The organism is Arthrobacter zhaoguopingii (genome assembly GCF_009828605.1).
In the GTDB taxonomy this organism is placed as follows: Bacteria; Actinomycetota; Actinomycetes; order Actinomycetales; family Micrococcaceae; genus Arthrobacter_D; species Arthrobacter_D zhaoguopingii.
Genome location: NZ_WIAE01000001.1, coordinates 456,741 through 512,128 on the forward strand (window position 1 = coordinate 456,741; position 55,388 = coordinate 512,128).

Annotated in this window: 55 protein-coding genes, 2 tRNA genes and 1 riboswitch (2 of these 58 cut by a window edge); of the genes, 34 read left to right on the top strand and 23 right to left on the bottom strand. The window is 69.2% G+C overall.

Annotated elements, in window-relative coordinates:
• The 3 genes in view from GVV77_RS01995 to GVV77_RS02005 are tightly spaced (at most 41 nt apart) and all read left to right on the top strand, a layout consistent with a single transcriptional unit that may run on beyond the window.
• Positions 1-989, top strand: the 3' portion of a protein-coding gene (locus GVV77_RS01995; RefSeq protein WP_159615869.1) for an amidohydrolase family protein. The gene continues 544 nt to the left of window position 1, outside the view; the window shows 989 of its 1,533 coding nt (coding positions 545-1,533); its start codon lies off the left edge, out of view; the stop codon is at positions 987-989.
• Positions 986-2,269, top strand: coding sequence for an amidohydrolase family protein (locus GVV77_RS02000; protein ID WP_159615871.1), 1,284 nt, complete (start codon positions 986-988; stop codon positions 2,267-2,269). The genes GVV77_RS01995 and GVV77_RS02000 overlap by 4 nt, the downstream gene beginning before the upstream one ends.
• A gap of 41 nt (positions 2,270-2,310) precedes the next feature.
• Complete coding sequence (locus GVV77_RS02005) at positions 2,311-3,093, top strand: CPBP family intramembrane glutamic endopeptidase (RefSeq protein WP_159615873.1); 783 nt, start codon at positions 2,311-2,313, stop codon at positions 3,091-3,093.
• 276 nt (positions 3,094-3,369) lie between these two features.
• On the opposite strand, the gene GVV77_RS02010 is transcribed toward GVV77_RS02005, so the two are convergent.
• Positions 3,370-4,131: a glycosyltransferase family 2 protein gene (locus GVV77_RS02010; RefSeq protein WP_159615875.1), complete on the bottom strand. Its 762-nt coding sequence runs from the start codon at positions 4,129-4,131 to the stop codon at positions 3,370-3,372.
• A gap of 33 nt (positions 4,132-4,164) precedes the next feature.
• Positions 4,165-4,806: a VOC family protein gene (locus GVV77_RS02015; RefSeq protein WP_159615877.1), complete on the bottom strand. Its 642-nt coding sequence runs from the start codon at positions 4,804-4,806 to the stop codon at positions 4,165-4,167.
• 106 nt (positions 4,807-4,912) lie between these two features.
• Positions 4,913-5,027: riboswitch (SAM riboswitch) on the top strand.
• A gap of 52 nt (positions 5,028-5,079) precedes the next feature.
• On the opposite strand from GVV77_RS02015, the gene GVV77_RS02020 reads away from it, so the two are divergent.
• The 3 genes from GVV77_RS02020 to GVV77_RS02030 all read left to right on the top strand — a co-directional run bounded on the left by GVV77_RS02020 (position 5,080) and on the right by GVV77_RS02030 (position 7,887).
• Positions 5,080-6,396: a bifunctional o-acetylhomoserine/o-acetylserine sulfhydrylase gene (locus GVV77_RS02020; protein WP_159615879.1), complete on the top strand. Its 1,317-nt coding sequence runs from the start codon at positions 5,080-5,082 to the stop codon at positions 6,394-6,396.
• A gap of 6 nt (positions 6,397-6,402) precedes the next feature.
• Complete coding sequence (gene metX / locus GVV77_RS02025; protein WP_425483326.1) at positions 6,403-7,545, top strand: homoserine O-acetyltransferase MetX; 1,143 nt, start codon at positions 6,403-6,405, stop codon at positions 7,543-7,545.
• 99 nt (positions 7,546-7,644) lie between these two features.
• On the top strand, positions 7,645-7,887 hold the full coding sequence (locus GVV77_RS02030) for a hypothetical protein (RefSeq protein WP_159615881.1): 243 nt from the start codon (positions 7,645-7,647) through the stop codon (positions 7,885-7,887).
• Positions 7,888-7,948: 61 nt separating this feature from the next.
• Here the strand turns inward: GVV77_RS02030 and GVV77_RS02035 are convergent, their stop codons facing one another.
• The 5 genes from GVV77_RS02035 to GVV77_RS02055 form a co-directional block, all read right to left on the bottom strand.
• On the bottom strand, positions 7,949-8,404 hold the full coding sequence (locus GVV77_RS02035; protein ID WP_159615883.1) for an RrF2 family transcriptional regulator: 456 nt from the start codon (positions 8,402-8,404) through the stop codon (positions 7,949-7,951).
• Between the two features lie 31 nt (positions 8,405-8,435).
• Positions 8,436-9,314, bottom strand: a complete 879-nt coding sequence (locus GVV77_RS02040) for an ABC transporter permease (RefSeq protein WP_159615885.1) — start codon at positions 9,312-9,314, stop codon at positions 8,436-8,438.
• Positions 9,311-10,072 (bottom strand): ABC transporter ATP-binding protein, encoded by a 762-nt coding sequence (locus GVV77_RS02045; RefSeq protein WP_159616177.1) that lies wholly within the window; start codon positions 10,070-10,072, stop codon positions 9,311-9,313. The genes GVV77_RS02040 and GVV77_RS02045 overlap by 4 nt, the downstream gene beginning before the upstream one ends.
• Before the next feature lie 32 nt (positions 10,073-10,104).
• A complete protein-coding gene (locus GVV77_RS02050; RefSeq protein WP_159615887.1) occupies positions 10,105-11,151 on the bottom strand; it encodes an ABC transporter substrate-binding protein in 1,047 nt (348 codons plus the stop codon).
• 184 nt (positions 11,152-11,335) lie between these two features.
• Positions 11,336-12,190, bottom strand: a complete 855-nt coding sequence (locus GVV77_RS02055) for an SGNH/GDSL hydrolase family protein (protein ID WP_425483327.1) — start codon at positions 12,188-12,190, stop codon at positions 11,336-11,338.
• 113 nt (positions 12,191-12,303) lie between these two features.
• Here GVV77_RS02055 and GVV77_RS02060 point away from each other — a divergent pair, with 113 nt between their 5' ends.
• On the top strand, positions 12,304-12,999 hold the full coding sequence (locus GVV77_RS02060; RefSeq protein ID WP_159615891.1) for an alpha/beta hydrolase: 696 nt from the start codon (positions 12,304-12,306) through the stop codon (positions 12,997-12,999).
• Positions 13,000-13,011: 12 nt separating this feature from the next.
• On the opposite strand, the gene GVV77_RS02065 is transcribed toward GVV77_RS02060, so the two are convergent.
• A complete protein-coding gene (locus GVV77_RS02065) occupies positions 13,012-13,263 on the bottom strand; it encodes an RNA-binding S4 domain-containing protein (RefSeq protein ID WP_159615893.1) in 252 nt (83 codons plus the stop codon).
• A gap of 51 nt (positions 13,264-13,314) precedes the next feature.
• Here GVV77_RS02065 and GVV77_RS02070 point away from each other — a divergent pair, with 51 nt between their 5' ends.
• From GVV77_RS02070 to GVV77_RS02080, 3 genes are all read left to right on the top strand, one after another.
• A complete protein-coding gene (locus GVV77_RS02070; protein ID WP_159615895.1) occupies positions 13,315-14,322 on the top strand; it encodes a DMT family transporter in 1,008 nt (335 codons plus the stop codon).
• A gap of 143 nt (positions 14,323-14,465) precedes the next feature.
• A complete protein-coding gene (locus tag GVV77_RS02075) occupies positions 14,466-15,854 on the top strand; it encodes a glycine--tRNA ligase (protein ID WP_159615900.1) in 1,389 nt (462 codons plus the stop codon).
• A complete protein-coding gene (locus GVV77_RS02080; RefSeq protein ID WP_159615901.1) occupies positions 15,854-16,762 on the top strand; it encodes a GNAT family N-acetyltransferase in 909 nt (302 codons plus the stop codon). Before GVV77_RS02075 ends, GVV77_RS02080 begins: the two co-directional genes overlap by 1 nt.
• A 39-nt stretch (positions 16,763-16,801) precedes the next feature.
• Here the strand turns inward: GVV77_RS02080 and GVV77_RS02085 are convergent, their stop codons facing one another.
• Both GVV77_RS02085 and GVV77_RS02090 read right to left on the bottom strand, forming a co-directional pair.
• Entirely contained in the window at positions 16,802-17,617 is an 816-nt protein-coding gene (locus GVV77_RS02085) for a lysophospholipid acyltransferase family protein (protein WP_159615902.1), read from the bottom strand.
• Positions 17,618-17,701: 84 nt separating this feature from the next.
• Positions 17,702-18,466 carry an alpha/beta hydrolase gene (locus GVV77_RS02090; RefSeq protein WP_159615903.1) on the bottom strand — a complete coding sequence of 255 codons (765 nt, stop codon included), beginning with the start codon at positions 18,464-18,466 and terminating at the stop codon, positions 17,702-17,704.
• 152 nt (positions 18,467-18,618) lie between these two features.
• Between GVV77_RS02090 and GVV77_RS02095 the strand changes: the two genes are divergently transcribed.
• The 5 genes from GVV77_RS02095 (at position 18,619) to GVV77_RS02115 (ending at position 25,154) form a co-directional block, all read left to right on the top strand.
• Positions 18,619-20,043 (top strand): YibE/F family protein, encoded by a 1,425-nt coding sequence (locus GVV77_RS02095; protein WP_159616179.1) that lies wholly within the window; start codon positions 18,619-18,621, stop codon positions 20,041-20,043.
• Between the two features lie 302 nt (positions 20,044-20,345).
• Entirely contained in the window at positions 20,346-21,554 is a 1,209-nt protein-coding gene (gene dusB, locus GVV77_RS02100) for a tRNA dihydrouridine synthase DusB (protein WP_159616181.1), read from the top strand.
• 72 nt (positions 21,555-21,626) lie between these two features.
• Entirely contained in the window at positions 21,627-22,910 is a 1,284-nt protein-coding gene (locus tag GVV77_RS02105; RefSeq protein ID WP_159615904.1) for a deoxyguanosinetriphosphate triphosphohydrolase, read from the top strand.
• Positions 22,911-23,013: 103 nt separating this feature from the next.
• Positions 23,014-25,026, top strand: coding sequence for a DNA primase (gene dnaG, locus GVV77_RS02110; RefSeq protein WP_159615905.1), 2,013 nt, complete (start codon positions 23,014-23,016; stop codon positions 25,024-25,026).
• 55 nt (positions 25,027-25,081) lie between these two features.
• Positions 25,082-25,154 (top strand) — tRNA-Asn (locus GVV77_RS02115).
• Between the two features lie 85 nt (positions 25,155-25,239).
• Here GVV77_RS02115 and GVV77_RS02120 read toward each other — a convergent pair.
• On the bottom strand, positions 25,240-25,377 hold the full coding sequence (locus tag GVV77_RS02120; protein WP_159615907.1) for a hypothetical protein: 138 nt from the start codon (positions 25,375-25,377) through the stop codon (positions 25,240-25,242).
• On the opposite strand from GVV77_RS02120, the gene GVV77_RS02125 reads away from it, so the two are divergent.
• Positions 25,376-26,863, top strand: coding sequence for an SDR family oxidoreductase (locus GVV77_RS02125; protein ID WP_159615909.1), 1,488 nt, complete (start codon positions 25,376-25,378; stop codon positions 26,861-26,863). The two genes, GVV77_RS02120 and GVV77_RS02125, sit on opposite strands and share 2 nt — an antisense overlap.
• Before the next feature lie 64 nt (positions 26,864-26,927).
• Here the strand turns inward: GVV77_RS02125 and GVV77_RS02130 are convergent, their stop codons facing one another.
• Positions 26,928-28,151, bottom strand: a complete 1,224-nt coding sequence (locus GVV77_RS02130) for a multidrug effflux MFS transporter (RefSeq protein ID WP_159615911.1) — start codon at positions 28,149-28,151, stop codon at positions 26,928-26,930.
• A 397-nt stretch (positions 28,152-28,548) separates the two neighbouring features.
• Here GVV77_RS02130 and GVV77_RS02135 point away from each other — a divergent pair, with 397 nt between their 5' ends.
• The 6 genes from GVV77_RS02135 to GVV77_RS02160 all read left to right on the top strand — a co-directional run bounded on the left by GVV77_RS02135 (position 28,549) and on the right by GVV77_RS02160 (position 33,915).
• The gene (locus GVV77_RS02135) at positions 28,549-29,364 is read left to right on the top strand and encodes a phage holin family protein (RefSeq protein ID WP_159615913.1); all 816 of its coding nucleotides are present in this window, start codon (positions 28,549-28,551) and stop codon (positions 29,362-29,364) included.
• 45 nt (positions 29,365-29,409) lie between these two features.
• Positions 29,410-30,063: a CDP-alcohol phosphatidyltransferase family protein gene (locus GVV77_RS02140; RefSeq protein ID WP_159615915.1), complete on the top strand. Its 654-nt coding sequence runs from the start codon at positions 29,410-29,412 to the stop codon at positions 30,061-30,063.
• A 72-nt stretch (positions 30,064-30,135) separates the two neighbouring features.
• Positions 30,136-31,011 carry a DMT family transporter gene (locus GVV77_RS02145; RefSeq protein WP_159615917.1) on the top strand — a complete coding sequence of 292 codons (876 nt, stop codon included), beginning with the start codon at positions 30,136-30,138 and terminating at the stop codon, positions 31,009-31,011.
• A 47-nt stretch (positions 31,012-31,058) separates the two neighbouring features.
• Positions 31,059-32,258, top strand: coding sequence for a glycosyltransferase (locus tag GVV77_RS02150; protein WP_159615919.1), 1,200 nt, complete (start codon positions 31,059-31,061; stop codon positions 32,256-32,258).
• A 164-nt stretch (positions 32,259-32,422) separates the two neighbouring features.
• Positions 32,423-32,496: transfer RNA gene (locus GVV77_RS02155), tRNA-Ile, on the top strand.
• Positions 32,497-32,724: 228 nt separating this feature from the next.
• A complete protein-coding gene (locus GVV77_RS02160; protein ID WP_159615921.1) occupies positions 32,725-33,915 on the top strand; it encodes an acyl-CoA dehydrogenase family protein in 1,191 nt (396 codons plus the stop codon).
• A 65-nt stretch (positions 33,916-33,980) separates the two neighbouring features.
• Here GVV77_RS02160 and GVV77_RS02165 read toward each other — a convergent pair whose 3' ends face one another.
• Positions 33,981-34,466 carry a M23 family metallopeptidase gene (locus GVV77_RS02165; RefSeq protein WP_246199570.1) on the bottom strand — a complete coding sequence of 162 codons (486 nt, stop codon included), beginning with the start codon at positions 34,464-34,466 and terminating at the stop codon, positions 33,981-33,983.
• Between the two features lie 1,148 nt (positions 34,467-35,614).
• Between GVV77_RS02165 and rpsB the strand changes: the two genes are divergently transcribed.
• The 6 genes from rpsB to GVV77_RS02195 all read left to right on the top strand — a co-directional run bounded on the left by rpsB (position 35,615) and on the right by GVV77_RS02195 (position 40,869).
• Positions 35,615-36,550, top strand: coding sequence for a 30S ribosomal protein S2 (gene rpsB / locus GVV77_RS02170; protein ID WP_159615925.1), 936 nt, complete (start codon positions 35,615-35,617; stop codon positions 36,548-36,550).
• Between the two features lie 112 nt (positions 36,551-36,662).
• Positions 36,663-37,499: a translation elongation factor Ts gene (tsf, locus tag GVV77_RS02175; protein WP_159615927.1), complete on the top strand. Its 837-nt coding sequence runs from the start codon at positions 36,663-36,665 to the stop codon at positions 37,497-37,499.
• A gap of 135 nt (positions 37,500-37,634) precedes the next feature.
• Positions 37,635-38,375, top strand: coding sequence for a UMP kinase (gene pyrH, locus GVV77_RS02180; protein ID WP_159615929.1), 741 nt, complete (start codon positions 37,635-37,637; stop codon positions 38,373-38,375).
• 100 nt (positions 38,376-38,475) lie between these two features.
• On the top strand, positions 38,476-39,033 hold the full coding sequence (gene frr / locus GVV77_RS02185) for a ribosome recycling factor (protein WP_159615931.1): 558 nt from the start codon (positions 38,476-38,478) through the stop codon (positions 39,031-39,033).
• 317 nt (positions 39,034-39,350) lie between these two features.
• Entirely contained in the window at positions 39,351-40,238 is an 888-nt protein-coding gene (locus tag GVV77_RS02190; protein WP_159616183.1) for a phosphatidate cytidylyltransferase, read from the top strand.
• 52 nt (positions 40,239-40,290) lie between these two features.
• On the top strand, positions 40,291-40,869 hold the full coding sequence (locus GVV77_RS02195) for a DivIVA domain-containing protein (RefSeq protein WP_159615933.1): 579 nt from the start codon (positions 40,291-40,293) through the stop codon (positions 40,867-40,869).
• Here the strand turns inward: GVV77_RS02195 and GVV77_RS02200 are convergent.
• The 4 genes from GVV77_RS02200 to GVV77_RS02215 are packed head-to-tail and all read right to left on the bottom strand — an operon-like array spanning position 40,858 to position 44,733.
• Positions 40,858-42,396, bottom strand: a complete 1,539-nt coding sequence (locus GVV77_RS02200; RefSeq protein WP_159615935.1) for a sodium/solute symporter — start codon at positions 42,394-42,396, stop codon at positions 40,858-40,860. The two genes, GVV77_RS02195 and GVV77_RS02200, sit on opposite strands and share 12 nt — an antisense overlap.
• Positions 42,386-42,799, bottom strand: coding sequence for a DUF485 domain-containing protein (locus GVV77_RS02205; protein WP_159615937.1), 414 nt, complete (start codon positions 42,797-42,799; stop codon positions 42,386-42,388). Before GVV77_RS02205 ends, GVV77_RS02200 begins: the two co-directional genes overlap by 11 nt.
• A 10-nt stretch (positions 42,800-42,809) precedes the next feature.
• Positions 42,810-43,529 (bottom strand): LytR/AlgR family response regulator transcription factor, encoded by a 720-nt coding sequence (locus GVV77_RS02210; protein WP_159615939.1) that lies wholly within the window; start codon positions 43,527-43,529, stop codon positions 42,810-42,812.
• Between the two features lie 16 nt (positions 43,530-43,545).
• Positions 43,546-44,733, bottom strand: coding sequence for a sensor histidine kinase (locus GVV77_RS02215; protein ID WP_159615941.1), 1,188 nt, complete (start codon positions 44,731-44,733; stop codon positions 43,546-43,548).
• A gap of 340 nt (positions 44,734-45,073) precedes the next feature.
• Here GVV77_RS02215 and GVV77_RS02220 point away from each other — a divergent pair, with 340 nt between their 5' ends.
• Together GVV77_RS02220 and GVV77_RS02225 are read left to right on the top strand one after the other, a co-directional pair.
• A complete protein-coding gene (locus GVV77_RS02220) occupies positions 45,074-45,559 on the top strand; it encodes a DUF485 domain-containing protein (protein ID WP_159615943.1) in 486 nt (161 codons plus the stop codon).
• The gene (locus GVV77_RS02225) at positions 45,556-47,193 is read left to right on the top strand and encodes a solute symporter family protein (RefSeq protein ID WP_159615945.1); all 1,638 of its coding nucleotides are present in this window, start codon (positions 45,556-45,558) and stop codon (positions 47,191-47,193) included. The genes GVV77_RS02220 and GVV77_RS02225 overlap by 4 nt, the downstream gene beginning before the upstream one ends.
• A 114-nt stretch (positions 47,194-47,307) precedes the next feature.
• Here the strand turns inward: GVV77_RS02225 and GVV77_RS02230 are convergent, their stop codons facing one another.
• Positions 47,308-47,580, bottom strand: coding sequence for a hypothetical protein (locus GVV77_RS02230; RefSeq protein WP_159615947.1), 273 nt, complete (start codon positions 47,578-47,580; stop codon positions 47,308-47,310).
• A 189-nt stretch (positions 47,581-47,769) separates the two neighbouring features.
• Entirely contained in the window at positions 47,770-48,246 is a 477-nt protein-coding gene (locus GVV77_RS02235; RefSeq protein WP_133403273.1) for an Lrp/AsnC family transcriptional regulator, read from the bottom strand.
• A gap of 194 nt (positions 48,247-48,440) precedes the next feature.
• On the opposite strand from GVV77_RS02235, the gene pdhA reads away from it, so the two are divergent.
• From pdhA to GVV77_RS02255, 4 genes are all read left to right on the top strand, one after another.
• The gene (gene pdhA / locus GVV77_RS02240; protein WP_425483332.1) at positions 48,441-49,574 is read left to right on the top strand and encodes a pyruvate dehydrogenase (acetyl-transferring) E1 component subunit alpha; all 1,134 of its coding nucleotides are present in this window, start codon (positions 48,441-48,443) and stop codon (positions 49,572-49,574) included.
• Complete coding sequence (locus GVV77_RS02245) at positions 49,574-50,581, top strand: alpha-ketoacid dehydrogenase subunit beta (protein WP_159615949.1); 1,008 nt, start codon at positions 49,574-49,576, stop codon at positions 50,579-50,581. The genes pdhA and GVV77_RS02245 overlap by 1 nt, the downstream gene beginning before the upstream one ends.
• Before the next feature lie 8 nt (positions 50,582-50,589).
• The gene (locus GVV77_RS02250) at positions 50,590-52,089 is read left to right on the top strand and encodes a dihydrolipoamide acetyltransferase family protein (RefSeq protein ID WP_159615951.1); all 1,500 of its coding nucleotides are present in this window, start codon (positions 50,590-50,592) and stop codon (positions 52,087-52,089) included.
• 386 nt (positions 52,090-52,475) lie between these two features.
• Entirely contained in the window at positions 52,476-53,237 is a 762-nt protein-coding gene (locus tag GVV77_RS02255; protein WP_246199572.1) for a GAF and ANTAR domain-containing protein, read from the top strand.
• A gap of 24 nt (positions 53,238-53,261) precedes the next feature.
• Here GVV77_RS02255 and GVV77_RS02260 read toward each other — a convergent pair whose 3' ends face one another.
• From GVV77_RS02260 to GVV77_RS02275, 4 genes are all read right to left on the bottom strand, one after another.
• Positions 53,262-53,591, bottom strand: a complete 330-nt coding sequence (locus GVV77_RS02260) for a hypothetical protein (RefSeq protein ID WP_159615953.1) — start codon at positions 53,589-53,591, stop codon at positions 53,262-53,264.
• A 178-nt stretch (positions 53,592-53,769) separates the two neighbouring features.
• On the bottom strand, positions 53,770-54,387 hold the full coding sequence (locus GVV77_RS02265; protein ID WP_159615955.1) for an N-acetyltransferase: 618 nt from the start codon (positions 54,385-54,387) through the stop codon (positions 53,770-53,772).
• A gap of 125 nt (positions 54,388-54,512) precedes the next feature.
• Entirely contained in the window at positions 54,513-54,908 is a 396-nt protein-coding gene (locus GVV77_RS02270; RefSeq protein ID WP_246199573.1) for a DUF6098 family protein, read from the bottom strand.
• 269 nt (positions 54,909-55,177) lie between these two features.
• Positions 55,178-55,388 carry the 3' portion of a hypothetical protein gene (locus tag GVV77_RS02275; RefSeq protein WP_246199574.1) on the bottom strand. 161 nt of this gene lie beyond the right edge of the window, so only the last 211 of its 372 coding nucleotides appear in the window; its start codon lies beyond the right edge, outside the window — the gene reads right to left on this strand; the stop codon is at positions 55,178-55,180.

A 55,388-nucleotide genomic window follows, 5' to 3' on the forward strand; every position in this document is an offset into this window, starting at 1 on the left:
AACTGGCCCTGGCCCGGGCGGCCGTCCGCGCCGGGATCCGGCTGACCCTTCTCGATACCTGTTACCTCGCCGGCGGCTTCGGACGTCCCGCCGGCCCGGACCAGGCGCGGTTCACCGACGCGTCAGCCAACGCCTGGCTGCGCCGCTTCGCCTCGCTGCGGGAGGTGATGGCCGAACGTTTCCCCGCGTCGGCCGTCACGGTCGGCGCGGGCCTCCATTCGGTGCGGGCCGTCCCACCGGAAGCGCTCGCGGAGATCTCCGGGGCCCTGCCACCGGACGTGCCGGTCCACATCCACCTCTCCGAACAGCCCGCCGAGAACGAGGCCTGCCTCGCGGCCACGGGGCTCACCCCCACCGGCCTGCTCTCCTCCACCGGGCTGCTGACATCCCGGCTCTCGGCGGTGCACGCCACCCACCTCACGGCCGCCGACATCGACCTGCTCGGCGGCGCCGGAACCACGGTGGTGATGTGCCCCACCACCGAGGCCGACCTGGCCGACGGGATCGGCCCCGCCGGCGGGCTGCAGCGTGCCGGCGCCCGGATCGCCCTCGGCACCGACCAGCACGCCGTTATCGACCCGTGGATCGAAATGCGGGCACTCGAGCACGGCGAACGCCTCGCGACGGGAGGCCGCCCGCAGTTCACCCCGGCCGAGCTGCTCGCCGCCGGCACCGGGAGCGGGCTCAGGGCGCAGGGCCGCCCGCCGGCCGGCCTCGAGCCGGGCGCCGTGTGCGACCTCGTCGCCATCGACCCCCGCTCGGTGCGCACCACCGGCAGCGACCCGGAGCAGCTCGTGTATTCGGCCACCGCGCAGGACGTCACCGACGTCGTCATCGGCGGGGTCCCCGCCGCCCACCGAGGGCGGCATCTGGGCCTCGGCGACCCCGCGGACCTGCTCGCGGCCGTCCTCGGGAAAATGGACGGTGGTGCGGGCAGGAGCGCCCACCGCAGCGACAGCCGCACAGACCTAGGAGCAGCAGCACCGTGACCTCGACGCTCATCACCAACATCGGCGAACTCTCAACGTCGGATCCGGACCAGCGGGTCCTCACCAACGCCGCCGTCGTTCTCGAGGGGGAGCGGATCAGCTGGATCGGCCCGGCGGCGGGCGCGCCGGCAGCGGACACCGTGCACGACGCCGAAGGCCGGGCGGGCCTGCCCGGCTGGGTCGACAGCCACACCCACCTCGTCTTCGCCGGCGACCGCACCGCCGAATTCGAAGCCCGGATGGCCGGGGCCGAGTACCGGGCCGGCGGCATCGCGGTGACCACCGAGGCCACGCGGGCCGCGGGGGACTATGAGCTGACCCGGCTGCTGCTGGGGCGCACCGCCGAGGCGGCCTCCGGCGGCACCACCTACCTTGAAACCAAGACCGGCTACGGGCTCGACGTCGAACACGAGGCCCGCAGCGCGCGGATCGCCGCGGGCGTCGTCGACGAGGTGACCTACCTCGGCGCGCACCTCGTGCCGGCCGGCATCGACGCCGACGCGTACACCGCGCTGGTCTGCGGGCCGATGCTCGATGCCGTCCGCCCCTACGTCCAATGGGCCGACGTCTTCTGCGAGCGGGGCGCGTTCACCCCCGACCAGAGCCGGGCCGTGCTCACCGCCTGCCGGGATGCCGGGCTGGGACTGCGGGTCCACGGCAACCAGCTCGGCCCGGGGGAGGGCACCGCGCTCGCCGTCGAGTTCGGCGCCGCGAGCGTCGACCACGTCAATCACCTCAGCGACGCCGACATCGACGCGCTCGCCTCGTCCTGGTCCGGCTGGGATCCCTCCGGCTGGGATCCCTCCGGCTGGGATCCCGCGCACGCCGCGGAGGCCGGGGGAGAGGGGCACGCCGGGCAGGCGGCCGCTCCGGGGTGGGGCACCGTGGCCACCTGCCTGCCGGCGTGCGACCTTTCCACCCGCCAGCCCTTCCCGCCCGCCCGCCGGCTGCTCGACGCCGGGGTCCAGCTCGCCCTGGCCAGCAACTGCAACCCCGGCACCTCCTACACCACGTCGATGGCGTTCTGCGTCACCACCGCCGTGCTGCAGATGGGCCTGAGCGTCCAGGAGGCGGTCCGGGCCGCCACCTACGGCGGCGCCCTGTCCCTCGGGTGCGAGGCCGGGACGGACGCCGACGGCCGGCGCGCCGTAGGCTCCCTCGCTGTCGGCCACCGGGCCGACCTGCAGCTGCTCAACGCCCCCTCCGCCACCCACCTCGCGTACCGGCCCGGCATCCCGCTGACCGGGGCCGTCTGGCGTGCCGGGGTGAGGCTCAGCTAGGGCGGCTGGGAATCGGAGGCGGGCGCTGGAAAGATAACCCCATGCGCTCTCTCTCACCCACCGTCCACCCGCCGGCACTGCGGGAGCGGCGGCGGATCACAGCGGAAATCCTGATCGTGATGGGACTCTCACTCGGACAGTCGGGCGTGTACGCGGTGGTGCGGCTGCTGGACAAGGCGACGTCCGGTCCGCTCGCCGGCCAGACCACCACCCTCAACCCGGTGCTCAATGACCGGCAGTACTTCGACCTGGCGTACCAGCTGCTCGGGATCTTCTTCGCCCTCGTGCCGGTCGCCCTGGCCCTGTTCCTGCTGAGCGCCGGCGGCGCCTCGGCGTTCCGGCGGATCGGCTTCACCTTCGAGCGCCCGGCCCTGGATTTCGGCCTCGGGCTGGGGCTGGCCGTGGCCATGGGGGTGGGGACTCTCGGCGTCTACGCCGCCGGACGTGCCCTGGGCATCACCACCGCCATTGTCCCGGCGGCCCTCGATGACTACTGGTGGACGGTGCCCGTGCTCGTGCTGTCGGCCCTGCGCCATGCGGTGCTCGAGGAGGTCCTCGTGATCGGGTACCTGTTCGAGCGGCTGCGACGGCTTGGCTGGTCCGTCCCGGCGATCCTCATCACCAGTGCGCTGCTGCGCGGCAGCTACCACCTCTACCAGGGCATCGGGCCGTTCGTGGGCAATGTGATCCTGGGGCTGGTCTTCGGCTATGCCTACCTGCGCACCGGCCGGGTGATGCCGCTGGTCATCGCCCACGCGGCACTCGACATCACCGGCTTCGTCGGCTTCGCCCTGCTCGGACCGGCCATCGGCATCGGGGACTAGCGGCCCCGGACGGGAAAGCCAGCCCTAAGGAGAACGGTTGCAGGGCTCGCGCCCTGCAACCACTCCCGACCCCGCAGACTGCTCGCTGCTTGACAACTTCGGCGCCACGTTCCACTAAACCAGTCCCGGCAGCCCCCCGGGTGGATACTTCGGTGCTCCGGTTACCTTGACACGCCCGCTTTCCGTCAGGACGGGAATCACCCCCACGCTCCAGCGTCCGGGCCGGACCGGGCCCGGCCGCCACCGCCGGCGGAGGCCGCTGCGCCGACGCTTCCGTCAGCGGATATCGGCATCCCTGCCCAGCCTGCCCCGCAGGCCGGGCAGCAGCTGGTGCACGGCTGCCCGTGCCGGCCCGTAGGCGCGGATCCTGCGCATCGAGGTCCCGACCACAAGGCCGCGGTCGATTCGAACGGCGGAGCGGCCCAGCGTCCGCGCAACCCGCAGCGTGTACTCGATGTCCTCGTCGCACTCGGCGATGGAGGTGCGCGGAAATCCCCCCACCCGCTGGTAGGCGGCGGCGCGGGTTGCGAGGTTATGCCCGGCGACGAGCTTCAGGTAGCTGCGGTCGAGGTGACCGGCGGCCAGCGCGGTCCTCAGGACAAGGAAGGCGGCCGGGATCACCAGGGCGTCCCCGGCCCGGCGGTAGGCGTCGTCGAGGGGCACGCTCCTCCCGCCCAGCAATTCGAGGCCCGGGTGGGCCGCGAAACCCGCGAGGATCCGCCCGGTCCAGTCCGGACGCGGAACGCTGTCCCCGTCCGTCCGGGCCACCAGCTCGAAGCCGTCGGTGATGGCACGGCGGAAACCGGTATCGCTGGCAGCCCCGGTACCCTTTACTGGTTCCTCGAGGACGGTCAGCGGGAAGCCGTCCCGGCCGGCAAGGAATCGGGCGACCCGCGCCCGGGTATCGTCGGTCGACCCATTGTCGACGACGTAGACGGAGACGCCGTCCCGGGTGTGCTGGCGGTACAGCCCCTCAAGGGTCCTGCCGATGGAGGGCTCGTTGAACGCCGGGACCACCACCGCGAGCCGTGCGACCACAGCGTTCCCCTGGACGGCTATTCCCCGTGCGGACTAGAACTCGATCTTGCCGTTGCCGGTGTCGAAGGTGACCGACATGAGTCCCGGCGTTCCGTTCGGGGCGATCCACTTCACGGAGACGTCCCCCAGCGGCGCCTCGACGGGAGTGCCAAGCCATTCGGTGACCCGCGCGCGCGATCCGGCGATGGTCAGGGAATCGAGGCGCACCGTCGAGGGGCGGGCGTTTGAGGGGTGCAGCGCCTCGGTCCCGTCGTCCCACCGCAGCAGGTACGGAACCTGGGGGTCGGCGATCAGGCCCTTGATGCCGATCTGCTGCCAGGTGAGCTCCTGGCCGTCGGGGAACTTTCGGTTGCCCGGCACCGACTGGCGCCCGAGCCGTTCCTCGAACGGGGTGAGGTCGTCGACCGCCACCACCCAGCCCATCCAGCCGCCGCCGGCCTCGGAACGCGCGCGCACGGCCTGGCCGAACGGTGCCTTGTTGGACGCGGGATGGTCGAGGACCTCGACCACCTCGACATACTGGCCGTTGGCCAGGGGCACAATCATGTTCCGGGTCCCAAAACGGGGGTGCACACCACCCTTAACCGCTTCAACGCCCAAAGCTGAGGAAATCCGGTCCGCAGTGGCGGCCAGTCCGTCGGGTTCGCAGGCATAAGATACATGGTCCAAGCGCATGGCTACATAGTGGCACTTTGTGATCCGCGTCTCGACTTAGGCAGTCCTTACTTAACGCGGAGTCACAAATTGCCCCCGCCGCGGGTTTCAGCTTTCATGGGGAAAAGGTCATGAGTGCCAGCACACAGCCCCGGCTTGCTGGCCGGCAACCCTCCACCGCGGCGGGGTGCCCCGGGTGAAGACCTGGCGGAGCGCCACACGGCGCTGCGCAAGCGCGGGTCCCCGCCGGCGGTTTCCGGCGGCGGACGGGCCCCTTCATCGACAGGGAACGCCATGTCCAGCAACTGGTCCTTCGAAACCCGCCAGATCCACGCGGGGCAGACGCCCGACGCCGCCACGGGGGCACGGGCGCTGCCCATCTACCAGAGCACGTCCTTCGTCTTCCCCAGCACCCAAAGCGCGGCCGACCGGTTCGCGCTGACCGAGCTTGCCCCGATCTACACGCGCATCGGCAATCCGACCCAGGAGGTGGTTGAGGCCCGCATCGCCTCGCTCGACGGCGGGGTGGGTGCCCTGCTGCTCGCCTCGGGGCAGGCGGCCGAAACCTATGCGATCCTCAATCTCGCCGAGGCGGGCGACCACATCGTCGCAAGCCCGAGCCTCTACGGGGGTACCTACAACCTCTTCCGGCACACCCTGAGGAAATTCGGCATCGAAACCACCTTCGTGGAGAACCCCGACGACCTGGGGCAGTGGCGCGCCGCCGTCCGGCCCAATACCAAGGCGTTCTTTGGCGAGGTCGTCTCAAACCCCCGCCAGGACGTGCTCGACCTTGAGGGGATCAGCGCGATCGCCCACGAACACGGGGTCCCCCTGATCGCCGATGCGACGGTGTCCACGCCGTACCTCATCCGCCCCATCGAGTGGGGCGCCGACATCGTCGTGCACTCCGCCACCAAGTACCTTGGCGGTCACGGCACCGCCATCGGCGGCGTCATCGTCGACTCGGGCCGCTTCGACTACGGCCGGGACCCGGAGAAATTCCCGGGTTTCAACACCCCCGATGAGAGCTATTCCGGGCTGGTGTACGCCCGGGACCTCGGCGTCGGAAGCGCCCTGGGGGCGAACCTCGCCTTCATCCTGAAGGCGCGCGTCCAGCTGCTGCGCGATCTCGGGTCCGCAATCTCCCCGTTCAACGCCTTCCTCATCGCCCAGGGGCTCGAAACGCTCAGCCTGCGGATGGAACGCCACATCGCCAACGCCCGCGCCGTTGCGGAATGGCTCGAGCTCCACGACGACGTCGAATCGGTCGCCTACGCCGGCCTGCCCTCAAGCCCCTGGTACGAGCGCGGGCTGAAGTACGGGCCGAACGGCACCGGCGCCATCGTGTCCTTCGACATCGCGGGCGGGATCGAGGCCGGCAGGCGCTTCGTCGACGGCCTCGAACTCCACTCCCACGTGGCCAATGTCGGCGATGTTCGTTCCTTGGTGATCCACCCCGCCTCCACGACCCACAGCCAGCTCGGCGCCGAGGCACAGCTGGCCGCGGGAGTGCGCCCGGGCCTGGTGCGCCTGGCGGTCGGGCTCGAGAACCTCCAGGACATCCTGGCCGACCTCGACGCCGGGTTCCGTGCGGCGAAGGGAAGCTAGCGGGCCGTGACCGCCTACCTTCCTGCCTACCCCGGGCGGGCCCCCATCCCGGGCGTCCCCGGGCGTGACGGCGTCGTCCGGACGGCCCGCCTCGGCCCCGCCACCCTCGAGACCGGAGGGTTCCTGCCCGCGGTCGAGCTCGCCTACGAGACCTGGGGTGTGCTCAACTCCGACGCCTCCAACGCCGTCCTGGTCGAACACGCCCTGACTGGCAGCTCCCACGTGGCCCGGGGCGGGTCGGACGAGGACGGGTGGTGGGACGCGCTCGTCGGTCCCGGCCGCACCGTGGACACCGACCGGTACTTCGTCGTGGCCGCCAATATGCTCGGCGGCTGCTACGGGTCAACCGGCCCCTCAACGCCGGCACCCGACGGCCGGCCCTGGGGCTCGCGCTTTCCCTTTATTACCATCCGTGATTCCGTCCGGGCCGAAGCGCTGCTGGCCGATGAGCTCGGGATCCGCCGCTGGCACTCGGTGCTGGGCGGCTCCATGGGCGGGGCCCGGGCGCTGGAGTGGGCGCTGATGTACCCGGAGCGGGTGGCCCGGTGCGCCGTCATCGCCTGCTCCGCCGCGAGCACGGCCGAGCAGATCGCGTTCGCGCAGGCCCAGCTGCAGGCCATCCGCCTCGATCCGCACTACGCCGGCGGGGACTACTACGGTTCTCCACCGCCGGAGGCCGGCCTGGGGATCGCCCGGCGCATCGCCCATATCACCTACCGGTCCGAGGCCGAGTTCGCTCTCCGGTTCGGGCGCAGCGCCCAGGGCGCCGAGGCCCCCTTCGGAGGGCAGCGTCCGGCGGACCGCGGACGGTATTCGGTGGAAAGTTACCTCGACCACCAGGCCGCGAAGCTCGTGCAGCGCTTCGACGCCAACAGCTACCTCGTGCTGACCGAGGCGCTGATGAGCCACGACGCCGCACGCGGCCGGGGCGCCCTGCGGCAGGCGCTCGGCGCGGTGACCGCCGAGGTCCTCGTCGCCGCCGTGGATTCGGACCGGCTGTACTTCCCGGAGCAGGCGCACGCCCTCGCGGACGCCCTCCCGGGCGAGGTTCCCGTCCACACCATTTCCTCACCGATCGGCCACGACGCTTTCCTGACCGAGATCGGGCAGCTCGACGCACACCTGCGCGCCCGTTTCTACCCCCGGTAGCGTCCGCAAAAACGCTGGGCGCGCCGGACCGGCCGCCCCTACAGTGGTGCCGAGCACGCCCCGGCGCCGGCCGGCGGCGTCCGCGAGGAAGGACGGTTCATGGACCTGAACAGCATCGGCTGGAACGAGGAAGCCCGCGAGAAGATCCTGTTTGACGCGGACCGTGCGCTGCAGGAGGCGGTGCGGGAGGCGGTGGAGACCCTCGGCGGCCGCAGCAGGGAGGAAGTGTACGAATTCCTCTTCGCCAAGCTCCAGCCGCAGTTCGTCGACTTCCAGCCGGGACCGGACCTCAGCGCCTGTGCCGACGCCGTGGCCCGCGGGGAGGTCTCCCTCGACTCCTAGGCGTCCTGCGGCGCGTCGCCGGCCATCCTGACGAGCCGGGGCGCGGCCACCCTGACAGGATTCAGCGGCGTTCCCACGCTCCGGGCAGCGTCAGCAGCTCCTGGACCGGGACGGGAAGCTCGCCGCGGGCGACGTCGGCGACGCTGGTCGTCTCAAGGACCAGGCGCAGGCTGGCCCGGGTGGCCACCCACACATCGCGCAGGCTGCTGGTGGACTCCGGGTAGGTAACCTGCTCCGGGCTCTCTCCCCGCACCCCGGCCAGGGGACCGTCCACGGACCGGAGAACATCGGCAAGGGTGATTTCCGTCGCCGGCCGGGTCAGGGAATACCCGCCGCCGGATCCGCGGCGGGAGGTGAGCAGGCCCGAACGGCTCAGTTCCCCGAGGATCGATTCAAGGAACTTGGCCGGAATGTGCTGCTGGCTGGCCAGGGCATCCCGGGTGAGCACTTCCTGCTCGCTGCAGGCAAGTTCGATGACGGCCCGGAGGGCGTAGTCGGCGCGCGCTGTCACCTGCATTGACGCCTACCCCCACTGGAAGAGGCAGGCATCAGGAGACCGGCCCCATGCCGCGCCGCGCCCGCACGCCGTTGGACACCCGGGAGAGCACACCGTCGATGAGCATGCCGAGGGCCAGGATGATGATCATGACGGACATCAGGCCGGCGGTGTCGGCGAACTCCCGGTGGAACTGCAGCTGCACGCCCAGTGAGGGCTTGGACGCGATGATGACGAGCAGCTCCCCGGCCATGAGCGAGCGCCAGGCGAAGGCCCAGCCCTGCTTCAGCCCGGAGAGGTAGGCGGGAAGGGCCGCGGGAACCACGACATACCGGTAGAGGCTCAGACCCCGGGCGCCGAGCACCGTCGCGGTGCGGATGAGGGCCTGCGGCACGTCGTCGATGCCGGAGATGATGCCGTTGGCGATGGACGGGGCCGCCCCGAGGATCACCACGAAGAGGATTGCGCTTTCCGAGAGGCCGAAGAGGAGGATCGCGAAGGGGAACCAGGCGATGGACGGCATGGTCTGCAGCCCGGTGATCATCGAGCCGATCGCTGCCCGGAGGGTCCGGGAGAACGAGACGACCAGGCCGATGAAGGTGCCGATGCCGAGGGCCAGGCCGAAGCCGGCCGCCGCGCGGAACATCGTCGTGCCGAGGGCCTGCCAGAACTTGCCGCTGGCTACCATCTCGCCGGTGCGCTGCAGGACGGTCGCCGGGTCGGGCAGGACGTAGCTGGGGCGCCAGCCGCTGAGGTAGACACCTTCCCACAGGAGCAGGGTCATGATCACCGCAAGCAGGGGCGGCCAGCTCCGGCGGACAATGCGGGAGCCGAGGGAGGCGCCGCGCTGGCCCTCCGACCCGGCGGAGCGGCTCCGGCGCGCGGGTGCCGCTGTCTTGCCCACCAGGCGGCCGGCGTCGATGTCGCTCATGGCTCGTTCCTTTCCGAAAGGCGCCGGTGCAGCTCGGCGGCGCGGTCGGCGACGCCGGGGTCTTCCATCCGACGGGGCCGCTGCAGCCCGATCTGGAGTTCGGAGTCGATCCGTCCGGGGTCAGGTGCCATCACCAAAACCCGGTTCCCCAGCCGGGCCGACTCCCGGACGTTGTGCGTGACGAAGACGATCGTCAGCTCCCGTTCGAGCCAGATGCGTTCGGTCTCGTCGTGCATGGCGTCGCGGGTGATCGCATCCAGGGCGGCGAAGGGTTCGTCCATGAGGAGGATCTGGCAGTCCTGGGCGAGCGTCCGGGCGAGGGCGACCCGCTGGCGCATGCCGCCGGACAGCTCGTGCGGGCGCATCGAGCCCGCCCGGGGCAGCCGCACCGTTTCGAGCAGTTCATCGACGCGGGGACCGAACTCCCGGGCCGGCACGCCGGACAGGCGCAGCGCCAGTTCGATGTTTCCCCGCACGGTGAGCCACGGGAAGAGGTTGGCGTCCTGGAACATCATGCCGACCCGGCGGCCGCCCACCTCGATGCTGCCCCGGCTGGGGGAGTCGAGGCCCGCGATGAGGTTCAGCAGGGTCGACTTGCCACACCCGGACTGTCCCAGGAGGCAGACGAAGTCCCCGGCGTCGATGTCCAGGTCGACACTGTCGAGGGCGACGCTTTCACCGGCGGCGCCCCGGAAGTCCTTGCCGACCCCGCGCAGCGAGATGGCGGTGCGTGCCGTGGTGGCGTCCGGGGCGGGCATCCGGTCCCGTGCGCCGGCTGTTCCCAGGCGCATCACGGCTCCTTCACCCCGGTCAGTCCTCGGTCCTCGAGCACGGTGTTGAGGGGATCAAGTGCGTAGAGGCCCTCGAGCTCGACCTTTTCGAGCAGGCCCACCGACACCGCGTGGCCGGCTCCGGTAACGAGGGTCTCGGGGAGCGGGTCGAAGGTGAACTCGACGTTTCCCCAGGCGGCCTCGAGGTACTCGTCCTTTACCCGCTGCCCGGTGAGCTCCTCGATCTTGTCGTTGAAGATCTTTTGGGCGCCCTCGGGGTCCTCCTCCATGAACGCCAGTGCGTCGAGGTGGCCCTCAAGCACCGCCTGGACCGTGTCGGGGTGCTCTTCGAGGAACTCGGTGCGGACGACCAGGTTGGCGACGACGAACCGCCCGTCCGGCCACAATTCCCCTTCATCGACGAGCAGCCGGCCATCTCCCTCCTCGATGAGGCGGGTCAGCCACGGTTCGGGCACCCAGGCGCCGTCGATGTTCCCGGCCACGAAGGACTGGAGGGCGGCCGAGTTCTCCTGGGGTTTAATGCTGACGTCGCCGCCGCCCTCGGTGTCTGCGGTGAGTCCCTCGCCCTCGAGCCAGGTCCGCAGCGCCACGTCCTGCGTGTTGCCCAGCTGGGGGGTGGCGAGGGTGGCGCCTTCGAGGTCCTCGGCGCTGTCGATCCCCGGCCGCACCACCAGCCCCGCGCCGCCGGAGGCGACACCGGCAAGAACCTTCAGCGCCTTGCCCTGGCTCTGGGTGAAGCCGTTGATGGTGGGGTTGGGGCCGATGACGGTCATGTCGATGGCACCGGAGAACAGGGCCTCAATCGCCTCCGGCCCGGCGCTGAAGGTCTGGGTTCGAAGGTCCACCCCGTCCAGATGCTCGTCGTACAGGCCCTCGGCCTCGGCCACCAAGGCCGGAGCGTGGGTGAGGTTGGGAAAGTACCCGAGCCGGATCTCTTCCGGCCGGTCCTGCCCGCCCGGGTCCGCTGCTCCCGGATCCGAACATCCTGAGAGGACGGTGATGGTGGCGATGGCAAGGACGCCAATGCGTGCCGATGTGGTTCTCATTCCGACTCTCCCCAGCCGATCGAATCCTAGTAATCCGACAGGCTATGCCGCTTACAAGGGCCGAGGAAGGGAATTCCGAAGGAACAGGTGGAACGCCGATGGGACAGCGTAGGAGGGCATCTCGGGGCAGGTAGTTGGCCTTCAGGCGGGCGCCGCCGCCGGAGCGGACAGGGCCCGGCCGTGCCTACAGGCCCGCGCCGGGCGGCATGGCCGGTCCGAAGATCGTCGAAGCCTCCGGACGTTTGGGGCTGATTCCGTCACCGGAGGAACGGTGGCGCAGGCGCCTCAGGATCCAGGGCATCAGGTATTCCCGCGCCCAGACGACGTCCTCGGTGCGTGCAAGCCGCCAGCTCTTCGGCGGAAGCGGCTTGGCCTGCATCGGTTCGAGGGTGTGGTTCACCGCGAGCGTGTCGAGGACCATCATCGCGATCGTGTGGTGCCCCAAAGGGGAGAAGTGAAGACGGTCCTCGGACCACATCCGCGGATCGGAGAGCTGCCGCAGCGCCCACATGTCGGCGATCACGGCGTCGTGCCGGGCCGCGATGACCCGCAGGTTCTCGTTGAACACGGCGGTCTTCAGGCGCACCTTTCCCAGCACCGTGTCGCGCACGTCGGGCCCGGTGAACAGCACCACCGTCGCACCCTCGCTGCCGAGGGTCTGCACGGCGGAATCGAGCCGTGCGGCGAGCTGATCGGGGTCGGCGCCGGGCCGCAGGAGGTCGTTGCCGCCGGCGGAGATGCTCACGAGGTCCGGCTTGAGGGCCAGTGCCGGCTCCACCTGCTGGTCCACGATCTGCTGCAGCAACCGTCCCCGTACCGCAAGGTTCGCGTAGGAGAAGCTGCCGCAGCCCCGGCTGAGTTCCTCGGCGACCCGGTCGGCCCAGCCGCGGTTTCCTCCGACGCTGTCGGGGTTGGGGTCCCCGATCCCTTCGGTGAAGGAATCACCAAGGGCGACGTAACGCCGCCAGGGGTGGGGGATAGCCTCCCCCTCGACGTGTACGGATTCTTCAACTGCAGATACTGCCTGTTTTTCACTCACCCTTTTATCCTGCCAAGTAGGGGGCCGCCTACGCGACCGTAGGTAGCCCCGGTTACGGCGCCGCGGCTGAGCGGGCGGGCCGGCCGGGGCGCCCTGCATGCCAGAATTGGGGGATGACGAAAACCGGCCCCGACCCCCTGTCCACGCCCGCCTGGGACCCGGTCACCCTCTGGTCCCGGCCCGAAAGCGAGCGGGCCGGGACCCCGCTTCTTGTGCTTTTTCACGGCTATATGGCCGACGAACGCGATCTCATGGCGCTCGCCGATTACCTGCCCGGGGAGTTCACGGTCGTCTCGGTCCGCGCCCCCTCCGCCGAGGACCAGGGGTACTCCTGGTTCCCGTTGTCCCGGGACGCCGGGTACTCGGTGGAGGCCGTCGTCGAAGCGCTTAAGCCGCTGGTGGAATGGCTCGATGCCATCCGGGCACCGCACCCGAGCGTCAGCCTGCTGGGGTTCTCCATGGGGATGGGCGTTGCCACCTCGCTGCTGCGCCACCGCCCGGGCGACTTCGCCACGGTCGTGGGCCTCTCGGGGTTCGCTGTTCCTCCCGAAGGCCATCCCTTCTTCCAGGACGAGGCGCTGGCGGGCCGTTCGGTGCCCTTCTTCTGGGGCCGGGACCAGGCGGACGAGGTGATCGCCTCCTCGATGGTCGAGTACACGCACCGCTGGGCGACCTCGACCACCCGGCTGACCAAGGTGCTGTACCCCAACATGGGGCACAGCATCAGCCAGCAGGAGCTGGCCCACGTCCGGGAGTTCCTGACGCTGACGGTGCTGAATGCACCGACCGGGGGAACCAGCGGGAGCTGAAGGGCCCGGCGCTCAGCCCGCGACGATCCGCACGCTCTGGCCGTTGACGCTCACGACGTCGCCGGGGTGGAGCTGGCGCCCGCGGCGCTCCTCGATGTCGCCGTTGACCTGGACCAGCCCATTGTCGATCAGGGTCTTCGCCTCGGCTCCGTCCTCGGCCAGCGAGGCGAGCTTCAGCAGCTGTCCCAGCCGGATCATGCCGTCGGAAATCGGAAGTTCGCTGATGCCGGCCGACGCGCCGGGTCCGTTCGGTTCACTGCTCATGACCCAATTCTGCCCGACCGGATGCCGGCACCGGTCCACTAAACTTGACCGGTGACTTCCTCAGCCCCGCTCCCGCCCCTTATCGGCATCCCGGTGGCGCTCGCCGCCGGGACGGCCATCCCCGTCCAGGGGCGCATCAACGGGGCCCTGGGCGCCCGGCTCGACGACGGCGTCGCCGCGGCCCTGGTGAGCTTCGGCACCGGGCTGGTGGTGATGATCCTGATCTCCCTGGTGCTGCCGCGCGGCCGGGCGGGCTTCCGTGCGATCGGCCCCTCGGTGCGCGAGCGCCGGTTCCCGCCGCTGTACCTGGCGGCCGGGGCGATCGGGGCGTTCTTCGTGTTCTCCCAGTCCCTGACCATCAGCCTCATCGGCGTCGCGCTGTTCTCCGTGGCCGCGGTCATGGGCCAGTCCCTGAGCGGACTCGTCGTCGACCGGCTCGGCATCGGCCCCGCCGGCAAGAGATCAGCGACACCAATGCGCATCATCGGCGTCGTGCTGACGGTGGTGTCGGTGATCTGGGCGGTCTCACCCCGGTTCGGTGCGGCGGGGGAGCCCTCGTCCTGGCTGATCCCGGTCCTGCTGCCGGTCGCCGCCGGCATTCTGCTGAGCTTCCAGCAGGCAATGAACGGGACGGCGGCCTTCCACTACGGAACCCCCATCACCGCCACCCTGGTGAACTTCATCGCCGGGACCGTGGTCCTGCTCGCGGTCTGGCTGGCGAAGGTCGCCATCGCCGGGCCCGGCAACGCCCTGCCGTCGGAGTGGTGGTACTACCTGGGCGGGCCCATGGGCTGCGTCTTCATCGGCCTGGGAGCGCTGCTGGTGCGCAGCCTCGGCGTCCTGCTCACGGGCCTTGGCCTGATCGGCGGCCAGCTCGTGGGATCGCTGGCCCTTGACCTGTTCGTTCCGGCACCCGGCAGCGTCGTTGCCTTCGCCACCGTCGCCGGCACCCTCCTGACCCTCGTCGCCATCGTGCTCACCACCCTGCCCTGGCCCCGCGGCGCCGCGGCCGCGGCGGCCCGGCGCCGGCGGATCGGGACGACGGCCGGGCGCACGTAGGACGGGTTCGGCTCCGGTGCCGGTAGGCTTGGAGCCGGACTGTCCCTTCCGGATCGACGGCGAAATCCCGGAAGGATCCGCAGCTTTGCACCCACCATCCCGCGGACCGCACCCAGCGGCCTGCTGACGACCGGAGAACCCCCATGGCGGCACCCAAATCAGCTCTCGACCCAATCATCTCCCTCTCCAAGCGGAGGGGCTTCGTCTTCCAGTCAGGCGAGATCTACGGCGGATCGCGTTCGGCGTGGGACTACGGGCCCCTCGGCGTCGAGCTGAAGGAGAACATCAAGCGCCAGTGGTGGCAGTCCATGGTGCGCGGGCGCGAGGACGTCGTCGGCCTCGACTCCGCAGTGATCCTTCCACGCCAGGTGTGGGAGGCCTCGGGTCACGTCGAAGTCTTCAGCGACCCGCTCGTCGAGTGCCTGAACTGCCACAAGCGCTACCGGCAGGACCACCTGGAGGAGGAGTTCGAGGAGAAGAAAGGCCGGGCCCCAGAGAACGGGCTGCTCGACATCACCTGCGCCAACTGCGGCACCAAGGGCCGCTGGACCGAACCGCAGAGCTTCTCCGGGCTGATGAAGACCTACCTCGGCCCCGTCGCCAGCGAGGAGGGGATGCACTACCTGCGCCCCGAGACTGCCCAGGGCATCTTCGTGAACTTCAACAACGTGCTCACCACCTCCCGGCGGAAGCCGCCCTTCGGCATCGGCCAGATCGGCAAGAGCTTCCGCAACGAGATCACCCCGGGCAACTTCATCTTCCGCACCCGCGAGTTCGAGCAGATGGAGATGGAGTTCTTCGTCGAGCCCGGCACAGACGACGAGTGGCACAAGTACTGGATCTCCACCCGCTACGAGTGGTACACCGACCTCGGCATCCGCCCCGAGAACCTGCGCCTCTTCGAGCACCCGCTGGACAAGCTCAGCCACTACTCCAAGGGCACCACGGACATCGAATACCGCTTCGGCTTCTCCGGCTCGGAGTGGGGCGAGCTCGAGGGCATCGCCAACCGCACCGACTTCGACCTCTCGACGCACTCGAAGCACTCCGGGACGGACCTGAGCTACTTCAACCAGGCCACCAATGAGCGCTACACCCCGTACGTGATCGAACCCGCCGCGGGCCTGACCCGCTCCTTCATGGCGTTCCTCGTCGATGCCTACACCGAGGATGAGGCGCCCAACGCCAAGGGCGGCGTAGACAAGCGCACGGTGCTCAAGCTCGATCCGCGCCTTGCCCCGGTCAAGGCCGCGGTACTGCCGCTGAGCCGCAACGAGGACCTCTCGCCCAAGGCCAAGGAACTGGCGGCGCAGCTGCGGCGGAACTGGAACATCGACTTTGACGACGCCGGGGCGATCGGACGCCGCTACCGCCGTCAGGACGAGATCGGCACTCCTTTCTGCATCACCGTCGACTTCGACACCCTCGACGATCAGGCCGTGACCATCCGCGAACGCGACACCATGGCGCAGGAACGTGTCTCCCTGGACAAGGTCCAGGGCTACCTCGCCGAGCGGATGCTGGGCGCCTGATGGCCCTCGAGTACCGTGCCTGGCAGGACGGCGACGACCTCGAGCTGCTCCAGCTGTGGGGCGGCCCGGAGTCGAGCCCGTCGGAACAGTTCCGCGGCTCCTTCCGGCCCTCCTCGGAGGAACCCTGGAACCGGTGCATTACCGCCCTCGACCAGGGCATTCCGGTCGCGGCGGGGTTCGCCTATGAGACGGCCCTGCACCCGGAGAGGCTGTGGTGCTATGTCGAGGTGGCGGCCGACCACCGCCGCGCCGGGGTGGGCTCGACCCTGCTGACGATGCTGCGCCACGAGGCCGCGGCGTCGCCGTCGGGCGTCACGGCGCTGCGCAGCAAGGTCCAGCCCGGCACCTCGGGGGCGGCTTTCGCGGAGTCCACCGGCTTCACGACCATCCAGCGTTCCCGGGTGATCGTGGTGAAGCCGGGCGCCCTGGCGGCCCCGCGCTTCGAGGACGCCTCCGGGCCACAGCTGGAGGAGGCAGCGACCGGCTCGGTGGAACTCACGCAGGCCGTCGCCGCCTTCTACACGGCCGTCCACGGCTGGGACCGGGCGGAGATGACCCTCGGCCGGGCGCAGAACCTGCTCCTGGCCGACGCGACGGGCGCCGGCGGGGCGGTGGTGCTGCGGGATAAGCCCAAGAGCGACGGCGGGTCCATTGCGGCCTTCGCCGTCAGCTACACGTCGGCCCGCACCGACGCGCCGGCCGACGTGCTGCTCGGGTACGACACGTCCCTGCCCGCATCGGAGCAGGAAGCCGCGGTGGCCAGCCTGCTCGCCATGCTCGTCCACACCTACCCGGTCCAGCTCGAGGTTGACGATTCGATGACGGCACTGGTGAACGTTGTCGAGCCGCTGCTGGCCGCTGGCTCCGCCGTGGAGGCCGCCCCGGCCACCTTCGTCGTCGCCGGCTGACGGCCCGCACCCGGGGAAGCGGGCCGCGTCGGGCGCGGCTCAGCCCCTGCTGTACCGCCCGGTGGCGAGGTCGTGGGCGTCTGCTGCGGCCCGTTCGGTCTCAGTCATGGCACCGCCTCCGAGGTGGGCCGGCTGCCACCACTCACCGGGTGCCGGAACCAGCGGGAAGGTCTCGATGCACCGCTCGATGCCGTCCTGCAGCTCGGCGCGCAGCTTCTCCGTCTCCGCGGCCACATCCGCACCGGGCGTCTGCCGGATCGGTTCGCTCACGTGGATCCGCACGGGGGACCTCCATGCGCGCCGAAGCGAAAAGCCATGGCCCCGGGTCAGCAGGCGGTGCGATCCCCAGACCGAGACGGGAATGATCGGCACGCCCGCCTCCGCCGCCAGCCGCACGGCCCCGGTCTTGAGCTCGCGCACCGTGTAGCTGCGGCTCACTCCGGCCTCGGGGAGGATGGCGACGTACTCGCCGGCGCGCAGCTTCGCCAGCGCGTCGGCGTAGGCCGCGGCCCCGGCACGGCGGTCGGTGACGACGTGCCCCAGGCCGTACACGATCGGGCCGATCACCGGATGTGATGCCGCCGCCTTGGTGATCATGTACCGCATCTGCACCCGCGCATGCTTCCAGAGGACGAGTTCGGCGAAGGCGAAGTCGAGGTACCCGAAGTGGGTGATGGCCACGACGGCGCCCCTTCCGGGCAGCGCCCGGCGGGAGCGTCCCTGCAGGGGGTCCGGGGCCGGAAGGTTCTCGGTGCCCGTGACGTCAACCCGCAGCCGCAGCGACGAGAAGGTCAGCAGCCCCGCCTGCACCACCGCGCGGTACATCCGGTCGCTCTGCTTCGGTTTCCATCCCATCGTGTTCTTACCCTGTTCCGGTTGGTGGAGGGGCGGCGGTGGTCCCGCGCCCCGGTGACTGTTGCCCGGCCGGCACTCCGCGCCTCAGACTCGAATGGCCAGTGGTTCGTCGGCGGCCAGCAGGGTACGCGCCAGGCGCAGATGCGCCGGCCCGACGCCGGCTGCGGTGTCCGCCGCAAAACGGCTCAGGATGAAGGAAGCCGGAATGCCGTGCCAGCTGCCGACCTTGCGGAACATGAAGTGCCCGGCGTTGCGGACGCTGACATAGTTCACCGAAGCGGCAAGGGGCACGGCGCGCTCGGCGAAGCGGCGGGACTGGCGGGGGCTGGTCCAGCGGTCGGTGTCGCCATGGACGATCAACAGGTGCCGGTCCTTGATGGGGTCCACCGGGGTGTTGCTCTCAAGCCACGGGGCGAGGGCCGCCACGGCGCGGACCTGCGGGTCGTCCGCGGCACAGATCGCGGTGAGCCCTCCCATTGAGTGCCCCACCAGGTAGACCGGAACCCCCGGATGCTGCTGCCGGATGCGCTCGAGGGCCCACCGTGCGTCCTGAAGCGCCGACATCTCGGGGCCGTTCCAGCCGCGCACCCGGTTGCGCAGTGCCATAACGGCCAGGCCATGCGGACCGCCCCGGCGGTGGAGGACCTGGGCGAAGGGGATCATCCGGGAGGGGCTGAGATGCCGGCTGCGCACCGGGTCGAAACTGTGGGCCCGCCCGCCGTGAAGCAGCAGGACGACGGCGGTGACCCCGCCCCGCGGTGCGCGCACCGTCAGGACCGGGTCGGCAGGCACGGCTGCGCGGCCGGGACGCCGCGGCGTCCCGCCCCTTCCTGCACCGTTCCCGCTCATCGCGTCCCCTCCAACTCCTGGCCGCCGCCCTCACCGGAGCGCGCCGGATGCCTTTTCCTCCAACCCTAGGCGGCACCGCCCGGGTGTCCACCCTGCGTAGACTCCGTATGAAAACCTTGCTCTTCCGTAACTTCCGCACCACCAACCGAAGGATGTCCGTGGGTATCAGCCACACTTCGACTGCCGGTTCTTCGGAGCCGACCGCTCCAATGATTGCCACCCGCCGGCGGGCGAATTTCCTCCTGGCGGCTCTCCTCCTTCCGCTGGGGCTGCTGACGGTCGCCGGCATGTGGCTGCTGTGGCCCTCGGGTGACACCTCGGAGATTTCGGTGGCCAACCCCTACGCGACCGCCGAGGGGGTCACGTTCGAGACCGGAACGGTGCAGCGGGCGGCCTTCGAGGACTGCCCGTCCTCCCAGCCGACCGTCGACGCCGGCGGCGAGGCCCTCACCTGCCTGGTCGCCTTCACGGTGCCCGATGCCGGCGGCCCCACGGTGCCCGTCGAGGTGACCCCCGAACTGGCCAAGGCCAGCGCCGTCGAGGCCGGCGACCGGATCCGGTACCTGAACCTCGAGGGGGTCATCCAGGGCGGATCGGCGCCCTATGTCTTCGTCGACTTCGTCCGCACGGTGCCGATCATTGCCCTGACCATCCTCTACGCCGTCGTGGTGGTCGCCGTCGCCCGCTGGCGGGGATTCCGGGCGATGCTCGGGCTGGTCGGGGCGCTGTTCATCCTGGCGCAGTTCATCCTGCCGGGCCTCGTGGAAGGGGCTCCGCCCCTGCTGCTTGGCCTCGTGGGGTCGGTCGCCATCATGATCGGGGTGCTCTACTTCGCCCACGGTTTCTCCGCCCGCACCTCGACGGCGCTGCTCGGCACCATCTTCGGCCTGGGCATCACCGCGGTGCTGGCGGCCTGGGCCACCGGGACGGCCCACCTGACGGGGGTGGGTGACGACAACGCGTACGCGCTGGTCAACTCCTCCGACCAGTTGTCGATCTCCTCGATCATCCTGTGCGGGCTGATCATCTCCGGCCTGGGCGTGCTCAACGACGTCACCATCACCCAGTCCTCGGCGGTCTGGGAGCTCTACGAACTTGCGCCGTCAACCCCCGCACGGCGCCTGTTCGCCGGCGCGATGCGCATCGGCCGCGACCACATCGCCTCGACCGTCTACACGATCGCGTTCGCCTATGCCGGTGCGGCCCTTCCCGTGCTGATCCTTGTCTCGCTCTACGACCGGGCCCTGATCGACACCCTCACCAGCGGCGAGCTCGCGGAGGAGGTGGTGCGCACGCTCGTGGGTTCCATCGGCCTCGTCCTGGCCATCCCGGTCACTACGGCCATCGCCGTCGCAGTGGTAAAGGCCGTCGGCGGACGTGGAACGGGTTCCGCGCCCGTCCCGGCCACCGTCCCGGCCACCGTTCCGGCGGGCCCGGGCGGCACGCCGGCGCCGGCCCGGCAGTCGGCTTCGCAGGAAGCTTTGCAGGGGACACCGTCGGGGGCCGGGAACGGGCCCGGAGCGGAGCCGGAGGTACCTGCGGGCCGCCGGGCCCGCCGGGAGGCCGAATCCCACTAGCGGAACCGGAGGTACCTGCGGGCTCCCGCCGGGCCCGCCGGGAGGCCGAATCCCACTAGCGGAACCGGAGGTACCTGCGGGCTCCCGCCGGGCCCGCCGGGAGGCCGAATCCCACTAGCGGGACCGCGGCGGCCCCGGAGACGCCGCGCGGCCCCGCCGGGGGCTCTGCCGGACCGAGGCCGCCGGAGGGCCGATGTGCCCGATTTGCCCGCTCTTGCGACAATGGAGGGGTGACTGCCGTAACCACCCGGACCGCCGGGCCCGCCCTCCGTTCCGCCGCCCCCGCCGTCGACGCCTCAGCCATCGATGCGCCCGCCGCAGCTGACGCAGCGGCACCAGCAGGTTCCGTCGACCCCGCCACCCGGCTCGACCTTCCTCCGCTGCGCCTTGGCCCGATCACCGTGGACACCCCCGTGATCCTGGCCCCCATGGCGGGCATCACCAACAAGGCGTTCCGCCGGCTGTGCCGTGAATACGGCGGCGGACTGTACGTCTCCGAGATGGTCACCTCGCGGGCGCTGGTCGAACGCAGCCCCGAATCCCTGCGGATCATCTCCCACGACGAGGACGAGTCGGTCCGCTCCGTGCAGCTGTACGGGGTGGATCCTGCCACCGTCGGCGCCGCCGTGCGCATCCTCGTCGAGGAGGACCGGGCCGACCACATCGACCTCAACTTCGGCTGCCCGGTGCCCAAGGTGACGCGCCGCGGCGGCGGAGCGGCGCTGCCCTGGAAGCTCGACCTGTTCACGGGCATCGTGCAGACCGCCGTCCGCGAGGCCTCCAAGGGCGGCATCCCGCTCACCATCAAGATGCGCAAGGGCATCGACGAGGACCACCTGACCTTCCTCGAGGCCGGCCGGATCGCCCGCGACAGTGGAGTGGCGGCCGTCGCCCTCCACGGCCGCACCGCCTCGCAGTACTACTCCGGCAAGGCCGACTGGTCGGCCATCGCCGAACTGCGCAACGCCCTGCCCGACATCCCGGTCCTGGGCAACGGCGACATCTGGAGCGCCGAGGATGCGGTCCGCATGGTGCGCGAGACCGGCGTCGACGGCGTCGTCATCGGCCGCGGCTGCCAGGGTCGGCCCTGGCTCTTCGGCGACCTCATGAACGCCTTCGAGGGAAGCGCCGAGCGCCACCAGCCGGGCCTGGGCCAGGTCGCCGAGACGGTGTACCGCCACGCCGAGCTGCTCGTCGATGCCTTCGGCAGCGAAATGATGGGCCTGCGGGACATCCGCAAGCACATGGCCTGGTACTTCAAGGGGTACGTCGTTGGGGGCGAACTGCGTGCCAGGCTGGCCACAGTGCCAACGCTTGAGGTGCTGCGGGGCCTGCTCGCCGAGCTCGACGCCGATTCGCCCTATCCGGGCGCCGACGCCGAGGGCCCCCGCGGCCGGGCCGGCTCCCCGAAGAAGACCTCACTGCCGGAGCACTGGCTCCAGTCGCGGCGCCTCAACGAGGCACAGCAGGCCGACATCTCGGCGGCGGAACTGGACGTCTCCGGTGGCTGATTCCCCGGCCGTCCGGCGATCCGCGGCACGCCGCGCCGACTCCGACTCCCGGCCGAAAGGCAGGAAGGGCTCATGAGCTTTCCCTCCGCACCGCTGACGGCGGGCTACGCCGTCGAGGATCTCCACCGGTGGGTCGACGAGCCCGCCAAGAGCTCCCACCGCTCCGATTTCGAACGGGACCGTGCCAGGGTCCTCCACTCCTCGGCGCTCCGGCGCCTTGGCGCCAAGACCCAGGTCGTGGCCCCGGACACCGACGACTTCGTACGGACCCGGCTCACCCACAGCCTCGAGGTCGCCCAGGTCGGCCGCGAGCTCGGCCGCTCCCTCGGCTGCGACCCTGACATCGTCGACGCCGCCTGCCTCGCCCATGACCTCGGCCATCCGCCCTTCGGGCACAACGGCGAGACGGCCCTGAACGAGATCGCCCACGGCATCGGCGGGTTCGAAGGCAACGCCCAGACCCTGCGGCTGCTCACCCGCCTCGAACCGAAGGTCATCCGCCCCGACGGCACGTCGGCGGGCCTGAACCTCACCCGGGCCAGCCTCGACGCCGCCTGCAAGTACCCGTGGACGGCCGCGGACGCCCCGCTCATCAACGGGCACCGCACCTCCAAGTTCGGCGCGTACGACGACGACCTTCCGGTCTTTTCGTGGCTGCGCTCCGGCGCCCCGGCCGGCCGTTCCTGCCTCGAGGCCCAGGTGATGGACCTGGCCGACGACATCTCCTATTCGGTCCACGACGTCGAGGACGCGATCGTCGCCGGGCACCTCCAGCTGCGCTGGATGGACAGCCCCGACGCGCGGGCCCGCGTGGTGGGCTACACCCAGCAGTGGTACCTGCCCGGCAGCGACCCGGCCGCCGTCGATGCGGCCCTCGCGCGGCTCGAGAAGACGGCCGTCTGGGTGCGGGAGGCTGACGGCAGCCGCCGCTCCATGGCCGCGCTGAAGAACATGACCAGCCAGCTGATCGGCCGGTTCTGCTTCAGCGCCCTCGAGGCGACCCGCGCGATTTACGGCACGGACCCGCTTACCCGCTACACGGCGCAGATGGTGGTCCCCGAGGAGACGCAGCTCGAGATCGCCGTCATGAAGGGCCTGGCCACCACCTACGTGATGACCACCGATCACCGGCAGCCGCTCTACGAACGCCAGCGCGAGGTGCTTTCCTCGCTCGTGGCGCAGATGGCCGCCAACGGGGACCGCTACCTCGAACAGTCCTTCGCAGCCGACTGGCAGGCCGCCGGCGACGACGACGCGCGGCTGCGCGTGGTGATCGACCAGGTGGCGTCCCTCACTGACGGTTCGGCGCTTGCCCTGCACGAGAGGATCGTCGGGCCCGTCCCTGCCCTCTGGTAGCGCGGTTCCGGGGCCGCGGCCGCCGCACACCTCTGCGGGGGCGCAGCGGGCCCGCCGGGGCGCCGCCGCAGAAGGTGTCAGTGGCGGGGCCTAAACTGTTGTCATGGCCGGACTCATCAAGCGCGAAGACATCGATGAGGTACGCCAGCGCACCGACATCAAGGAAATCGTCGATGGCTACGTCACCCTCAAGTCCGCGGGCGTGGGTTCCTACAAGGGGCTGTGTCCCTTCCACGACGAACGGTCGCCGTCCTTCCACGTGCGCCCCCAGCTGGGTTCCTACCACTGCTTCGGCTGCGGCGAGGGCGGCGACGTCATCTCGTTCCTCCAGAAGCTCGACCACACCTCCTTCACCGAGACGGTGGAGAAACTCGCCGCACGCCTGGGCCTCGAGCTCCACTACGAGGACGGGGGCACCGGGCCGCGCCGGGAGGACGTCGGCCGGCGCCAGCGCCTCCTCGACGCGCACAAGATCGCCGCGGAGTTCTACCGCGACCAGCTGCTGACCCCCGGGGCGGCCGCCGGACGGCAGTTCCTTCAGGAGCGCGGCTTCGACCGTGAGGCCGCCGCCCACTTCGGGGTGGGCTACGCCCCGCAAGGCTGGGACGGACTGCTGAACCACCTCACCGGGCGGGGCTTCACGCACGACGAGCTCAAGCTCACCGGCATGTTCAGCGTCTCCTCGACGAACGCCTCGCGCCTCTACGACCGCTTCCGCGGCCGGCTGATCTGGCCCATCCGCGACATCACCGGCGACACGGTCGGATTCGGGGCCCGGAAGCTGTACGAGGAGGACCAGGGGCCGAAGTACCTGAACACTCCGGAGACCTCGCTCTACAAGAAGTCGTCGGTCCTGTACGGCATCGACCTCGCCAAGAAGGACATCGCCAGGACCCGCCAGCTGGTGGTCGTCGAGGGGTACACCGATGTGATGGCGTGCCACCTCGCGGGCGTGGGCACCGCCGTCGCGACCTGCGGTACGGCGTTCGGCGCGGACCACATCAAGATCGCCCGCCGGCTGCTCTCCGACGACGGCACCGGGGGAGAGGTCGTCTTCACCTTCGACGGTGATGCCGCCGGGCAGAAGGCCGCCCTGCGGGCCTTCGAGGAGGACCAGCGCTTCATCGCCCAGACGTATGTCGCCGTGGAGCCCTCGGGCGCGGACCCGTGCGACCTGCGCCAGACCCGCGGCGACGAGGCGGTGCGAAGCCTCATCGCCGACCGCCGGCCCCTCTTCGAATTCGCCATCAAGGCCTCGTTCGCCAACTTCGACCTGACCACCGGCGAGGGCCAGGTCAAGGCGCTGCGCCATGCAGCCCCCATCGTTGCGCGCATCCGCGACGTGTCCCTGCGCTCCACCTACACGCGGGAGCTCTCGCGCTGGCTGGGCATGCAGTTCGTGGGGGAGGACCAGGTGGCGCGGGCCGTCTCGGCCGCCGCACGCCGTGAGGGTGCGGCGCCGTCGGCCACTCAAGGGGCCTCGGCGGGCTCCGGGTCCGGGCGTACGGACTCCGGCCGCGCCGGGTACGGCGGGCCCTCCGGCGGCGACCGGCCGGCCTCCCCGGCCGGGGACGCACAAATGGGGTCTCCGGGGTCCGGGCAGGACGGTCCCGCCGCGGAGGGGGTCCTTGACCAGCCTCAGTTCACCCGGCCGGATCCGCGCGATCCCATGGCGCGGATGGAGCGTGAAGCCCTGGAGGTGGTGCTGCAGCAGCCGGGACTGCTCGATGCGACCCAGTGGGAGCGGTTCGGCGACGCCCCGTTCTCGGTGCCCGTCTACGCCGCGCTGCATACCGCCGTGCTCGCTGCGGGAGCCGCCGGGACCGATGCCGCGCAGTGGGTCGAGCGGGTGCGCCGGGAGGTGCCCGACGTGCTGCGGCCGCTCGTGAGCGAGCTCGCCGTGCGTCCCCTGCCGGCAAAGGACGCCGATGCCATGGCCGTGTACTGCCGGGACATCCTGAACCGGTTGACCGAGCTGCGGATCACCCAGCAGAAGGCCGAGAAACTGGGGCAGCTTCAGCGCATGGATCCGGCCGCCGATCCGGTGCTCTACAACCAGCTGCAGCGTGAGCTGATGGACCTCGAGATGCAGCGCCGGCAGCTCCGGCCGGACTGATCCGGCGCCAATTTCACTTCACCCGGTTTCGTATGTAAAGTTGTATCTGCCGCTTTCCTCCGTAGCTCAATTGGCAGAGCATTCGACTGTTAATCGAAGGGTTACTGGTTCAAGTCCAGTCGGAGGAGCAATCAGGGCCGTTGACGGGTTTTCCCGTCAACGGCCCTTCTTTTTTGGGTCCGGTTCCTGGGTTCGAACCTCCCGGGTTCCCGGTTACCGCAGCGAGGCCAGCGCGGAACGCTCGAGGGCCGCCTCGGCCCGGCCTGCCTGCCGTGCATCCTCGCGGGGTGCGGCTGCTGCGGCACCGGGGCCCTGCTGATGGAGGGTCCTGCGGGCGTAGGGTTGAGCCATGAACTCCCACGGCAGTGTCATCCTCGTCACGGGCGCCACCGGCTACATCGGTGGACGGCTCGTCTCGCGCCTCCTGAACGAAGGCCACACCGTCCGGGTGGTGGTGCGCACGCCCGAAAAGCTCAAGGACGTCCCCTGGGCCGAGCGTGTCGAGGTCGTCCAGGGCGACCTGCAGGATCCTGAGACCATGAAGGCCGCCTGCGAAGGCGTCGACGCCCTCTACTACCTGGTTCACTCAATGGGGTCGGGCCGCGGGTTCGAACGCCGTGAATCATCGATCGCGGCCACTGTGGCTTCCGCTGCGACCTCCGCCGGGGTCGGGCGCATCATCTACCTCGGGGGGCTCCACCCCGACGGGGTGGCCCTGTCGACCCACATGCGTTCGCGCACCGAGGTCGGACGCATCCTGCTCGAGTCGGGCACCCCGACCATCGCCTTCCAGGCCGGCGTCGTCATCGGTTCGGGATCCGCGTCCTTCGAAATGATCCGCCACCTTGCCGACGTCCTTCCCGTGATGCCCGCGCCCAAGTGGGTGCTGAACCGGATCGAGCCCATCGCCGTCCGCGACGTCATCCAGTACCTCATCGGTGCCCTGGGCCTCCCCGCGGGCGTGAACCGGACCTTCGACATCGGTTCACGGGAGGTGCTGACCTACGCCGAGATGATGAACCAGTACGCCGAGGCGGCGGGCCTGCCCCGCCGGACGATCCTGGCCCTGCCCGTACTGACCCCGCGGTTGGCCGGGCACTGGGTGAACCTCGTCACTCCCATTCCGCGGGTGATGGCCATGCCTCTCATCGAGTCGCTCCAGCACGACGCCATCACCGCCGAACACGACATCGACGAGTACATCCCCGTGCCCGACGGCGGACTGACGGGCTACCGCACGGCGGTCGACCTGGCGCTCGGCAAGATGCGCGGCGGCGAGGTCGAAACCAGCTGGGCGGGTGCCTCGAGTTCCGACGCCGTGGCGGACCCGCTGCCGTCGGACCCGCAGTGGGCCGGCCACACCGTCTTCACCGACCTGCAGACCTACCGCTCGTCCGCCCCGGCCGCAGCGCTGTGGAACGTCGTCGAAGGCATCGGCGGCGAGAACGGCTGGTACTCCTGGCCCGTCGCCTGGGCCGCCCGGGGGTGGATGGACAAGCTGGTCGGCGGCGTCGGCCTGCGCCGGGGCCGACGGGACGCCGACGAACTCCTCACCGGCGAAGCGCTCGACTTCTGGCGCGTCGAGGAGCTGGTCAGGGGGGAGCGGCTCCGCCTGCGGGCGGAGATGAAGGTTCCCGGCCGGGCCTGGCTTGAACTGAGCGTCGAACCGGATGGCACCGGAAGCACCTACCGGCAGCGCGCAGTTTTCTTTCCCCGTGGGCTTTCAGGGCGCCTCTACTGGCTCGCGGTGCTGCCCTTCCACAACTTCATCTTCAAACCGATGGCCCGCAACATCGCCCGGGCCGCCGAGGCCCAGGCCGCCCGAACGGCGGACTGAGCGGACCGGGGCGGCGCTCCCGGGCCCGCCGGCCTCCGTCGTGCCGGGAATGTGCGCCCGGCGGCTAGGCCAGCGCGGGCACGCTGCGTGGCCGCACGATCGTCCAGAGGGCCACGATGGCCAGGGTGATGCAGGCGGCCATCACCACCGCCATGGGGGTGGCGCTGTCGATGCCCAGCACGCCCACGATCGGTGAAACGGCACCGGCCAGACCGAAGGTCACTGCCCCGAGGATCGAGGCGGCGGTGCCGGCCTGTGCGCCGTGGTTGAAGAGGGCAAGCACCTGTACACAGGGGAAGACGAATCCGGCGGCCATGATGTAGAACCACAGGGGGACCGCGGTGCCCCACAGGCCCAGCCCCAGCTGGTCGAACGCCAGGATCAGAAGCGACATCACCAGCATGACGACTGTGGCGGCGGCAATCACCCACTGCGGCCCGTATCTCCGCAGCACGCGGGAGCTGATCTGCACGCCGGCGACGATGCCGAGGGAGTTGATCCCGAACAGCAGGCCGTACTGCTGCTCACTGAGCCCGTAGAGGTTCTGGAAGAGGAACGGCGATGCCGACAGGTAGGAAAACAGGCCCGAAAAGTTCATTCCGCCGACCAGCAGCACCCCGAGGAAGATCCGGTCCGTGAGCACCGCGCGGTACCGTTGGAGCGCGGTCGAGCCGGAGCTCTTCCGGCGCTCCGGCGGAAGCGTCTCGATGATGAAGACCGAAACGGCGACAATCACCAGGATCCCGTAGGCGGCCAGGAACCAGAAGATCCCCGGCCAGTCCACCACCACCAGCAGCTGCGACCCGATCACCGGGGCGAAGATCGGGGCCATACCGTTGACGAGGGCCAGGTAGGAGAACATCCGCACCAGTGCATACCCGCTGAACAGGTCGCGGACCGTGGCCAGGGCCACGACGCCGCCGCCCGCGGCACCCACGCCCTGCAGGACGCGGAAGAACATGAGCATGCTGATGTCCATGGACAGCGCTACGCCGATCGACGCTCCGACATGGAGCGAGGTGGCCAGGATCAGCGGCATCCGCCGGCCGACCTTGTCGCTGAGCGGGCCCACGATGAGCTGGCCCACGGCAAGACCGATGATCGTGCCGGTGAGGGTCAGCTGGACCTCGGCTTCCGTGACGTTTAAGTCGCGCTGCAGCGCGGGGAAGGCCGGAAGGTAGAGGTCGATGGTGAAGGGGCCCAGCGCCGTCAGGGCGCCGAGAATGCCAACGTAAATCAGTTTCTCCCTGCGGGAGAGGCTGTCGCCGGGGGAGATCGGGGTGGTCAAGGGATACCTATCGGGACGGGGTGGTTCGGGGTGGCTCGGGCGGCCCCGGTCGTCAGCAACGCTATTCCACCGGGGGATCGAAACGGTAGGGAGGCGCCGCGCTGCGCCGTTTCATGACGTGGGCCGACGGATCGAGGCCGCATCAGGCCCGCCTTTTAGTTGCTGTGGCGAACCAGTGTCTTGGATATCTTAGAACGTCTCCCGGGGAAATGGGTGCTAAGCAGGCTTCCCACTGACGTAGTGTGTTGGGAATGCGGGCAGCGGGCCGGTCCAGCCGGAGCAAGAGCCGTCCGCAAGTACGCAGAGGAAACAATTTACGGCTGACCCTCCTCCCACCGGTGGTAATTTTAGGGTCAGTATCTCTCAGGCAGCAGGATCACGAATGGAGGCAGGGCGTATGAGCAGCTCGGCTAGTACACGCGGCAAGCGGTCAACCGGCTCGCTTTCCCTCTTTGGCATTCTTCGGCTCTTCGCGCGGCTCACCCCACGCCAGCTCAGCGACGAATACTCGCTGGCTCTGGAGCAGATGAAGCAAAAGGGAATCAAGGCCGGGGTCGCGGCTGCGTTCCTCGCCGTCGCTGTGGTCTTTCTCGTCGCCTTCGCGATCTCCCTGCTCGTGGCGGGCATCATGGGCCTCGCGACGATCATGCCGGCCTGGCTCGCCGCCCTGCTGGTTGCCGCGCTGTTCCTCGTCCTCGCGGCGATCATCGGCCTCATCGGTGTCTCGCGCTTCAAGAAGGCCCTCCCGCTGCTGCCCGAGGACGCGATCCGCGGCGTACGGTACGACATCGGTGTCCTGCGCGAAGGCCGGAGCTTCGACCCCGCGACGCTCGACGTCAAGAAGCCCAAGGACGAGCAGGAGGAGGCCGAGAAGGCGCAGGAGCGCAAGCCCAAGGAGCCCACGCCCTCGTACGAAGAACTGCGCGGACGCTCCGGGGAGCGCCGGATCCACATCGCCGAGGCCCGCGATTCGCTGGGGAGCCGCCTCGACGTCAAGAGCCGCTTCGCCGAGAACCGCGAGAAGGTCAGGGCGCGCGCCGCGCAGACCCGCGCGGAGCGCGCCGAACGGAAGGGTACCCCCGTCGCCGCGACCGCCGTCGAGAAGCCCGTTCCGCACACGATCGAGCTCAAGGACCGCTGGCAGCCGTTGAGCGTCCTTGGCGCTTCCCTCGTGGCTTTGGCCGTGATGGTCCGCCGCCTGGCTGCCAAATAGCGGATCGGCCCGGATCTGCCTGCATAATGGCAGTGGAGGCACTTAGTGATTCGACTTATCGGCGCCGGCACGCGTCCCGGCGGAGAAGGGCCCGTGCTGGCGACCGCGTGGACCCTGCCCAACGCCGTCACGCTGGTCCGGTTCCTCGGGGTTCCGTTGTTCGTCTGGTTCATCATCACCGACCAGTATGGTCCGGCTGTGGTCACCCTGGTGCTCGTCGGGTCAACCGACTGGGTTGACGGCTACCTCGCCCGGCGCTTCAACCAGGTGTCCTCGGTGGGCCAGTGGCTCGACCCGGTCGCCGACCGCACGGCCCTCATCATCGTTGCCATCACCTTCGTCGTCGACGGAGTGGCACCAGCCTGGCTGGTGTGGTCCATCGTCATCCCCGACGCCATCCTCATCACCAACGCCCTGATCCTCTTCGGCAGCCGGCTGCGGCTGCGGGTCAGCGTCGTGGGGAAGATCCGCACGGCCCTGCTGCTGCTCGGCTCGCCGCTGCTGCTCCTTCACCGGGTGCCCGGGTATGACGACCCAGCGCTCCTGGCGGTCGCCCATGGGCTCCTGATCGCGGGCTGCGTGGGCCACCTGATCGCCTTCTACGGGTACTTCACCGCGGCCCACCGCCTCCACCGCGCCGAGCGCGCGGCCGGCCGGCAACTGACCCAGCCGGCGGCAGAGACGGCACGTGAGGGCTGATCCGCCGCGGGCGACCCCCCACCGGCGGGGGCCAGGCGGAGGGTGCGGGCAGCGGCGGCAACCGGTGCGCCCATGACGCTTGTCGCGATTCTCCTCGCCCTGCTGGGGGCTGCCTGCCTAGCCCTCGGCGCCCAGCGCCAGGGCAGCGCCGTGCGTGCGAACACCGGAGGCCTGGCGCTTGGCTCCGCCGCCCTCCTGCGCCTGATGCGCAACCCCCGCTGGGTGTTCGGCCTCGCCCTGCTGGTGGCCGGAATGGGGATGAACGTCGTCGCCCTGGCCATGGCGACCCTCACCGTCGTCCAACCCATTGGCGCCGTCGCCCTGGTGATCACCACCATCATCAACTCCAAGGACCAGGGGATCCGGCTCAACCGGCCCACCGTGGCCGCGATCACCGCCTGCGTCACCGGCAGCGCCCTGTTCGTCCTGCTCGCGGTGAACGTCACCCGGGAGGAGCACCGCGTGGGCGTGAACCAGGAACTGTCGGCGGTGCTGCTGCTCACCCTCGCCGTCGTCGTCTTTGGCTCCCTTGGCCTGGTGGCGCGCCGGCGGCTTAACGCCTTCGCCTACATCCTGGGCGCCGGAGTGCTCTTCGGGTTTGTGGCGGTGCTGACGAAGATCGTCGCGACGCACCTGCTCGACCCCAACGGGCGGTTCCTTCTGAACGTCCCCTGGTATAGCGTCGTCGCGCTGGTTGCCGCCGCCCTGCTCGGGTCGTGGTTCGTGCAGAGCGCCTACGCCACAGGCCCGCCGGACCTCGTGATCGCCGGGCTGACGGTGATCGACCCGATCGTGGGAATCGCCGTCGGCATTACGATTCTGGGGGAACTCAAGCCAGAGGTTCCCACCGTCACCGCGATTGGAATGGCCGGGGCCGCATTGATTGCTATCGTTGGAGTGGTTGCGTTATCGCGCCATCATCCTGATGTCGTGAGGCGGCGGCGCTGACGACGACGGCGCTCTGCCGCTACCGACACCTACGTAGGGGATCCAAAGTGAGTTATCCGGCTGGTACCAAGCCACTGACCGTCCTGATTGCCGCAGATACCTACCCGCCCAATATCAACGGTGCCGCCCAGTTCGGGTACCGCCTGGCCAAGGGGATGGCCGCCCGCGGCCACAACGTGCACGTCCTGGCGCCTAACCCGGCCAACGGCCGGAGCTACACCGAGGAGCCAGCCGGGGCATGGACGGTCCACCGGCTCCGTTCGCACAGCGTGCCCACCCACGATTACTGGCGCATCTGCCTGCCGTGGGAGATCAAGCGCGATATCAGCATGCTGTTCGACCGCGTCCAGCCCGACGTCGTGCACGTCCAGTGCCACTACATGGTGGGGGAGTACACCCTCTACGAAGCGGTGAAGCGCGGCATCCGGGTGATCGCCACCAACCACTTCATGCCGGAGAACCTCAACCCTTTCCTGCCCTTCCCCGAGTGGTTCAAGCGCATCGTCGCCAAGAACTCCTGGCGCGACATGGGCCGGGTGATGGGCAAGGCCGACGCCGTCACCACGCCCACCCCGCTGGCGGCCAAGGCGATGCACGATCACGCGTTCCTGCGCCGGGTACTGCCGATCTCGAACGGCATCGACGCCGCGGCGTACGAGCCGCGCCCCGGCGAGCAGCTGCCCCCGCGAAAGCACCCGACGGTGCTCTTCGTCGGGCGCCTGGCCGAAGAGAAGCACGTCGACGTGCTGATCGACGCCGTGGCGAAAACCCCCGCCGAGCTGGACGTCCACCTCGAGGTGATCGGCGGCGGTGAGGTCAAGCGGGCGCTGCAGGCCCAGGCCGAACGCCTCGGAATCGGGAACCGCGTGAAGTTCCTCGGTCTGGTCAGTGACGAGGAACTCCGCCTCGCCTACCTCCGCGCCGACATCTTCTGCCAGCCCGGCACCGCGGAACTGCAGTCGCTGGTGACGCTCGAGGCGATGTCGGCGTCGACCCCGGTGCTGCTGGCCAATGCAATGGCACTGCCGCACCTCGTGGCCGACGGCGAGAACGGCTATCTCTTCACTCCCTACGACAGCCACGAGCTGGGCCGCCGCATCACCGAACTCGTCACCCTGCCGGACGCCGACCGGGAGCGGATGGGCAAGGCAAGCCGTTCCCTCGTCGAGAAGCACAGCATCGACGCCACTCTCGAAACCTTCGAACGGCTCTACTACGGGCTCAGCGTGGAGGTCGAACTCGCGTAGCTCCGGTTTGTGTCCCGGCCGGCTCCTCCCCGCGCCCCGGTGCGAGCCCGGCCCGTGGCCTCGGCAGGACCGGCTTTCCCGTTCCGTTTCGGGGCGACGGGCGGTTCCGGCCGAGCGGATACAATAAACCGTGCCGCCGGCGCGTCCGTCGTCGCCCGGCACGCGGGGCTGTAGCTCAGCTGGTTAGAGCAGCGGACTCATAATCCGTTTGTCCTGGGTTCAAGCCCCAGCAGCCCTACACGGAAGATCCCCGGAACCAGAAGGTTCCGGGGATCTTTTTGTTCGCCGTCCCCTGTCCGACGTTCCCTGTGTCCGCCGTCCCGTTGCCATCCCCGCGGCACGCCCTCCGGCTCCTACTGGCGCACTATGTTACCGACGGGTAACCTTGGTGAACGGCGCCCCGCGCGCCACCAGCACCGGCCGGCCGACATTCCTGATCGTTGAGGATCGGGACGAAGGAACCCTCATGAGCAAGCTCCAGATCGACCTAAACAACCTGCCCTATGCCGACGGCGATTTCCTCGCATTCGAAGCCCTGCTGAGCGACAAGGAGCGCTCGCGGCTGGCCGAAATACGGACGTGGCTTGACGCCGAAGTCCGCCCGAACGCCATCGGCTGGTGGAACGAGGGCGTGTTCCCCAAGAGCATCATCCCCAAGCTTGCCGAGCTCGACGTCGTCAGCCCCATCCGTCGCCAGGGCTACTCGAACCTTTTCGCAGGCATCGTGCACTCGGAATTCACCCGCGCCGACACCTCCATCGCGACGTTCATGGGTGTCCACGACGGGCTGTTCACCGGCTCCATCGAAGCACTGGCCTCCAAGGAGCAGCAGGAGGAGTGGCTGCCGGACATCTACGCCTTCCGCAAGATTGGGGCGTTTGGGCTGACCGAACCCCTGGGCGGCTCCGACGTCGCCGGGGGGACCCGGACCACGGCCCGCCGCGACGGCGGCAACTGGATCCTCAATGGTGCCAAGCGCTGGATCGGCAACGCGACCTTCTCCGACTGGGTCGTCATCTACGCCCGCGACGTCGAGGACAACCAGGTCAAGGGCTTTATGGTCGACACAACCCTCCCCGGCTACTCGGCCACGAGGATCGAGAACAAGATCGCACTGCGGTCGGTGGAGAACGCCGATATCGTCCTGGAGAACGTTGTGGTTTCGGATGACTTCCACCTCAAGGGGGCCAACAGCTTCCGCGACACGAACAAGGTGCTCAAGGTGACGAGGCTGTCGGTCGGCTGGCAGGCGGTGGGTCAGCAGATGGCGGCGTTCGATGTGGCACGCCGGTACGCGGTGGAACGCCAGCAGTTCGGCCGCCCGCTCGCGTCCTTCCAGCTGGTGCAGCAGCAGCTGGTGCAGATCCTGGGCAACGCGATGAGCTCGATGGGCATGATGGTCCGGCTCTCCCAGCTCGAGGACCTCGGCCAGGCCAAGGACGAGCACTCCGCGCTGGCCAAGGCGTTCACGACGGCGCGCATGCGCGAGAGCGTCGCGGCAGGGCGGAACATCCTCGGCGGCAACGGCATCGTCACCGACTACGAAATGGCGAAGATCTTCTCGGACGCCGAGGCGATCTACTCCTACGAAGGAACTCAGGAAATTAACACACTGGTGGCGGGGCGCTCAATCACCGGCATCGCCGCGTTCGTGTAGCAGCCAGCTGGCCGCGCAGACCCCCGGGATCATAAGGATTCCGGGGGTCTCCTGCGTTCGGGGCGTCATCTCAGCCCCCCCGGGAGGGGAAGCAGGACCGACGGGCGGCGATCGGTGACGTAGTTGAGCGGATTGACGTACTTTCCGTCACGGCGAACGCCCCAATGAATGCAGGCGAAGGGACAGTGCGGCGGCCCCGCGGGAGTGCCCACCTTTTGGCCCCGCTCCACTTGGGCTCCCTTGGTGAGCGTGCTCTTCACCGGCTCGAAGCTGCTCACGAGGCCTCCTTCATGGCCGATGCTGAGCACCGGCCGGCCGGCGACCATGCCAACGAAGGTCACAACTCCATCGGCCGGGCTGAGCACGTCGTTCCCCGGTCCGACCGCAAGATCCACCCCGCGGTGGCCCGACTGCCACGGCTCGGGCGGCGGGATGAAGTGGCGGGTGACGGCAGGGACGGGCGGAAGCGGCCAGGACCACGGCGGCACGTAGTCGCCCGCCGGTGCGCCCTGCAGGGACTCCGTGCGGGAAGAACCTCCCGGACCCGACATCTGTATCAGCCCGGCAAAACCTCCCGGCCCGGACAGCGCTATCGGTTCCGCCGACCCTCCCGGACCCGACATCTGTATCAGCCCGGCAGGGCCTCCCGACCCTCCCGGACCCGACATCTGTATCAGCCCGGCAGAGCCTCCCGACCCTCCCGGACCCGACATCTGTATCAGCCCGGCGAAGCCTCCCGACCCTCCCGGACCCGACATCTGTATCAGCCCGGCAGAGCCTCCCGGCCCGGACAGTGCCATCGGTTCAGTCGATTCGACCGGGCTGGCCCATTGCACCAGCCAGGCTGAGCCTTCTGGCCGAGACAGTGCCGTCGGTTCAGCCGATCCTTCCGGCCCCGCCGTCGTCATCCCCGGTCCTGCCGGTCCTGCCGAAGCCGACAGCATCACGGCGATCAGGGCGATCATCAACCGCCGGTGCAGCCACCACGTTGCAATCCCGCAGGAGTCCGGCCAGAGGTCCTTCCGGGACAGCTGTGCGGACCCGCCTGGAGCGGCCCGGATCGGCGGGGTTGGGGGACCGGGATCCAACTCGCGCCCGCCGGCCGCCGGGTGAAGGTGATTCCTCGGCGGGCGAACCAGGGATGCGGGGGTCAGCCTCATGCCCTCGACGATGCGCTCCCTCAACGCGTGTGTGGTTGTCCGAGGCTCGTATGTGGAAACTGGATTCCAGGACCGCCCAGGGATGCCGTCGCGGCTCGGGTGCGACCCGGCGCACCTGAAAGCGGCCGGCGCACCCGAAAGCGACAAAAGGGGCAGATATTTCGGGTCCGCTCGTCGTTTTCGGGTCCGCTCGTGGCTTCAGGGTCCGGCCCGGTGCGGGAGGCACCCGGGCCGTCCGGAGGCATAACACCGCTGTAGTACACTTGACGGAGCAGTCTGCCGTTTTCCCCGCGTTCTGGAACACCACCAAACCGCGCAGGAGATGTGCCGGCTGACTACGCGTGCCTGCGACCCGCCTTCGTCTCGACGACGTGCGGGGCACTATCCCAGCGGTCCGGAGCGATCCGGTTGGGGGAGTGGGTTTTCCAACGACCAGGCGCCAGGAGGACCGCCCATCCCGGGCGGAACGCTAATAACCGTCAACAAAGCAGCGGAAGCGCCATGTCGCGCGCACGCCCTGCTGAAACGAAAGGCATCCCATGCCAGTAGTAACCATGCGCCAGCTGCTCGACAGCGGCGTCCACTTCGGCCACCAGACCCGTCGCTGGAACCCGAAGATGAAGCGCTTCATTTTCACCGAGCGCAACGGCATCTACATCATCGACCTGCAGCAGTCGCTGTCCTACATCGACCGCGCCTACGAGTTCGTCAAGGCCACTGTCGCCCACGGCGGAACCGTCCTGTTCGTCGGCACCAAGAAGCAGGCCCAGGAAGCGATTGCCGACCAGGCCACCCGCGTCGGCCAGCCCTACGTCAACCAGCGTTGGCTCGGCGGCATGCTCACCAACTTCCAGACGGTTTCCAAGCGCATCGAGCGCATGAAGGAACTAGAAGAGATCGACTTCGACGACGTTGCCGGCTCGGGCCACACCAAGAAGGAACTCCTTCTCCTGAAGCGTGAGCTCACCAAGCTTCAGAGCAACCTCGGCGGTATCCGCAACCTGACGAAGGCCCCTTCGGTCATCTGGGTTGTCGACACCAAGAAGGAGCACCTCGCCATTGACGAGGCCAAGAAGCTCAACATCCCCGTCGTCGCAATTCTCGACACCAACTGCGACCCGGACGAGGTCGACTTCCCGATCCCGGGCAACGACGACGCCATCCGCGCCGTGAACCTGCTGACCCGTGTTGTCGCCGACGCCGTTGCCGAGGGCCTCATCGCCCGCAACAACCGCGCCAACGGCACCGACGCCGCCGCAGCCGAAGAGCCCCTCGCCGAGTGGGAGCGCGAACTGCTGGGCGCCGCCGAGGCCAACGCCGAGGCTCCCGCCGCTGAAGCAGCTCCCGCCGCTGAAGCAGCTCCTGCTGCCGAGGCCCCCGCCGCCGAAGCAGCTCCTGCTGCCGAGGCCCCCGCGGCCGAAGCTCCTGCCGCTGAGGAAGCTCCCGCCGAGGACGCCGCAGCCGACACCAAGTAGTTCTCTTGCGTAAGGGGTGTGGGTGATTCCGCGCCCCTTACGCATGTTCCACCGGCTGAGCGCCGGCAGGGATCCTCTTCTTCGCAGATCAACCAGAATTTAGGAGTTTTCCATGGCGAATTACACCGTCGCTGATATCAAGGCCCTCCGTGAGCGCACCGGCGCAGGCATGATGGACGTCAAGAAGGCCCTCGACGAGGCCAACGGCGATCCGGACAAGGCCCTCGAGGTCATCCGCATCAAGGGCCTCAAGGGCGCCACCAAGCGTGAAGGCCGCTCGACGGCCGAAGGCCTCGTCGCCGCACGCGTCGACGGCAGCGTCGGCGTCATGGTCGAGGTCAACTGCGAGACCGACTTCGTCGCGAAGGCCGGGCCCTTCATCGACTTCTCCAACAAGGTCCTCGACGCCGCCATTGCTTCGGGCGCCACCGACGTCGACGCGCTGCTCGCCTTCGAGGTCGACGGCCGCCCCATGTCGGAGCACGTTATCGAGGCCGGCGCCCTGCTGGGCGAGAAGGTCGACATCCGCCGCGTGGCCCGCGTTGAAGGTGCCGTGGTCGACGCTTACCTCCACCGCACCTCGAAGGACCTCCCCGCCCAGGTGGGCGTGCTGTTCGCCGTCGAGGGTGAAGGTGCCGCTGCCGTCGAGGCCGCCCACGACGTCGCGCTCCACATCGCCGCGTACACCCCGACCTACCTGACCCGCGACGAGGTTCCCGCGGACCTGGTGGAGTCGGAGCGCCGTATCGCCGAGGAGACCGCCCGCGCAGAGGGCAAGCCCGAGGCGGCGCTCACCAAGATCGTCGAAGGCCGCATGACCGGCTTCTTCAAGGACTCCGTCCTGGTCGACCAGCCCTTCTCGAAGGACACCAAGAAGTCGATCGCCCAGGTCCTCAGCGACGCCGGAGTGAAGGCCACTGCCTTCGCCCGCTTCCGCGTCGGCGCGTAGGTCCACACGCCGGATCGGTTGTAACAATGGAAAGGGTGGCCGCCGCTGGTGGCCACCCTTTTTCGCGCCCACGCGGCGCACCGTATTCTTTTATCGATTGTGCAGAACGCACCGCTTTACGCCCTGGGAGGCATCATGGACAACCTTGAACCGGCAATCACGGGTGGCAAGAACGGACGACGGCGGGTGCTCCTCAAGCTTTCCGGCGAGGTGTTCGGGGGCGGCAAGCTTGGTGTCGACCCGGAAACGGTGAGGGCCGTGGCCAGGCAGATTGCGGCCACCGTGGGCGAGGTGGAGGTGGCGATCGTCGTCGGCGGTGGAAACTTCTTCCGCGGCGCCGAACTCTCCCAGAGCGGGATGGACCGCTCGCGCGCCGACTACATGGGCATGCTCGGTACGGTGATGAACTGCCTCGCACTCCAGGACTTCCTGGAGCAGGCGGGCGTCGAGACCCGGGTCCAAAGCGCAATCACCATGGGGCAGGTCGCCGAGGCGTACATTCCCCGGCGCGCCATCCGCCACCTGGAAAAGGGCCGCGTGGTCATCTTCGGTGCCGGCGCGGGACTGCCGTACTTCTCCACCGACACCGTGGCGGCCCAGCGTGCGCTCGAGGTGCACGCCGATGAGGTGCTGATGGCCAAGAGCGGGGTCGACGGCGTCTACACGGCCGATCCGCACAAGGATCCCTCCGCGGAGAAGCTCATCACCCTCTCCTACGAGGAGGCCCTGCGCCGCGATATCCGGGTGATGGACCAGACCGCGATGACCATGTGCAAGGACAACGACCTGGAGATGGTGGTGTTCGGTATGGAGGGCGAGGGCAACGTCACCCGCGCCATCCGCGGCGAGAAGCTCGGCACGCGGGTCACCAACTAGCCCGCGGGCTCCGAATCCGGGCCCCGGGGTCCGGTCGGTGAACTAGGATTGAACACTGGACCGGTTGCCGGGCAACTGAACGCAGAGCTAAGGAGACATCGTGATCGAAGAGATCTTGCTAGAGGCCACCGAGAAGATGGACAAGGCCGTCGAAGCGGCGAAGGTCGACTTCGCGACAGTGCGGACCGGGCGGGCCAACCCTGCGATGTTCTCCAAGGTCATGGTCAGCTACTACGGCGCCCCGACGCCGCTGCAGCAGCTCGCCTCCTTCCAGAACCCCGAAGCGCGCACCCTGCTGATCACCCCGTTCGACCGGGCCGCCCTCAATGACATCGAGCGCGCCCTCCGGGACTCCGATCTGGGCGCCAACCCCTCCAACGACGGCAACGTCATCCGGGTGGTGCTCCCCGAGCTCACCCAGGAGCGCCGCAAGGAATACGTCAAGCTCGTGCGCACCAAGGCCGAGGACGCGAAGATCTCCATGCGGAACATCCGCCGCAAGGCCAAGGACGGCCTGGACAAGGCCGTCAAGGACGGCGACGCCGGCGAGGACGAGGGTTCACGCGGCGAAAAGGAACTCGACTCCCTGACGAAGTCCCACACTGACACCATCGACGACATGCTCAAGCGTAAGGAAGCCGAGCTCCTCGAAGTCTGATGCATGTTCCTAAGCCCTCAGTGGGCGGCAACGTCCCCTCGGGTGACGGCGCCGCCCGGGACGCACCCGGTGGAAGCGCGCCCAGTCCGTCCGCTGCCTCAACCGCAGTCCCGCGGGTGACCGGCGCCGCGCCGGCGGCCGGCACGGCCGCCGGTCCCCGCACCGGCCCGGCCGGAGGTACCGCCTCCGTCCCCGCGGATCCCACGCCGGCCGTTCCGGAAACCCCCGGGCCCCTTCCGGCCACCGTGCATCCCGGCACGTCCGGGTCGCCCTCGCCCGCGGCCGCAGCGCCGGCCGGACCAGTGACCCGGCGCGAACTGCGTGAGGCGCGCAAGCGCAGTCCACGCCTTTTCCGCCGGTCACGCCGGCCGCCGCGCGAGCCCGGAGCGCCGTCGCGGGCCGGCCGGAACCTGCCGGCGGCCATCGGGGTCGGGGTGGGCCTGATGATCCTGGTCCTTGGCGGCCTCCTCTTCTTCCCGCTCGCCTTCGTCGCACTGGTGACGGTGCTGGGCGTCCTCGGCGTCCTCGAGGTCTCGCGCGCCCTTGCGGTGCGCCGCATCGGCATGCCCCTGGTTCCGGCGGTGGCCGCAAGCGTGGCGCTGCCCTTCGCCGCCTACTTCGGTGGCGCGGAGAGCCTTGCCTTCGCCTCGGTCTTCTCATTCCTGGCCCTGCTGCTGTGGCGGTCGCTCGACCCCGCACCGGGGGCGCCGCGGGCCGTGATGGCCGGCGCCTTCACCCTCCTGTGGGTGCCCTTCATGCTCAGTTTTGCGATGCTGCTGCTCCAGCTTCCCGGCGGGTACCTGCTCATCGCGACGCTCCTGCTGCTGGTCGTCGCCAACGACACGTTCGGTTACCTGGTCGGCGTGCTCTTCGGGAAGCATCCCATGGCGCCGAAGATCAGTCCGAAGAAGTCCTGGGAGGGCTTCGGCGGCTCGGTCGGCGGCGCCATGGTGATCGGCGCGCTGTGCGCGGTCTTCCTGCTTGACCAGCCGCTCTGGGTGGGTCTGGTCCTTGCCGTGGCCATCGTTGCGGCGGCCACCGCCGGCGACCTGGCCGAGTCGATGATCAAGCGTGAACTCGGCGTCAAGGACATGGGCACCATGCTGCCCGGCCACGGGGGAGTCATGGACCGGCTCGACTCGGTGGTCTTCGCCTCGCCGATGGCGTTCCTGCTGTCCGCTACATTGGTACCAGGGCTGATCTAGCGGACGGGGATTCCGCCAGCCTTTTTGGTCTCAGCAGAAAGACACAGGCACCATGGACGATGCTCGCCAGGGCAGCTCACCTTTTGCGCGCGTCGGCCGGCGCAGCTATGGCTACAACACCCGGCAGGTGGACCGTTTCCTGGTCCAGGCCCGCAACTTCTACAACAACGGTGAATCCGGCGACGGGCCGATCACCAGCGCCCAGGTCCGCGCCATCGTGTTCGAACCGGCGAAGGGCGGCTACGAGCCGCAGGACGTCGACGCCGCACTCGACCGGCTCGAGGACGCCTTCGCCCAGCGGGAACGCGACCAGCTGATCGAGGCCAAGGGTGAAGACGCCTGGCTGATGCAGATCGGCCGCGCCTCCGCCGTCCTGCGCGGCCGGCTCCACCGGGCCCCCGGCGAGCGTTTCCGCAGGCCGACCAGGAAAAAGGCGCTGAGCTACAACACCGGGGACGTCGACGCCCTGTGCGACCAGCTGCTGCGGTACTTCGAGAACGATCTGCCGCTGAGCGTCGACGTGGTGCGCCGGGCCGTCTTCCGGGAGACCGTGGGGGCCGCCGGCTACGAGGAGAACCAGGTCGATGCTTTCCTTGACCGGGTCGTCGAACTCATGGCCTCAATCGACTGACGGCTCGGCCCTCGGGCCGGCACGCCGGGGCTCGGGAGCCTCGGGTGTGTGAAGCCGCGCCAGCACGCGGGAGGTGCCCGCCGGCCGCCGGTCCCGGGTCGCCCGGGACACGACGATCATCACGAGGAACGCGGCCGGCACCGTCCAGAGCGCGGGCTGCCGGAGCCAGTCGAGGGACGCCGCCTCCGGGCCGAGGAGCGCGGCCGCGAGGATTGAGCCCCCGCACAGGACCGCGCCGGCGAGCATGCCGGCCACCGCGCCGGCGTCGGTCAGCCCGCGCCACCAGATGCCCAGCAGCAGCAGGGGGCACAACGTTGACGCGGTGAAGGCGAAGACCGAGCCCACGCTGCCGGCAAGCGCCAGGGAATCTGTCAGCAGCGCCAGGACCAGCGGCACCAGGGTTGAGAGGACGGCGGCCCGGCGGAACCCCCGAACGCTGCCGGAGAAGAACTCCTGGCTGACGACGCCGGCCAGCGAGACCACGAGGCCGCTCGAGGTGGAGAGGAATGCGGCGAACGCCCCGGCAGTGACCAACGCCGTCAGCGCGTCCCCGGCGGCGCCGTCAAAGATCCTTCCGGGCAGCATCAGCACCGTGGCATCGGCCGCCCCCGGCACCGCGAGGTCGGGGGTGTAGATGCGCCCGAGAATGCCGAAGAGGGTGGGGAAGAGGTAGAACACCGACAGCAGGGCCAGCACGATGAGGGTGGTGCGCCGTGCCGAGGCGCCGTCGGGATTGGTGTAGAAGCGCACCAGCACGTGGGGCAGCCCCAGGGTGCCGAAGAGCAGCGCGATCACCAGGGAGCTCGTGCTGTACAGGGAGGCACCGGCGGTGGTGTTCAGGTCCGCCGTGAACGCGGCGCCGCCGTCGGTCACGGGCAGGCCCTCCACGCCCAGGCGCAGCAGGATGAACACGGCGGGCACGGCCAGCGCCGTGAGCTTGAGCCAGTACTGGAAGGCCTGGACGAAGGTGATCGAGCGCATCCCGCCGCCCATCACGCCCGCGCACACCACGACGACGACGGCGAGCGGGCCCACCCAGGCCGGCAGCCCCGTCGTGATGCTCACGGTCAGCGCGGCCCCGTGGAGCTGCGGCACGATGTACAGCCAGCCCACGACGATCACGAGCAGGCTGGTGACGCGGCGGGCCGGAAGGGATTCCAGCCGTGCCTGCGCGAAGTCTGGGATGGTGTAGGCCCCCGAACGGCGCAGCGGTGCGGCGACGAACAGCAGCAGCATGAGGTACCCGGCGGTGTAGCCGATGGGGAACCACAGGGCGTCGGTCCCGGAGATGAGGATCAGCCCGGCGACGCCGAGGAAACTGGCAGCCGAGAGGTACTCCCCGCCGATGGCCGAGGCGTTCCACCAGGGCCGCACGGTGCGGGACGCCACGTAGAAGTCGCCGGTGGTCCGCGAGATGCGCAGCCCGTAGATTCCGATCAGGAGCGTTGTCACCGCCACGAGCAGCAGGGCGGCGTACCCGACGGCGGGGTTGAGCCCGAAGGCGTCGCCCACCTCGTCAGCCCTCATCGATCAGGTCCTGGAACCGCTTTTCGTTGCGTGAGGCGCTGCGGACGTACAGGGCCGCGCAGGCGATGGACAGCGGGTAGACCCCGAGCCCGAGCAGCAGCCAGGGCACGGGCACGGTGAGCACGGTGACCTCCCGGATCGAGGGAAACAGCCCGAGCAGGACCGGGATGCCGATCAGGATGATGAGGAACCCGCCGGCCACCACGAGCGCCAGGCGCAGCTGGGACCGGATGAGGGAGCCGACGAAGACCTCGCCGACCGCCGAGTGTTCGGCCACCTCGCGGGTCACCGGGAACGTCCCGGAACTGGGCCTGGCACTGGTGCGCGGGGCGGTGACCCGCACCCGGGCGGGGGGCCCGGAGTCGGGGGCAGGGGGCGGCCGGTGCGGCCCGGGGGTGGTCACGGCGGGCGGTCTAGTGGCCGGGCCGCAGGCGGGTCGCCTCGAGCTGCTCGCGGACGCCGGGCAGGTGCCTGCGGCTCACCGGCAGTTCGGCGTCGCCGACGGTCACGCTGGGGCGCCCCGCGCCCAGGCGCACCAGGCGCACCTGGTCCATGGCCACGAGGTATGACCTGTGGATGCGCAGGAATCCGGCATCGGCCCACTGCCGTTCGAGGTCGTTCAGCGGAATGCGGATCAGGTAGCTCGCCCCGGGAGTGTGAAGCCGGGCGTAGTCGCCCTGCGCCTGGACGTAGCGGACCTCATCGCGGCGGATCCTCCGGCTGATCCCGCCCTGATCGACCGTGATGACCTCCGGTGCCGCAGCGCTTCCCTCGGCGAGTTCGCAGATGCGCCGGACCGATTCGGACAGCCGCTCCCGCCGCACCGGCTTCAGCAGGTAGTCGACGGCCCGGAGGTCGAACGCCTCAAGCGCCCGGTCCTCGTCGGCGGTGACAAAGACGACGGCGGGCGGACGGTCGAGGGCAGCGATCGAGCGTGCGATATCGAGTCCGGACACGGCGGGCATGTGGATATCGAGGAACAGGGCGTCGACGTCGGACTGCTCGAGGGTGGCCAGCACCTCGGCGCCGCTCGAGGCGCGGTGGATGGTCCGGACCCTGCTGTCCTGGGAGAGCAGGAAGGCGAGCTCCTCCACTGCCGGAAGCTCATCGTCGGCGATGACCACGTTGACCATGATCCCTAGCGTACGCTCAGGCGCGGTTCCCGGGCTGGAACTTCGGGACCCGCAGCGTAATCAGGGTGCCGGCGCCGGGGGCGGTGTCGATGACCAGGCCGTGGTCGTCGCCGTACACCTGGCGAAGCCGCGAATCGACGTTGCGCAGGCCCACGTGGACCCCGTCGGCGTGGCCGGCGAGGACGGAGCGGAGGTGATCGGGCTCGATGCCCACACCGTCGTCCTCAACGGTGACCTCCGCGAAGGTCCCGGCGTCGCGGGCGGTGATGGTGATGTGCCCGGTGCCTTCCTTCGACTCAAGGCCGTGCCGCACCGCGTTCTCGACGAGCGGCTGAAGGCTCAGGAACGGGATGACCGTGCCCAGCACCTCCGGGCCGATCTCAAGCCGGACCTTCAGCCGGTCGCCGAAGCGGGCGCGTTCAAGGAGCAGGTACCGGTCGATGCTCCGGAGTTCCTCGGCCACAGTGGTGAAGTCGCCGTGGCGCCGGAAGGAGTAGCGGGTGAAGTCGGCGAACTCGACGACGAGGTCGCGGGCACGCTGCGGGTCGGTGTTGATGAACGAGGCGATGGCGTTGAGCGAGTTGTAGATGAAGTGCGGGCTGATCTGGGCGCGCAGCGCCCGGACCTCGGCCTCGATCAGCAGCCGGCGCGAGGAGTCGAGTTCCGCCAGTTCCACCTGCGTCGAAACCCAGCCCGCCAGTTCGTTCGTTGCGCGCACCAGGCCGGCATTGGCCTCTGCGGCAAAAGCGCCGACGGTCCCGACCACCCGCTGGTCCACCCGGATCGGCGCGACGACGAGCTCGCCCAGGCCGATGATGCCCGCCTGCTCCAGCTGGGGCCGGCGCACGATCTGCGTGCGTCCATTCGCCAGCGACCCGCCGATCGCGTCCATCACCCCGGCCGGAAGAGTGCGTGCGCCGTCCCAGCCGAGCACGGCCGCCTCATCGGTGATCATGAGGGTGTCGCACCGCAGCAGGCCCCGGAGGTGGCGGCTCGCCTTGGAGGCCCCCGCCGGGGTCAGGCCCTCCCGCAGGTGTTCGGAGGCGAGCGCTGCGGTGTGGAGGGTGGTGTAGGTGGCGCGGTCGGCGTCGGATCCGAGGTCCCGGAAGGAGCGGGATAACCGGAACCCGACCGAACCGACGACCGCGAGGGTGATGGCGGCGACGGCGAACACCAGGGCGGTGTCGACGGCGGGGCTGACCATGGCTCTACAGTAACGGCTCGGTCGACGACGGGCGGCGGGCCCGGCGGGCCGGCGGCCGACGGGCCGGCAGCTGAAGGCCGGCGCCGATTCCACAATTGGCAACCCCGCTCTGACACGTCTCCTCTGGCATCCCGGCCTGGCATCCCGGCCCGATATCCCGGCACTGACATCGAGCCTTTGACCGTTCGGCGCAGCGCGCCGCCCATTGGGCGCGGGGGCATTGCGCAGTGCTGGAAAAGCGCGCCGGCAGGAGTGAGAGTGAGTGAAGTCACATCGCAGGTCGACCCTGCCCGGCAATGCCGCCGGCACCGCAGGGAAAAGTCCAAGCAGAGGAGGAACAATGGGTTCGCACCCAATCGAACCGGACGGGGGATCGCCGGGCCCCGACGGCGGAACTCCGGAGACCGGCCGGACCGACGGCGTCCCGGCACACCAGGCGGCGCCGGCAGCCGGTGCCCACACTGCCGGTACGGCCAACCAGCCGGCCGTCGACTTCACGGCGGTTCAGGAGGCCGAGCAGTTCCGCGAACTGCGCAAGCGGCACCGCAGCTTCGTCTTCCCCATGGCCGTGGCGTTCCTGCTGTGGTACTTCGCCTACGTGCTGCTGGCCGACTACGCCCACGAATTCATGGCCACCCCGGTCTTTGGCAACGTCAATATCGGCATCCTCCTCGGGCTGGCGCAGTTCGTCAGCACGTTCGCCATCACCATGTGGTACGTCAGCTACGCCAACCGGCGGCTCGATCCCATCGCGGCCAACCTTCGGCACGAGCTTGAGAGTGCCGCCCCCGAAGCATTCAGCGATCCGACAGGCGGGAAGAAATGATCAGTCCCCTCTCTGCAGGTCCATTCCTGCCCCTGCAGACCACCGAGTCGACCCGCGTCGGCGAGCCCTGGCTGAACATCACGATCTTCGGCCTCTTCGTCGCGATCACGCTGGTGATCGTGCTGCGGGCCAGCCGCAACAACAAGACAGCGGCCGACTACTACGCCGCAGGCCGCTCCTTCACCGGCCCGCAGAACGGGACGGCGATCGCGGGGGACTACCTCTCCGCAGCCTCCTTCCTGGGCATTGTCGGCGCCATCGCCATCAACGGCTATGACGGGTTCCTCTACTCCATCGGCTTCCTCGTCGCCTGGCTCGTGGCCCTGCTGCTCGTTGCGGAACTGCTGCGCAACACCGGCAAGTTCACCATGGCCGACGTCCTCTCCTTCCGCCTCCAGCAGCGTCCGGTCCGCATCGCGGCAGCCATCACCACGCTGGCTGTGTGCTTCTTCTACCTGCTGGCCCAGATGGCCGGCGCCGGCGGCCTCGTCTCCCTGCTCTTGGGCATCGACGACCGCGTCGGCCAGTCCCTCGTGATCGCCGTCGTCGGTATCCTCATGATCATCTACGTCCTGATCGGCGGCATGAAGGGCACCACCTGGGTGCAGATCATCAAGGCCTTCCTCCTGATCACGGGCGCGTTCATCATGACCGTGTGGGTCCTCGCGATCCACGACTTCAACTTCTCCACCCTGCTCGGCGCGGCCATCGAAACCTCGGGCAACGCGGCGATCACCAGCCCCGGCCTGCAGTACGGCCTGACCGGCACCACCCGCCTCGACTTCATCTCCCTGGCGCTCGCCCTCGTGTTCGGCACGGCGGCCCTGCCGCACGTCCTGATGCGCTTCTACACGGTGCCGACGGCCAAGGAGGCCCGCCGCTCGGTGGTGTGGGCCATCTGGCTCATCGGCGCGTTCTACCTGTTCACCCTCGTGCTGGGCTACGGCGCCAGCGCACTGATCGGTGCCGACCGGATCGTCGCGGCGCCAGGCGGTGTCAATTCGGCGGCCCCGCTGCTCGCCTTCGAGCTCGGCGGACCTCTGCTGCTGGGCCTGATCTCGGCCGTCGCCTTCGCCACGATCCTCGCCGTGGTCGCAGGCCTGACCATCACGGCGGCGGCGTCGTTCGCCCACGACATCTACGCGAACGTCATCCGCCGCGGCAATGTCGACCCGGACGGCGAGGTCAAGGTCGCACGGCGCACCGTTGTCGTCATCGGACTGCTCTCCATCCTCGGCGGGATCGGGGCCTCCGGTCAGAACGTCGCGTTCCTGGTGGCCCTCGCCTTCGCGGTGGCCGCGAGTGCGAACCTGCCGACCATCCTCTACTCGCTGTTCTGGCGGAAGTTCAACACCCAGGGCGCCATGTGGAGCATGTACGGCGGCCTCGGCTCGGCGATCCTGCTGATCGCGCTGTCCCCGGTGGTATCGGGTGGCGAGACGTCGATGATCAAGGGAGCCGACTTCTCGATCTTCCCGCTCAACAACCCCGGCATCGTGTCGATTCCGCTGGCCTTCTTCCTCGGCTGGCTCGGGACCACGCTGTCCAAGAGGACCGAGGATCCCCTCGTCCAGGCGGAGATGGAGGTCCGCTCGCTCACCGGTGTGGGCGCCGAGAAGGCGGTCGACCACTAGGGCGCGGGCAACCACCTCCCCGACCAGCATCGACGAAGGGCCGCAGCATCAATGGTGCTGCGGCCCTTCGGCGTCCGGGCGGCAAGGGCCGTACCGGCCCGTGCCGTGTCCGAGCTAGTCGCTGGGGCTGATATCGGTGGTGAGGTCCTCCTCATCGCCGGACTCGCGGTCGGCCTCCTCGGCCGGGCCAGCAGCGACGTTGAGCCCGGGAGCCTCCTCGGGCTGGCCCGCTTCATCAGCGCCGCTGAAGTCGAAGTCGAGGTTGGCAGAGCCATCCGCGTCGTCGGCAGGGGCCGTCTGTTCGGTCCGTTCGCGGGGCACGGGGTTGGCCCCCTGGCTGAGTCCGTCACGGACCGGGCTCGACGGATCTTCTGATTCGGGGGCCATGATCTACTCCTTCGCAGGCGTGGTTGCACCTGTGCAGTGCGCCGTTCCGCCGGGACACCCGGCGGTGTTTCGACCCTAGCCCCGGCCGGGATGAACCAAAAGGGAAAAGAGAAGCGTGCCCGCCGGTGCCCGCCGCAGTAGGGCTCCGCCGAGGCATCCGGGTGCCACCGCCGCATGCCGGGGCATCGGTCAGGACGGCGGGCGCGGCCCACGGTGCAGCAGGGGCTCGACCCGGAAGGGAACGAGTTCACCCATCGCCAGGGACGTGTCGCAGCGTTCGACGCCGTCGCAGGCGAGGATCTTCCCGTTCACCCGGAACAGGTCCTCGGCGTCCGCCGAGACGACGCGCACGAGGATGTCGGCCTGCCCGCTGAGGCCGTAGGCCTCGATCACCTCCGGGATCTCGCTGATCCGGGCGGTGATTTCGGCGAGCTTCTGCTGCTGGACGTGGACATGGATGAAGGCCATCAGGGGATAACCCAGGGCGGCGGGATTGATGCGCCGTTCGAAGGAGAGGAAGACCGACTTCTGCTCGAGCCGGGTCATGCGGGCCTGCACCGTATTGCGTGAGAGCCCCAGTTTTTCGGCAAGGGCGACGACGGTCCGCCGGGGGTCCTTGGCCATCGCGAGGAGCAGGCGGAGATCGGTGCCATCGAGGGGTTGCATAGTGCGCAACACTAACACGTCTGGACCGCCCGGAATAGAGCATAATGCTCAATGAATAACATTTCGGTTGTGCCACCTGTGGTGTGTGAGTAGGGTCACAGGTACTTCGGGTAATGGCGCCCGGGGTGTCCTGGAGGTGCTGAGGCGCCGAGGACGGACCGGCCTGACAGTGAAGGCGAAGTGCAATTGTGGCTCTGAAAAACATCGAATCCGTTCCCGGCGGCCCGGGGGAGCCGGGCTCCGGACTCGTCCAGCTGATCACCGCCGACGGCGTCCGCGTTCCGGAACCGGCCTACGACGCGCTGGTCGCCGATATCGACGGCGCCGCGCTGCAGGGCCTCTACGAGGATATGGTCGTCGTCCGCAGGATCGACTCCGAGGCCACGGCGCTCCAGCGCCAGGGCGAACTGGCCCTGTGGCCGCCGCTGCTGGGCCAGGAGGCGGCGCAGATCGGCTCGGGCCGCGCGCTGCGCAGCGATGACTTCGTCTTCTCGAGCTACCGTGAGAACGCCGTGGCCTACTGCAGGGGCGTGGACCTCACCGACATCCTGCGCGTCTGGCGCGGCAACGCCTCCTCGGGCTGGGACCCCTACGCCATCAATATGGCCACCCCTCAGGTCATCATCGGAGCCCAGACCCTCCACGCCACCGGTTACGCGATGGGCATCCTCAACGACGGCGACGACGCCGTGGCGGTCAGTTACTTCGGCGACGGCGCCACGAGCCAGGGCGACGTCAACGAGGCGATGGTCTTCGCCGCAAGCTTCCAGGCCCCGGTCATCTTCTTCTGCCAGAACAACCACTGGGCCATCTCCGAGCCCGTCGGTCTCCAGGCCCACGTGCCGATCGCGAACCGCGCCCCCGGCTTCGGCATCCCCTCCGTGCGGGTCGACGGCAACGACGTGCTCGCCTGCCTCGCCGTCACCCGCCAGGCGCTCGCCCGGGCACGCTCCGGCGGCGGCCCGACCTTCATCGAGGCGGTGACCTACCGGATGGGCCCGCACACCACGGCGGACGACCCCACCCGGTACCGCGACGCCAACGAACTGGAGGACTGGGCCGCGAAGGACCCGCTGAAGCGCCTCGAGGCGCACCTCGACTCTCAAGGCCTGTTCGATGAGGCCTTCACCGCCACCGTGAAGGCCAAGGCCGATGCGGTCGCCGCCGAGCTGCGCGCCGGCTGCCTGGGCATGTCCGAACCGGCACCGTCGGACGTGTTCAAGCATGTCTACAGCACCCCGAACTCCTGGCTTGACCGCCAGCAGGACCACTACGAGCGGTACCTTTCATCCTTTGCCGACAGCGCATCCTCCGACGGGAACTCCTGATGTCCACTCTTACCTTCGGCCGCGCGATCAACGCGGGCCTGCGCCGGGCCATGGACAACGATCCCAAGGTGATCCTCATGGGCGAGGACATCGGCAAGCTGGGCGGCGTCTTCCGCATCACCGACGGACTGCAGAAGGACTTCGGCGCCCACCGGGTCCTTGACACTCCGCTCGCGGAGGCCGGCATCATGGGCACCGCCGTCGGCATGGCCTACCGCGGCTACCGGCCCGTCGTCGAGATCCAGTTCGACGGCTTCATCTACCCGGCGTTCGACCAGATCGTGTGCCAGGTAGCGAAGATCCACTACCGCACCCAGGGCGCGGTGAAGATGCCGATCACCATCCGGGTTCCCTTCGGCGGCGGCATCGGTTCCCCGGAGCACCACTCGGAATCGCCCGAGGCCTACTTCACCCACACCTCCGGCCTGCGCGTGATCAGCCCGTCGAACCCGCAGGACGCCTACACGATGATCCAGCAGGCCATCAGCTCCGATGACCCCGTGCTGTACTTCGAGCCCAAGCGCCGCTACCACGTCAAGGGCGAGGTGGACGAGGGCTCCGACCCGGCGGCCTCGAGCATGGAAAAGGCACGCGTCGTCACCGAGGGCTCCGACGTCACCCTGGTGACCTACGGGCCACTGGTTCCCACCGCGCGCGACGCCGCAGTGGCCGCCGGCGACGACGGCGTCTCCGTGGAAGTCATCGACCTGCGCTCGCTGGCACCCATCGACTTCGAGACCGTCGAAACCTCCGTCCGGAAGACCGGGCGCCTCGTCATCACCCACGAGGCCGCGCAGTCCGGCGGCCTCGGGGCGGAGATCGCCGCGAGCATCACCGAGCGGTGCTTCTACCACCTTGAGCACGCGCCGGTCCGGGTCACGGGGTTCGACATCCCCTATCCGTACTCCAAGCTCGAATTCCACCATCTGCCGGACCTCGACCGCATCCTCGACGGCGTCGACCGCGTGCTCGGCCGGCCCAACTCTCTGAGCGGACTCGAAAGGTAGTGGCAGGCGTGATCAAGGAGTTCCGGCTTCCGGACCTGGGCGAAGGCCTCACGGAATCTGAAATCGTCAACTGGCATGTGGCGGTGGGGGACACCGTCGAGCTGAACCAGATCATTGCCGATGTGGAGACCGCAAAGGCCGTCGTCGAGCTGCCCTCGCCCTACGCAGGGGTAATCGCCGAGCTTCACGAACAGCCTGGCACCGTCGTCGAGGTCGGCGCGCCGCTGGTGTCCTTCGAGGTGGCCGGGCCCGCGGGAGCGCCCTCCTCCACCGGCAGCGCCGCGCCCGCCGGGGACACAGGCGCCCCCGCCAAGCGTGAGCCGAACCTCGTCGGCTACGGTGCCGCTGTCGAGAAGGGCGGGCGGCCCGAACGGCGCGCCCGGCGCTTCGAGGCCCAGCTGTCGAGTGGGGCGAATCCTGCCGGAGGATCCGCCCTTCCCGGGTTGGCCGCAATTCCCGGGTCCGTGCCGATGATCGAGGCCGTTCCTGCCGTCCCTGCCCGCCCTGCCGCCGAGGCCGCTGCCGTGGCGCCTGCCCTCGAATCCGCCGGTCCGCATTCCGCCTCCCCGGTCCTTCCAATGATCAGCAGGGAGCGTCCGCGCTCGACTCCTCCGGTACGGAAGCTCGCACGCGATCTCGGCATCCGCCTCGAGGGAGTTCCGGGCACCGGACCCGGCGGGCTGATCACCCGGGACGACGTCCTGGCAGCCGCGCAGCCAGCTTCCGCGTCGGGTGCGGGCAGCGTCGCGCTGGCATCGGTCATCCCCTCACCGGCCACCTCCTCACCGGCCGGAGCGCGGGAGGCCGCCCGGGAGACGCGCACGCCGATCAAGGGGATGCGCAAGCACACGGCGGCGGCCATGGTGGCCAGCGCCTTCACCGCGCCGCACGTGACCGAGTTCCTGACCGTCGACGTCACTCCCACCATGGAACTCATCGGCCGGGTCAAGGAATCGAAGGTGTTCGCGGGTGTGCGGATCACGCCGCTGACAATCGTCGCGAAGGCCGTGTGCATCGCCCTGCAGCGCAACCCGACGCTGAACTCCCGCTGGGACGAAGCCGCCGGGGACATTGTGCAGTTCAACTACGTGCACCTCGGCATCGCCGCCGCAACCCCGCGTGGACTGCTCGTGCCCAATATCAAGGACGCCCACGACCTCAGCCTGCTGGAACTGGCGGGAGCGCTGACGGGCCTCACCGAGCGCGCACGCGCCGGTAAGACGGGGCCGGCGGACCTTTCGGGCGGCACCATCTCCATCACGAACATCGGTGTCTTCGGCATCGATGCCGGAACGCCGATCCTCAACCCAGGGGAAGCGGCGATCCTTGCCATGGGAGCCGTCCGCCGCATGCCCTGGGAATACGAGGGTCAGATCGCGCTGCGGTCCGTCATGACCCTGAGCCTTTCCTTCGACCACCGACTGGTCGACGGCGAGCAGGGTTCGCGGTTCCTCGCCGACGTCGGCACCGTTCTGGCCGACCCGGGGATGGTCCTCACGATGGTGTGACGGCCGTCGCCGCACACCGCAGGGGCCCGGTGCGGCCCCTGCAGGGTTCGGCGCGGGATCCGCGGGCGCGGGCACCTGCCGAAAAGGTAGCTACCCAGCAAAACCGTGGCGTTCGAGGCGGCTGGGTTGACGGCGGGGAGTAGAGTCGGGAACCAGCAGAAGGGCATCGGTTGAACACCGGCCCCGCCTGCGTGGAGGTGCGTGCTCCGCCCGGAGCGGGCGGGGATGGCACCGGGTGGCTCCAGTCCACCAATACCTTAATATCCACCATTGCAGCAGCCGATGCGCCGCGGATCGTCCTACAATCGACTGCGCAACGGGCCTGGACGTGGGGACCGGTCGGCGACGGCGGATGACCAGAACGGCAGCAGAGACGGGGGCGGACGGTGATTGAGAGGAATTCCCAGGCGGGGGACCAGCCGCGCGGTATGGGGGACCTCGCTGATCAGCTGGGGCTGCTTGCGCGTGAGATGCAGAAGGAGCAGGACACCGAGGCGGTCCTCGAAGACATCGTGCGGGCGGCGATCCGGTTGATCCCCCAGGTGGCGCACGCGTCGATCAGTCTGGCGAGGGCGCGTCGGACGGTGGAGTCCCGTGCCGCATCCGGCGACCTGCCCCGCAGGGTCGACGCAGTCCAAAGCGAAACCGGTCAGGGTCCGTGCCTTGATGCCGCCTATGAAGAGCAGATGGTCAGGGTTCCTGACCTGGGCAGCGAAACGCGCTGGCCCAGGTTCGCCCGGCGCGCCTGGGAGCTGGGTGCCCGGAGCATGCTGTCGTTCCAGTTGTTCGTTGAGGGCGACAGCCTGGGGGCGCTCAATCTCTATGGCGCCGAGGTCCACGCTTTCGATGACGAGAGTGAGCAGATCGGGCAGCTGGTCGCCGCCCATGCCGCCGTCGCCTTCGCCGGTGCCCTGGAGATCAGCCAGCTCAATGAGGCCCTCGTCAACCGGGATGTGATCGGCCAGGCCAAGGGAATCCTGATGGAACGCTTCAAGATCAGTGCACCGCAGGCCTTCGTGCTGCTCTCGGCGGTGAGTTCAACGACGAACACAAAGCTTCAGGTGGTCGCCGAACAGCTGGCCAGCACCGGCGATATTCGGGTGAACGGCCGCGGCAACGGCCACGCGCAGGCTGCAGCCGGAGGGTAGCGGCCGGCGGTCAGCTGTCTGTAGTCAGCTGTCGACGCGGGTGGTACGCAGCCGGGACCTCAACCGGGTACGCGGTGCGGGAGGTGACAGCCTGCCCAGATTCGAACGGTGTTCAGGGCTGTAGGGGGCGCGGCAGCAGTGGTAGCTTCCCCCGGAAAACATGTCATCGATGAGCTCATTGACGGCCTGCGAGATGCAGTCACGCTCCTGCGAGGGGAGCTGGATCAGCCCATGCAGGTAGGCATCGACCTCAAGCTCATCCATTGAGCCGCCCATGTTCAGGTAGTGCTGCACGACCTCGGCGAGTGACAGGCCGGAACACTCGAGGGCCTCGAAGGTGCGTTGGTGCTGCATGGGTCCCGTCCCTGGGGTGAGTCGGCGGCGAAAGCGGCCGGCGCCCCTGGTTAAGGCCCCCCTGACCCGTCACTCGGGACTCCTGCTTTCCGTACCCTCCCATTGTGTTCCCCGCACCTCAAGGAGCCCCCGTGGAAAACCTATGGTTTACCTCAAGAATGCTCGGCCGGCGCCCCGCTCAGCCGCCGGCAGCGGCGAGGAACCGGTCGCGCTGATGGGGGAGGAGCAGGCGCAGGAACTGTGGGTTCTCCCGCAGGAATTCACGGGATTCCGCACAGTATGGGGCGATATCGAGGCGTCGGCGGTGGGCGTTCATCAGGACCGACTGCATCAGCACGGGTTCGAGACCCATGGATCGGAATCGGCGGTCGATGACTGCCTGGATCAGCAGGACCTCCCCGCCCCGCAGCTCGTATTTGACGTACCCTGCCATCAGGCCGTCCCGGTACAGCTCGAACCGCGAATACAGCACATTGTCACGGAATGTCCCCCGCTGGCCCGTTGATTCCACCGGTACCGGCGCCTGCGCCGTCTGTTCCCTGTGTTCCAGCTCCTCGACCAGGGCCTCGTAATGCTCCCGCACCTCAGGCGGCGGGTACGCGGTGTCCATCAGTTGGTAGGTCAGGTTGCACATGGTGCGAAGCTGCCGCGTGGGCAGGGTGGAAAGGTCCGTGGGGAACTGGGCCTCGCCTGCCGACGAGCCGGACACAGCCGCCGGCCGGGGGGTGTGTCCCCACCGTGCGGCAGGGGCGTCGAGGTCGGGCGTGGGGAAATGAACATACAGAGCGTTGTTCATGAGAACTCCATGGTCGAGGGGCCACAGGCCTCCTGCTCGACCGGTCTCCTCAGTGTAGGTCGGAAGTCCGGAAAGGGAAAGGTCAGTTGGCTTATTAATTTCCCCACCGCCCGGAACTGCCCCGGCTATGGCCCCTGCCGGGCCCTGAACCGCTCCTCGTAGACGCGCTCCGCCTCCTCGAGGACGGCTGAATCGAGCTGCCCCCGAGGGCGGATGTCGGTCAGGAGCGGTTCGCAGTCCGGTCCGCGGCCGGCGCAGGTTCCGGTGAGGATCCAGGCATGGCGGTCCCGCTGCTCGCTCAGGTGCTTGTACTGGCAGATCTGGCGGGCCAGCCAGTCCTTCAACGGGCGGGTCCACCAGGCTTCCGGTGTCAGCGGATTCACCGAGAGGCCGGGGAGTGCCAGTCCGCTTTCGGTGTCGGTGCTCTGTGAGCCGGCATCCGCCTCATATCCTTGCGAGTAGCGCAGGCAAACGCCGTCCACCGTCGTAACCAGCCGCTCGAGTTCGGCCAGGTTTTTCACAAGGCTTCCTTCCGCCGTGGTTGTCATTGCCGCCCTTCGCGTCCGCCCGTTGAGAGGAACTTCGGGCCGGCCCGCATTCGGCCCCAGGCAGTGCCGGCGTGCGTGGCGTCCCGGTGTCCGGCAACCGGTCGCCGGACACCCGTCACGACGCTGTCCGAGGCCCCTCCGATAAATTCCTAAGCATGCTTAGTAGATTTCAGATTGCTCGACGGCGCCGGCCCGGTCAAGGATTTTCCCAGCGGCCGGATTCGACTTGCGCGGGACTCTGGTCAGGTGGCGGATGGCTCCGGTTCCTGTCCGCATGCTCCACGCAGTTCGGACAGGGCGTCGTCGGGCACCGCGTCGCCGGACTCAGCCAGCCGATCCGCCGGCGCCAGAATCGCCTCGGGTACCCCGGCGGTTCGAGCGGGAGCGATGAGGCTGCCGAGGATTTCCTTGTCCCGCACGCTGACCAAGCCGTCCTCGGTCACCGAGCAGATC

What these genes read in the sequence shown, in the direction of transcription:
- GVV77_RS02005 (WP_159615873.1), top strand. Translation starts at nt 2,311, where the DNA reads ATGCGCTCTCTCTCACCCACCGTCCACCCGCCGGCACTGCGGGAGCGG.
- GVV77_RS02015 (WP_159615877.1), bottom strand. Translation starts at nt 4,806, where the DNA reads ATGCGCTTGGACCATGTATCTTATGCCTGCGAACCCGACGGACTGGCC.
- GVV77_RS02020 (WP_159615879.1), top strand. Translation starts at nt 5,080, where the DNA reads ATGTCCAGCAACTGGTCCTTCGAAACCCGCCAGATCCACGCGGGGCAG.
- GVV77_RS02030 (WP_159615881.1), top strand. Translation starts at nt 7,645, where the DNA reads ATGGACCTGAACAGCATCGGCTGGAACGAGGAAGCCCGCGAGAAGATC.
- GVV77_RS02035 (WP_159615883.1), bottom strand. Translation starts at nt 8,404, where the DNA reads ATGCAGGTGACAGCGCGCGCCGACTACGCCCTCCGGGCCGTCATCGAA.
- GVV77_RS02040 (WP_159615885.1), bottom strand. Translation starts at nt 9,314, where the DNA reads ATGAGCGACATCGACGCCGGCCGCCTGGTGGGCAAGACAGCGGCACCC.
- GVV77_RS02045 (WP_159616177.1), bottom strand. Translation starts at nt 10,072, where the DNA reads ATGCCCGCCCCGGACGCCACCACGGCACGCACCGCCATCTCGCTGCGC.
- GVV77_RS02050 (WP_159615887.1), bottom strand. Translation starts at nt 11,151, where the DNA reads ATGAGAACCACATCGGCACGCATTGGCGTCCTTGCCATCGCCACCATC.
- GVV77_RS02060 (WP_159615891.1), top strand. Translation starts at nt 12,304, where the DNA reads ATGACGAAAACCGGCCCCGACCCCCTGTCCACGCCCGCCTGGGACCCG.
- GVV77_RS02065 (WP_159615893.1), bottom strand. Translation starts at nt 13,263, where the DNA reads ATGAGCAGTGAACCGAACGGACCCGGCGCGTCGGCCGGCATCAGCGAA.
- GVV77_RS02075 (WP_159615900.1), top strand. Translation starts at nt 14,466, where the DNA reads ATGGCGGCACCCAAATCAGCTCTCGACCCAATCATCTCCCTCTCCAAG.
- GVV77_RS02080 (WP_159615901.1), top strand. Translation starts at nt 15,854, where the DNA reads ATGGCCCTCGAGTACCGTGCCTGGCAGGACGGCGACGACCTCGAGCTG.
- GVV77_RS02085 (WP_159615902.1), bottom strand. Translation starts at nt 17,617, where the DNA reads ATGGGATGGAAACCGAAGCAGAGCGACCGGATGTACCGCGCGGTGGTG.
- GVV77_RS02090 (WP_159615903.1), bottom strand. Translation starts at nt 18,466, where the DNA reads ATGAGCGGGAACGGTGCAGGAAGGGGCGGGACGCCGCGGCGTCCCGGC.
- GVV77_RS02095 (WP_159616179.1), top strand. Translation starts at nt 18,619, where the DNA reads ATGTCCGTGGGTATCAGCCACACTTCGACTGCCGGTTCTTCGGAGCCG.
- GVV77_RS02105 (WP_159615904.1), top strand. Translation starts at nt 21,627, where the DNA reads ATGAGCTTTCCCTCCGCACCGCTGACGGCGGGCTACGCCGTCGAGGAT.
- dnaG (WP_159615905.1), top strand. Translation starts at nt 23,014, where the DNA reads ATGGCCGGACTCATCAAGCGCGAAGACATCGATGAGGTACGCCAGCGC.
- GVV77_RS02125 (WP_159615909.1), top strand. Translation starts at nt 25,376, where the DNA reads ATGAACTCCCACGGCAGTGTCATCCTCGTCACGGGCGCCACCGGCTAC.
- GVV77_RS02120 (WP_159615907.1), bottom strand. Translation starts at nt 25,377, where the DNA reads ATGGCTCAACCCTACGCCCGCAGGACCCTCCATCAGCAGGGCCCCGGT.
- GVV77_RS02135 (WP_159615913.1), top strand. Translation starts at nt 28,549, where the DNA reads ATGAGCAGCTCGGCTAGTACACGCGGCAAGCGGTCAACCGGCTCGCTT.
- GVV77_RS02145 (WP_159615917.1), top strand. Translation starts at nt 30,136, where the DNA reads ATGACGCTTGTCGCGATTCTCCTCGCCCTGCTGGGGGCTGCCTGCCTA.
- GVV77_RS02160 (WP_159615921.1), top strand. Translation starts at nt 32,725, where the DNA reads ATGAGCAAGCTCCAGATCGACCTAAACAACCTGCCCTATGCCGACGGC.
- GVV77_RS02165 (WP_246199570.1), bottom strand. Translation starts at nt 34,466, where the DNA reads ATGTCGGGTCCGGGAGGTTCTTCCCGCACGGAGTCCCTGCAGGGCGCA.
- rpsB (WP_159615925.1), top strand. Translation starts at nt 35,615, where the DNA reads ATGCCAGTAGTAACCATGCGCCAGCTGCTCGACAGCGGCGTCCACTTC.
- tsf (WP_159615927.1), top strand. Translation starts at nt 36,663, where the DNA reads ATGGCGAATTACACCGTCGCTGATATCAAGGCCCTCCGTGAGCGCACC.
- pyrH (WP_159615929.1), top strand. Translation starts at nt 37,635, where the DNA reads ATGGACAACCTTGAACCGGCAATCACGGGTGGCAAGAACGGACGACGG.
- GVV77_RS02195 (WP_159615933.1), top strand. Translation starts at nt 40,291, where the DNA reads ATGGACGATGCTCGCCAGGGCAGCTCACCTTTTGCGCGCGTCGGCCGG.
- GVV77_RS02200 (WP_159615935.1), bottom strand. Translation starts at nt 42,396, where the DNA reads ATGAGGGCTGACGAGGTGGGCGACGCCTTCGGGCTCAACCCCGCCGTC.
- GVV77_RS02210 (WP_159615939.1), bottom strand. Translation starts at nt 43,529, where the DNA reads ATGGTCAACGTGGTCATCGCCGACGATGAGCTTCCGGCAGTGGAGGAG.
- GVV77_RS02215 (WP_159615941.1), bottom strand. Translation starts at nt 44,733, where the DNA reads ATGGTCAGCCCCGCCGTCGACACCGCCCTGGTGTTCGCCGTCGCCGCC.
- GVV77_RS02220 (WP_159615943.1), top strand. Translation starts at nt 45,074, where the DNA reads ATGGGTTCGCACCCAATCGAACCGGACGGGGGATCGCCGGGCCCCGAC.
- GVV77_RS02225 (WP_159615945.1), top strand. Translation starts at nt 45,556, where the DNA reads ATGATCAGTCCCCTCTCTGCAGGTCCATTCCTGCCCCTGCAGACCACC.
- GVV77_RS02230 (WP_159615947.1), bottom strand. Translation starts at nt 47,580, where the DNA reads ATGGCCCCCGAATCAGAAGATCCGTCGAGCCCGGTCCGTGACGGACTC.
- GVV77_RS02235 (WP_133403273.1), bottom strand. Translation starts at nt 48,246, where the DNA reads ATGCAACCCCTCGATGGCACCGATCTCCGCCTGCTCCTCGCGATGGCC.
- GVV77_RS02245 (WP_159615949.1), top strand. Translation starts at nt 49,574, where the DNA reads ATGTCCACTCTTACCTTCGGCCGCGCGATCAACGCGGGCCTGCGCCGG.
- GVV77_RS02260 (WP_159615953.1), bottom strand. Translation starts at nt 53,591, where the DNA reads ATGCAGCACCAACGCACCTTCGAGGCCCTCGAGTGTTCCGGCCTGTCA.
- GVV77_RS02265 (WP_159615955.1), bottom strand. Translation starts at nt 54,387, where the DNA reads ATGAACAACGCTCTGTATGTTCATTTCCCCACGCCCGACCTCGACGCC.